The 57,671-nt window shown below is 67.1% G+C and carries 45 protein-coding genes, 1 tRNA gene and 1 pseudogene (2 of these 47 running past the window's edge); 22 read left to right on the top strand and 25 right to left on the bottom strand.

All coding sequences use genetic code 11. The features are described from left to right. On the top strand, positions 1–58 hold the end of the coding sequence (locus PV781_RS04040) for a GNAT family N-acetyltransferase (protein ID WP_274774345.1). The gene continues 449 nt to the left of window position 1, outside the view; the window shows 58 of its 507 coding nt (coding positions 450–507); its start codon lies off the left edge, out of view; the stop codon is at positions 56–58. A gap of 125 nt (positions 59–183) precedes the next feature. Next, positions 184–1,782, top strand: a complete 1,599-nt coding sequence (gene cimA / locus PV781_RS04035) for a citramalate synthase (protein WP_274774344.1) — start codon at positions 184–186, stop codon at positions 1,780–1,782. Between the two features lie 19 nt (positions 1,783–1,801). On the opposite strand, the gene PV781_RS04030 is transcribed toward cimA, so the two are convergent. From PV781_RS04030 to PV781_RS04005, 6 genes are all read right to left on the bottom strand, one after another. Further along, the gene (locus PV781_RS04030; RefSeq protein ID WP_274774343.1) at positions 1,802–2,707 is read right to left on the bottom strand and encodes an MBL fold metallo-hydrolase; all 906 of its coding nucleotides are present in this window, start codon (positions 2,705–2,707) and stop codon (positions 1,802–1,804) included. Positions 2,708–2,714: 7 nt separating this feature from the next. After that, on the bottom strand, positions 2,715–4,871 hold the full coding sequence (scpA, locus tag PV781_RS04025; RefSeq protein ID WP_274774342.1) for a methylmalonyl-CoA mutase: 2,157 nt from the start codon (positions 4,869–4,871) through the stop codon (positions 2,715–2,717). Positions 4,872–5,086: 215 nt separating this feature from the next. Then, positions 5,087–6,910: a methylmalonyl-CoA mutase subunit beta gene (locus PV781_RS04020; RefSeq protein ID WP_274774341.1), complete on the bottom strand. Its 1,824-nt coding sequence runs from the start codon at positions 6,908–6,910 to the stop codon at positions 5,087–5,089. Further along, a complete protein-coding gene (locus PV781_RS04015) occupies positions 6,907–8,151 on the bottom strand; it encodes an SAM-dependent methyltransferase (RefSeq protein WP_274774340.1) in 1,245 nt (414 codons plus the stop codon). The genes PV781_RS04020 and PV781_RS04015 overlap by 4 nt, the downstream gene beginning before the upstream one ends. Positions 8,152–8,278: 127 nt before the next feature. After that, positions 8,279–10,306 carry an acetyl-CoA carboxylase biotin carboxylase subunit gene (locus PV781_RS04010; RefSeq protein WP_274774339.1) on the bottom strand — a complete coding sequence of 676 codons (2,028 nt, stop codon included), beginning with the start codon at positions 10,304–10,306 and terminating at the stop codon, positions 8,279–8,281. Positions 10,307–10,450: 144 nt separating this feature from the next. After that, positions 10,451–11,983 carry an acyl-CoA carboxylase subunit beta gene (locus tag PV781_RS04005; RefSeq protein ID WP_274774338.1) on the bottom strand — a complete coding sequence of 511 codons (1,533 nt, stop codon included), beginning with the start codon at positions 11,981–11,983 and terminating at the stop codon, positions 10,451–10,453. 233 nt (positions 11,984–12,216) lie between these two features. On the opposite strand from PV781_RS04005, the gene PV781_RS04000 reads away from it, so the two are divergent. The 10 genes from PV781_RS04000 (at position 12,217) to PV781_RS03955 (ending at position 25,722) form a co-directional block, all read left to right on the top strand. Continuing rightward, on the top strand, positions 12,217–13,650 hold the full coding sequence (locus PV781_RS04000) for a helix-turn-helix domain-containing protein (RefSeq protein ID WP_274774337.1): 1,434 nt from the start codon (positions 12,217–12,219) through the stop codon (positions 13,648–13,650). 108 nt (positions 13,651–13,758) lie between these two features. Continuing rightward, positions 13,759–14,922 carry an SH3 domain-containing protein gene (locus PV781_RS03995; protein WP_274774336.1) on the top strand — a complete coding sequence of 388 codons (1,164 nt, stop codon included), beginning with the start codon at positions 13,759–13,761 and terminating at the stop codon, positions 14,920–14,922. Between the two features lie 182 nt (positions 14,923–15,104). Further along, the gene (locus PV781_RS03990) at positions 15,105–16,487 is read left to right on the top strand and encodes a glutamate--tRNA ligase (protein WP_274774335.1); all 1,383 of its coding nucleotides are present in this window, start codon (positions 15,105–15,107) and stop codon (positions 16,485–16,487) included. A 511-nt stretch (positions 16,488–16,998) separates the two neighbouring features. After that, positions 16,999–18,999, top strand: coding sequence for a hypothetical protein (locus tag PV781_RS03985; RefSeq protein WP_274774334.1), 2,001 nt, complete (start codon positions 16,999–17,001; stop codon positions 18,997–18,999). 100 nt (positions 19,000–19,099) lie between these two features. Continuing rightward, positions 19,100–21,745 (top strand): excinuclease ABC subunit UvrB, encoded by a 2,646-nt coding sequence (gene uvrB, locus PV781_RS03980; protein WP_274774333.1) that lies wholly within the window; start codon positions 19,100–19,102, stop codon positions 21,743–21,745. Positions 21,746–22,083: 338 nt separating this feature from the next. Continuing rightward, positions 22,084–22,956 carry a DUF3313 domain-containing protein gene (locus tag PV781_RS03975; protein WP_274774332.1) on the top strand — a complete coding sequence of 291 codons (873 nt, stop codon included), beginning with the start codon at positions 22,084–22,086 and terminating at the stop codon, positions 22,954–22,956. A gap of 127 nt (positions 22,957–23,083) precedes the next feature. Then, complete coding sequence (locus PV781_RS03970) at positions 23,084–23,602, top strand: DUF2478 domain-containing protein (RefSeq protein WP_274774331.1); 519 nt, start codon at positions 23,084–23,086, stop codon at positions 23,600–23,602. 209 nt (positions 23,603–23,811) lie between these two features. Further along, positions 23,812–24,414, top strand: coding sequence for a hypothetical protein (locus PV781_RS03965; RefSeq protein WP_274774330.1), 603 nt, complete (start codon positions 23,812–23,814; stop codon positions 24,412–24,414). A 90-nt stretch (positions 24,415–24,504) separates the two neighbouring features. Beyond that, positions 24,505–24,762, top strand: a complete 258-nt coding sequence (locus PV781_RS03960) for a hypothetical protein (protein ID WP_274774329.1) — start codon at positions 24,505–24,507, stop codon at positions 24,760–24,762. Between the two features lie 267 nt (positions 24,763–25,029). Further along, the gene (locus PV781_RS03955) at positions 25,030–25,722 is read left to right on the top strand and encodes a class I SAM-dependent methyltransferase (RefSeq protein WP_274774328.1); all 693 of its coding nucleotides are present in this window, start codon (positions 25,030–25,032) and stop codon (positions 25,720–25,722) included. 12 nt (positions 25,723–25,734) lie between these two features. Here the strand turns inward: PV781_RS03955 and PV781_RS03950 are convergent, their stop codons facing one another. Continuing rightward, entirely contained in the window at positions 25,735–26,163 is a 429-nt protein-coding gene (locus PV781_RS03950) for a GtrA family protein (protein ID WP_274774327.1), read from the bottom strand. A gap of 196 nt (positions 26,164–26,359) precedes the next feature. On the opposite strand from PV781_RS03950, the gene carB reads away from it, so the two are divergent. Together carB and greA are read left to right on the top strand one after the other, a co-directional pair. Further along, entirely contained in the window at positions 26,360–29,716 is a 3,357-nt protein-coding gene (gene carB / locus PV781_RS03945) for a carbamoyl-phosphate synthase large subunit (protein ID WP_274774326.1), read from the top strand. 411 nt (positions 29,717–30,127) lie between these two features. After that, positions 30,128–30,601: a transcription elongation factor GreA gene (gene greA / locus PV781_RS03940; protein WP_274774325.1), complete on the top strand. Its 474-nt coding sequence runs from the start codon at positions 30,128–30,130 to the stop codon at positions 30,599–30,601. Positions 30,602–30,703: 102 nt separating this feature from the next. Here greA and PV781_RS03935 read toward each other — a convergent pair whose 3' ends face one another. Beyond that, the gene (locus PV781_RS03935) at positions 30,704–31,198 is read right to left on the bottom strand and encodes an Lrp/AsnC family transcriptional regulator (protein WP_274774324.1); all 495 of its coding nucleotides are present in this window, start codon (positions 31,196–31,198) and stop codon (positions 30,704–30,706) included. A 228-nt stretch (positions 31,199–31,426) separates the two neighbouring features. Between PV781_RS03935 and trxB the strand changes: the two genes are divergently transcribed. The 4 genes from trxB to PV781_RS03915 all read left to right on the top strand — a co-directional run bounded on the left by trxB (position 31,427) and on the right by PV781_RS03915 (position 34,846). Next, positions 31,427–32,386, top strand: coding sequence for a thioredoxin-disulfide reductase (gene trxB, locus PV781_RS03930; RefSeq protein WP_274774323.1), 960 nt, complete (start codon positions 31,427–31,429; stop codon positions 32,384–32,386). Between the two features lie 112 nt (positions 32,387–32,498). Next, on the top strand, positions 32,499–33,389 hold the full coding sequence (locus PV781_RS03925) for a LysR family transcriptional regulator (RefSeq protein ID WP_209104617.1): 891 nt from the start codon (positions 32,499–32,501) through the stop codon (positions 33,387–33,389). A 422-nt stretch (positions 33,390–33,811) separates the two neighbouring features. Further along, entirely contained in the window at positions 33,812–34,105 is a 294-nt protein-coding gene (locus PV781_RS03920) for a hypothetical protein (protein WP_274774322.1), read from the top strand. 69 nt (positions 34,106–34,174) lie between these two features. Continuing rightward, complete coding sequence (locus tag PV781_RS03915) at positions 34,175–34,846, top strand: M15 family metallopeptidase (protein ID WP_274774321.1); 672 nt, start codon at positions 34,175–34,177, stop codon at positions 34,844–34,846. 39 nt (positions 34,847–34,885) lie between these two features. Here the strand turns inward: PV781_RS03915 and PV781_RS03910 are convergent, their stop codons facing one another. The 10 genes and pseudogenes from PV781_RS03910 to fdnG all read right to left on the bottom strand — a co-directional run bounded on the left by PV781_RS03910 (position 34,886) and on the right by fdnG (position 45,980). Continuing rightward, entirely contained in the window at positions 34,886–35,290 is a 405-nt protein-coding gene (locus PV781_RS03910; protein WP_274774320.1) for a hypothetical protein, read from the bottom strand. After that, positions 35,277–35,741: a hypothetical protein gene (locus PV781_RS03905; RefSeq protein WP_274774319.1), complete on the bottom strand. Its 465-nt coding sequence runs from the start codon at positions 35,739–35,741 to the stop codon at positions 35,277–35,279. The genes PV781_RS03910 and PV781_RS03905 overlap by 14 nt, the downstream gene beginning before the upstream one ends. A gap of 59 nt (positions 35,742–35,800) precedes the next feature. Further along, positions 35,801–35,896, bottom strand: a tRNA-Sec gene (locus tag PV781_RS03900). Between the two features lie 183 nt (positions 35,897–36,079). After that, positions 36,080–37,897: pseudogene (gene selB / locus PV781_RS03895) on the bottom strand (selenocysteine-specific translation elongation factor); the annotation flags it as partial. Further along, positions 37,894–38,730 (bottom strand): tetratricopeptide repeat protein, encoded by an 837-nt coding sequence (locus PV781_RS03890; protein WP_274774318.1) that lies wholly within the window; start codon positions 38,728–38,730, stop codon positions 37,894–37,896. The pseudogene selB and the gene PV781_RS03890, both read right to left, overlap by 4 nt. After that, positions 38,717–40,144: an L-seryl-tRNA(Sec) selenium transferase gene (gene selA / locus PV781_RS03885; RefSeq protein ID WP_274774317.1), complete on the bottom strand. Its 1,428-nt coding sequence runs from the start codon at positions 40,142–40,144 to the stop codon at positions 38,717–38,719. Before selA ends, PV781_RS03890 begins: the two co-directional genes overlap by 14 nt. A gap of 8 nt (positions 40,145–40,152) precedes the next feature. Continuing rightward, positions 40,153–41,085, bottom strand: a complete 933-nt coding sequence (fdhE, locus tag PV781_RS03880; protein WP_274774316.1) for a formate dehydrogenase accessory protein FdhE — start codon at positions 41,083–41,085, stop codon at positions 40,153–40,155. A gap of 160 nt (positions 41,086–41,245) precedes the next feature. Then, on the bottom strand, positions 41,246–41,941 hold the full coding sequence (locus PV781_RS03875) for a formate dehydrogenase subunit gamma (RefSeq protein WP_274774315.1): 696 nt from the start codon (positions 41,939–41,941) through the stop codon (positions 41,246–41,248). Further along, the gene (fdxH, locus tag PV781_RS03870) at positions 41,938–42,879 is read right to left on the bottom strand and encodes a formate dehydrogenase subunit beta (protein ID WP_274774314.1); all 942 of its coding nucleotides are present in this window, start codon (positions 42,877–42,879) and stop codon (positions 41,938–41,940) included. The genes PV781_RS03875 and fdxH overlap by 4 nt, the downstream gene beginning before the upstream one ends. A gap of 14 nt (positions 42,880–42,893) precedes the next feature. Next, positions 42,894–45,980 (bottom strand): formate dehydrogenase-N subunit alpha, encoded by a 3,087-nt coding sequence (gene fdnG / locus PV781_RS03865; RefSeq protein WP_274774313.1) that lies wholly within the window; start codon positions 45,978–45,980, stop codon positions 42,894–42,896. Positions 45,981–46,434: 454 nt separating this feature from the next. Here fdnG and PV781_RS03860 point away from each other — a divergent pair, with 454 nt between their 5' ends. The 4 genes from PV781_RS03860 to PV781_RS03845 all read left to right on the top strand — a co-directional run bounded on the left by PV781_RS03860 (position 46,435) and on the right by PV781_RS03845 (position 49,804). Further along, positions 46,435–46,980, top strand: coding sequence for a TlpA family protein disulfide reductase (locus tag PV781_RS03860; protein ID WP_274774312.1), 546 nt, complete (start codon positions 46,435–46,437; stop codon positions 46,978–46,980). A gap of 42 nt (positions 46,981–47,022) precedes the next feature. Then, positions 47,023–48,168 carry a transglutaminase domain-containing protein gene (locus PV781_RS03855; protein WP_274774311.1) on the top strand — a complete coding sequence of 382 codons (1,146 nt, stop codon included), beginning with the start codon at positions 47,023–47,025 and terminating at the stop codon, positions 48,166–48,168. Positions 48,169–48,233: 65 nt separating this feature from the next. Next, positions 48,234–49,304: a selenide, water dikinase SelD gene (gene selD / locus PV781_RS03850; RefSeq protein ID WP_274774310.1), complete on the top strand. Its 1,071-nt coding sequence runs from the start codon at positions 48,234–48,236 to the stop codon at positions 49,302–49,304. 119 nt (positions 49,305–49,423) lie between these two features. Beyond that, positions 49,424–49,804: a hypothetical protein gene (locus PV781_RS03845; RefSeq protein ID WP_274774309.1), complete on the top strand. Its 381-nt coding sequence runs from the start codon at positions 49,424–49,426 to the stop codon at positions 49,802–49,804. On the opposite strand, the gene PV781_RS03840 is transcribed toward PV781_RS03845, so the two are convergent. From PV781_RS03840 to PV781_RS03810, 7 genes are all read right to left on the bottom strand, one after another. Further along, positions 49,789–51,345 carry a bifunctional aminoglycoside phosphotransferase/ATP-binding protein gene (locus PV781_RS03840; protein WP_274774308.1) on the bottom strand — a complete coding sequence of 519 codons (1,557 nt, stop codon included), beginning with the start codon at positions 51,343–51,345 and terminating at the stop codon, positions 49,789–49,791. The two genes, PV781_RS03845 and PV781_RS03840, sit on opposite strands and share 16 nt — an antisense overlap. A 281-nt stretch (positions 51,346–51,626) precedes the next feature. Next, positions 51,627–53,762, bottom strand: coding sequence for an ATP-binding protein (locus tag PV781_RS03835; protein ID WP_274774307.1), 2,136 nt, complete (start codon positions 53,760–53,762; stop codon positions 51,627–51,629). Then, positions 53,759–54,130: a response regulator gene (locus PV781_RS03830; RefSeq protein ID WP_274774306.1), complete on the bottom strand. Its 372-nt coding sequence runs from the start codon at positions 54,128–54,130 to the stop codon at positions 53,759–53,761. The genes PV781_RS03835 and PV781_RS03830 overlap by 4 nt, the downstream gene beginning before the upstream one ends. A 165-nt stretch (positions 54,131–54,295) precedes the next feature. Further along, the gene (locus tag PV781_RS03825; protein ID WP_274774305.1) at positions 54,296–55,069 is read right to left on the bottom strand and encodes an aspartate/glutamate racemase family protein; all 774 of its coding nucleotides are present in this window, start codon (positions 55,067–55,069) and stop codon (positions 54,296–54,298) included. After that, positions 55,066–56,001, bottom strand: a complete 936-nt coding sequence (locus PV781_RS03820; protein WP_274774304.1) for a polysaccharide deacetylase family protein — start codon at positions 55,999–56,001, stop codon at positions 55,066–55,068. The genes PV781_RS03825 and PV781_RS03820 overlap by 4 nt, the downstream gene beginning before the upstream one ends. Next, positions 55,998–56,813, bottom strand: a complete 816-nt coding sequence (locus tag PV781_RS03815; RefSeq protein ID WP_274774303.1) for an ABC transporter permease — start codon at positions 56,811–56,813, stop codon at positions 55,998–56,000. The genes PV781_RS03820 and PV781_RS03815 overlap by 4 nt, the downstream gene beginning before the upstream one ends. After that, a protein-coding gene (locus PV781_RS03810) for an ABC transporter permease (protein ID WP_274774302.1) crosses the window boundary here: on the bottom strand, positions 56,810–57,671 show its 3' portion. 17 nt of this gene lie beyond the right edge of the window; 862 of the gene's 879 nt are visible here — the last part of the coding sequence; its start codon lies beyond the right edge, outside the window; its stop codon occupies positions 56,810–56,812. Before PV781_RS03810 ends, PV781_RS03815 begins: the two co-directional genes overlap by 4 nt.

The raw sequence follows: 57,671 nt of genomic DNA, 5'->3' as shown, positions 1-57,671 counted from the left end.
TGTGTGGCTGGCCAACACGACGCTTTCCAAGGACTTGCCGCCCGCGAGGACGCAGTGAGCGCGCCGCTCGTCCTGGCGGATGCGGCGCTCGCCCTGAAAACGGGTGGTCTCGCAGCGCCAGCGGACGGAAACAGGACGGGCGCCCGCCCCGATGCAATGGGCGATGAGCACAAGAGACAAGAAATGCCCACCAAGGAACGCCTTTATCTGTTCGACACCACGCTGCGGGACGGCGCGCAGACCAACGGGGTCGACTTCACGCTCGCCGACAAGCTCAAGGTCATGAGCCTGTTGGACCGGCTGGGCGTCGACTATGTGGAGGCGGGCTATCCCGGCGCCAACCCGCTCGACACCAGCCTGTTTTCGGAAAGGCGGGCGGCACGGGCGAAGGTCACCGCCTTCGGCATGACCAAGCGGGCGGGGCGCTCGGCCGCCAATGATCCGGGCGTGGCCGCGCTCCTGGCCGCTGAGGCCGATGCCATCTGCTTCGTCGCCAAGGCCTCCGCCTACCAGGTGCGGGTGGCGCTGGAGACGAGCGAAGAGGAAAATCTCATCTCCATCCGCGAGAGCGTCGCCGCCGCCCGCGCCGCCGGCCGCGAGGTTCTGGTGGATTGCGAGCATTTCTTCGATGGCTTCAAGGAAAAGCGCGACTTTGCCCTGGCCTGCGCCCGCACCGCCTATGAGGCCGGGGCGCGCTGGGTGGTGTTGTGCGACACCAATGGCGGCACCTTGCCCCATGAAGTGGACGCCATCGTCCGCGCGGTGATTGAGGTGGTGCCCGGCGATCATGTGGGCATCCACGCCCATAACGACACCGAGCAGGCGGTGGCCAACTCGCTGGCGGCCGTGCGCGCGGGCGCCCGCCAGATCCAGGGCACGCTGAACGGGCTTGGGGAGCGCTGCGGCAATGCCAATCTGTGCTCCCTCATCCCCACCTTGATGCTGAAGGGCGATTTCGCTGATCGTTTCGAGATCGGCGTGACGCAGGAGGGCCTGCACGACCTGTCCAGCGTCTCCCATGTGCTGGACGAGATGCTGAACCGGGCGCCCAACCGCCACGCGCCCTATGTGGGCGACAGCGCCTTTGCCACCAAGGCCGGCATCCACGCCTCCGCCATCCTGAAGGACCCCGCCACCTATGAGCATGTGGCGCCAGATCTCGTGGGCAATCGCCGCAAGGTCCTGGTCTCCGACCAGGCCGGCAAGTCCAACGTGGTGTCCGAGCTGGAGCGGCTCGGCGTGGACGTGGACAAGGCCGACCCGCGCCTCGGGCGGCTGCTCGACGAGGTGAAGCAGCGCGAGGCGCTGGGCTATGCCTATGAGGCGGCGGATGCCTCTTTCGCGCTGCTCGCCCGGCGCATGCTGGGCACGGTGCCGGACTTCTTCACGGTTGAGCGCTTCAGCGTGAATGTGGAGCGCCGCTACAATGCGCGCGGCGAGATGCTCACCGTGGCCGAGGCCATCGTGAAGGTGGAGGTGGATGGCGACGTCTTCATCTCCGCCGCCGAGGGCAACGGCCCCGTCAACGCGCTGGACGTGGCGCTGCGCAAGGATCTGGGCAAGTACCAGCCCTTCATCGCCGGCCTGCGCCTGACCGACTATCGCGTCCGCATCCTCAATGGCGGTACGGAGGCCATCACCCGCGTGCTGATCGAGAGCACTGACGAGACCGGCGACCGCTGGACCACGGTGGGCGTCTCCCCCAACATCATCGACGCCTCCTTCGAAGCGCTGATCGATTCCATCACCTGGAAGCTGCTGAAGGAAGGCGCGCCGGGCTGAGGGGGAACGGGTAGGGGCCTCAACCCTCCGCCCGCACCCGCTCCACATTCCGCCGGTGCACCGCCTCATAGGGTGCGAAGGGATCGATGGCGCCAGTGGCGAAGGCTTCAGCCGCAAAATCCTCAAGCGGCAAGGCGGCGCGGGCCGCCTTCTGGGTCTCTGTGCCCGGCGCGCCGGGCGCGAGGGCGGCGAGAGCCTCCACATAGAGGCGGGTGGCCGCGATCAGCTCCGGCGGATAGCCGCCGGCCGCGATGCGCGCGAGTGAGCCGTGATTGGGCAGGATGCGGCGGATGCCGAGGCCGGCGAGGCGCTCCAACTCACGAAGATGGGGGGCGAGGCGGTCCGGTTCGTCCACATAGGTGATGGGGTCTTCCAGCGTGTCGCCGGCCAGCAGCACCCCGTTGGGCAGCAAGGCCACCGTTCCGTCCCGGCTGTGAATGTCGAAGGCCATGAGCCGCACCGGCACTGCGCCCACCGTCAGGTCCAGCGTCCCATCGAACAGGGTGGTGGGATGAACCAGGGGGCGGATGGGCGGATCGGCCGTCTCCATGGCCCCCTGATGGGCCTTCAGCAAGGCGGCGGTGTCGGCATTCGCGATGATCTCGCAATCGGCGAAAACGGCGTTCCCCGCCACATGGTCGTCATGCCAATGGCTCAGCACCACGCGGATGTGGCGCACGCCCCGCCGCTCCAGCTCGTCCCGGACGAGGCGGGCATGGGTCAGAGAGACGTGGGTGTCGTAGACGAGGGCCTCTGCGCCCTCCACCACCGCATAGGAGGCGATGCCCAGCGCATAGGCGCCATCGTCCAGCCAGTTCTCCGTCTCGGCATGAAGCCGCGCCCCCGGCACGCGCCCGTCATAGAAGGCGAGCACGTTCGGAGCGGCCTCGACCACCCGCAGGGTCGAGCCGAGGGGCCGCAGCATGGCCGACCTATTCGGCCGCCTCGCGAGAATGGCCGAGCCGCTGGGAGAGGGTGACCAGCAGGTCGCGCGCGGCGTCGGCGATCACGGTGCCGGGCGGGAAGATGGCCTCGGCGCCGGCGGCCTTGAGGGCGTCATAGTCCTGCGGCGGCACCACGCCGCCCACCACCACCATGATGTCGCCGCGCCCTTCCGCCTCCAGCGCCTGCTTCAGCGCCGGCACGAGGGTGAGGTGGCCGGCGGCGAGCGAGGAGATGCCCACCACGTGCACGTCATTTTCCACCGCCTGGCGGGCGGCTTCCTCGGGGGTGGCAAAGAGCGGGCCGATATCCACGTCGAAGCCCAGATCCGCGAAGGCGGAGGCGATGACCTTCTGGCCCCGGTCATGGCCGTCCTGGCCCACTTTGGCCACGAGAATGCGCGGCCGGCGGCCTTCCGCATGCTCGAAGGCTTCCACCTGCGCCTGCACCTTGGCCACCTTGTCGGTCATGGCGCCCGCCTCCCGCTTATAGACGCCGGAAATGGCGCGGATCTCGGCCCGATGGCGGCCGAACACCTTTTCCAGCGCATCGGAAATCTCGCCCACCGTCGCCTTCACCCGGGCGGCGTTCACGGCCAGTTCCAGGAGGTTCGCGCCCTGGCTCGCGCCATTGGTCAGCGCCGTGAGGGCGGCCTCCACCTCGACGGGATTGCGCTCGGCGCGCAGGCGGTTGAGCTTCTCGATCTGGGCGGCGCGGACGGCGGAATTGTCCACCTTCAGCACGTCGATGGGCTTCTCGCTGTCGGGCTTGTACTTGTTGACGCCCACCACGGTCTGGGCGCCGCCATCGATGCGGGCCTGGGTGGTGGCGGCGGCTTCCTCGATGCGCAGCTTCGGGATGCCCGCCTCGATGGCCTTGGCCATGCCGCCCAGCGCTTCCACCTCCTGGATGTGCGCCCAGGCCTTGGCGGCAAGGTCCGCCGTGAGGCGCTCGATGAAGAAGGAGCCGCCCCAAGGGTCGATCTGGCGGGTGGTGCCGCTCTCCTGCTGGAGCAGGATCTGGGTGTTGCGGGCAATGCGGGCGGAAAAGTCCGTGGGCAGGGCCAGCGCCTCGTCCAGCGCATTGGTGTGCAGCGACTGGGTGTGGCCTTGGGTCGCCGCCATGGCCTCGATGGCGGTGCGCATGACGTTGTTGAACACGTCCTGCGCAGTGAGGCTCCAGCCGGAGGTCTGCGAATGGGTGCGCAGGGGCAGGGACTTCGGGCTCTTGGCGCCGAGGTCGCTCATGAGCTTGGTCCACAGGAGGCGGGCGGCGCGCAGCTTCGCCACCTCCATGTAGAAGTTCATGCCGATGGCCCAGAAGAAGGACAGGCGCGGCGCGAACACGTCGATGTCGAGCCCGGCCTTCGCGCCGGCGCGCACATATTCGACGCCGTCCGCCAGCGTATAGGCCAGCTCCAGATCCTGCGTCGCCCCGGCTTCCTGCATGTGGTAGCCGGAAATGGAAATGGAATTGAAGCGCGGCATTTCTTTCGACGTATAGCCGAAGATGTCGGAAATGATGCGCATGCTCGGTGCGGGCGGATAGATATAAGTGTTCCGCACCATGAATTCTTTGAGAATGTCGTTCTGGATCGTGCCCGAGAGCTTGGCGTGGGGCACGCCCTGCTCCTCGCCCGCCACGATGAACAAGGCCAGGATCGGCAGCACCGCGCCATTCATGGTCATGGACACGCTCATCTGGTCCAGCGGGATGCCGGAGAAGAGGGTGCGCATGTCATAGATGGAATCGATGGCGACGCCCGCCATGCCCACGTCACCGGCGACACGGGGGTGATCGGAATCATAGCCGCGATGGGTGGCCAGATCGAAGGCCACCGACAGGCCCTTCTGGCCGGCGGCGAGGTTGCGCCGGTAGAAGGCGTTGGAATCCTCCGCCGTGGAGAAGCCGGCATACTGCCGGATGGTCCAGGGCTGATTCACGTACATGGTTGGGTAGGGGCCACGCAGGAAAGGCGCGGCGCCGGGATAGGTGTCGATGAAGGAGAGCCCCTCCACATCGGCGGGGCCGTGCAGGGCGTTCACCGCGATGCCTTCCGGGGTGGCCCAGGGCGCGGTGGTGTCCGACGGCGTCGCAAGGTCCGGTGCGCGCCAGTCGATCTCGGCGAATGCGGGCAAGCGGCTCATGGCTGACATCCTACCTCAAATTGCGCGGCGCGGCGCCTGTTTTCCCGATCGTTCCCTTTGAACCGCCCCGCGTGGCGCGGCGGCTCTCAATCCTGGGCCTTCCCCCTTCCAACCCTCCCCCGCAGGCGGGAGAGGGCTTTTCCCTCTGGCGGACCCGGCTCCCTCTCCCGCTTGCGGGGGAGAGCCGGGGAGGGGGAATGTGCAGGCCCTAACCCTCAGATCCCGATCGCCTTGTGGGCGCGGGTGAGCGTCTCCAGCACGTCGCCACCGGCGAAGATGAAGCCCTCGACGCCCGCTGCCTTCAGCGGCTCTTCCAGATCGCCCGGACGGCCGGCCAGCCACACGGTCGCACCGGCGGCCTTCAGCGCGGCGGCGGCGGTGGCGGCGTCGGAGGCATAGAGTTCATCCGAGGAGGCGAGGCAGGCGAGCTTGGCGCCCGAAGCCGTGAAGGCCGCGAGCAGCGCGTCGAGGTCCCCATAACCGTCCGGCACGGCGGCAGGCAGGCCGCCGGCCTCGAAGAAATTCTTGGCGTAGGTGGCCCGCGCCGTGAAGGCCGCGATGGGGCCAAGCGTCGCCAGGAACACCTTGGGGCTGCCGGCCGCCTCGGCGGCATCGCGCAGAAGCTCGAACGGCTCGGCGAGGCGATGGGGCACGAGCGCGGCGTCGGAGGCGGCCGCCACCACCAGCGGGGCGGCTTCCAGCACCTCCGGCACGGCCTGGATGAGAATGGGATATTCCGAGGTGCCGGTCACCGGCTCCTTGCGGGTCGCCACATCCTTGGCGCGCTTGGCGGCAACGCTTGCCACTTCCCCTTGCCACCAGCCCAGCGTGAGCGCCTCGGCCATGCCGCCCTTGCGCTCGATGGCGCGGAAAATGTCCCAGGCGGCCGCTGCGAGCCCATCGGTCTGCGTCTCCACCGCGCCGGAGCCGGCGCCGGGATCGCTGACCTTGTGCAGGTTGGATTCTTCCAACAGCACCAGTTGCGTGTTGCGGGCGAGCCGGCGGGCGAACGGATCGGGCAGGCCCAGCGCCTGGGTGAAGGGCAATACGGTGATGCTGTCCGCCCCGCCGACGCCCGCCGCAAACGCCGCGATGGTGGTGCGCAGCAGGTTCACATAAGGGTCGCGCCGGGTGAGCGAGCGCCAGGCGGTGGTGGCATGCACCTTGGCAGGTCCCGCCGCGATGCCCGCCTCCCGCAGCACCGCGCCCCAGAGCAGGCGCACGGCGCGGAACTTGGCGATGGTGGCGAACTGGTTCACGTCGGCGGTCAGCGCCAGCTCGATGCCGGCCGCGGCGGTGGCAAGGTCCACGCCCGCCGCCTCCAGCGCCCGCAGATAGGCAACGCCGGTGGCGATGACGGCGGCCAGTTCCTGCGCATCGGAGGCCCCCGCCGCATGGTGCACGGCGCCGTCCGCCCGCGCGATGGGGGAGGTGAAGCCGCGTCCGGACAGGATCTGGAAGGTCTCGGCGAAGCGATGGGAGAGGTTCGCCCAGGGCATGGGCGCGGAACCGGCCGCCGCCATGTCGGCGAGGGGATCAAGGCCGAAGGAGATGGCAAGGCCCGCCGGGCTCTGGCCGAGATCTTCCACGAGCTTGGCCACAGCCAGCGCATCCTCGCGGCCCTGGAAGCGGCCGCTCTCCACCCGCGTCTCGATCAGGTCGAGCATCACGGAATCCAGCACGCGCGTCAGCACCTCGCCATCCGGCAGGCCGAAGCCGTGGGCGTGGGGCGAGGAGGCGAAGACCAGCGTCAGCCCGGAGGCGCCGCCGTTGAGGTCATCCAGCGCCTGGGTGTTGGCGGCCACCGGGTCGGCCTGGTCCACCCGCGCGCTGATGGTCCAGGGCGCCCCGGGCGTCCGCCCGAACACCGGCGCGGCGTCCTCCTTGCGGGGCGGGAGCGGATCCAGCACCAGCCCGTCAGCGGTGCGCGACACCAGCTTCTTGTCATAGGGCGCACCCTTCAGCACGCCATCGACGAGCTTCAGCCAGTCCTCGCGGGTCACGGGCTTGAGCGTCGTGAGGAAGGGCAGGTCGGTCATGCCGGTTCATCCTTGAGGCTGTCGCGCGCAAGCAGGGCCTGCTCGTTCGTGAACATGAAGTCCCGCCGCACTGGCACGTCGTCGCGCCGTTCGCTTAGCAGGAGCTGGAACACCATGTTGGAGCCGTGCAGAAAGCCCAGCTCCACTGCGGAAAGGTAGAAGTCCCACATGCGGGTGAAGCGGGCGCCCATCATGGCCTCCACTTCGCTCCGGCGCGCCTCGAATCTGCGGCGCCAGGCGCGGATGGTCCAGTAGTAATGGAGCCGCAGCACCTCCATGTCCGCCACCCACAGATGGGTCCGCTCGGTGGAGGCGAAGACTTCCGACAAGGCCGGCACATAGCCGCCGGGGAAGATGTATTTGCGGATGAAGGGGGCGGTGGTGCCGGGGGGCGACATGCGGCCGATGGCATGCACCAGCGCAAAGCCGCCGGGGGCGAGAAGCTCGCGGATGCGGGTGAAATAGGCGTCGAAATGAGCAACGCCCACATGCTCCATCATGCCGATGGAGACCACCCGGTCATAAGTGCCGGTGAGGTCGCGATAATCCACTTCGCGGAAGTCGATCTGCCCGGCCACGCCCGCGATTTCGGCGAGCCGCCGGGATTCAGCCAGTTGCTCCGGCGAGACATTGATGGCGGTGACATGCACGCCGCAGTGCTTGGCTAGATAGATGGACAGTCCGCCCCAGCCCGAGCCGATCTCCGCCACGCGCATGCCTGGAGAGAGGCCGAGCTTGGCGGCCACATGGCGGAACTTGTTGCGCTGGGCCTCCGCCAGAGGCTGGTCGGGCTCGTCGAAATAGGCGCAGCTATAGGCCATGGTCTCGTCGAGCCACAGCCGGTAGAATTCGGCCGGATGGTCGTAATGGCTCGCCGCATTGGTCTTGGCGCGGGCCACCGGATTGGCCTGGTGGAAGCGCCGCAGCGCCCGCCAACCCTTGCGCAGCGCCTGCTGCACCGGATGACTGCCGAGCCCGCTGCGATTGACCGAAAACAGGAGCAGCAGGTCGAAGACGGTGCCCCCGTCCTCGAAGGTGAGGCGCCCGTCCATATAGGCTTCCGCCGCCGCCAGTTCCGGGTTCAGGAACAGGTCCCGCTCCAGCTTCTGGTCGTGGAGGCGCGCGGTCACGCGCGGCCCGTTCTCGCCGGAGCCGAAGACAAACCGCTGGCCCGCCGCGTTCACCACCGTGAGCTGTCCGTTGCGGACGAACCGCTTCAGGAGATGAGAGAGGAGCCGCATGCTCAAGCCGCCTTCTTCAGGTCATCGCGGCCGGGGGTGTTCCGGCCATGATGGGGAGAGGGGGGCATGTTGACGCGAATTGTCAACGCGGGCCGACCGGGGCCTTGATCTGCCGGCCCGCGTGCCATCACGCGAATTCCAGGATCACCGCGTCCACCGCCAGGCTGTCGCCGGGCTTGGCGTGGATGGCCTTGATGACGCCGTCGCGCTCGGCGCGCAGCACGTTTTCCATCTTCATGGCCTCGACCACCGCAAGGGCCTCTCCGGCCTTCACGTCCTGGCCGGGCTGCACGGCGATGGAGACCACGAGCCCCGGCATGGGGCAGAGGAGTTCCTTGCCGCCGCCGGCGGTGGTCTTTTCCGGCATGAGGGCGGCAAGCTGTGCCTCCCGCTCCGTATAGACCCGCGCCTGCACCGCCACGCCCTTATGGGCGAGGGCGACGCCATTGAGGATGGGGCGCACCTGCACGGCCACCTTATCGTCACCGATGGTACCGGCCCACACCACATCGCCCGGCTTCCATGCGGAGGACAGGTGAAGCGTTGCGGTGGTGGCGTTGTGCCAGTCCTTCAGATGGACCAGGAAGCCCGTGTCCTCGGTCTCGATCTCGCAAGGAATGAGCTGCGTGCCGCCCTCGCCATCGAGCCGCACCACGCGGCGGGTCTCGAAGGTGACGGGCTTGCCCATCATCTGGCCGGAGATGTGGCGCTTGCGGGCATTCTGCACATGGTCGATCACGGCGGCCACCGCCGCCATCACCTGCGCCGTCTCGCCTTCCGCCGCACGGGCATGGAAGCCCTCGGGATATTCCTCGGCGATGAAGCCGGTGGAGAGCTTGCCCGACTTCCAGCGCGGATGGGCCATCAGCGCCGAGAGGAAGGGAATGTTGTGGCCGATGCCGTCGATGGCGAAGGCGTCGAGCGCGTCCGCCTGGGCCTCGATGGCCTCGGCGCGGGTGGGCGCGTGGGTGACCAGCTTGGCGATCATGGGATCGTAGAAGAGCGAAATCTCGCCGCCTTCATAGACGCCCGTGTCGTTGCGCACGGTGATGTCGCCGGTCTTGCCTTCCGCCGGCGGCCGGTAGCGCACCAGTCGGCCCGTGGAAGGCAGGAAGGAGCGGTAGGGGTCTTCCGCATAGACGCGGCTTTCCACCGCCCAGCCGTTCAGCTTCACGTCGCCCTGAGAGAAGGTGAGCGGCTCGCCGGCGGCGACGCGGATCATCTGCTCCACAAGGTCGATGCCGGTGATGAGCTCGGTGACCGGATGCTCCACCTGGAGGCGGGTGTTCATCTCCAGGAAGTAGAAGCTCTTGTCCTGGCCGGCCACGAATTCCACGGTGCCGGCGCTGTCATAGCCAACCGCCTTGGCCAGCGCCACGGCCTGCTCGCCCATCTTGCGGCGGGTCTCTTCGTCCAGAAGCGGGGAGGGGGCTTCTTCCACCACCTTCTGGTTGCGGCGCTGGATGGAGCATTCGCGCTCGCCCAGATAGACCACGTTGCCGTGCTTGTCGCCCAGCACCTGGATCTCGATGTGGCGGGGGTCGACGATGAACTTCTCGACGAACACCCGGTCATCGCCGAAGGAGGATTTGGCCTCGGACTTGGCGCGGTCGAAGCCGTCCTGCACCTCGGCGCGGGAATAGGCGATGCGCATGCCCTTTCCGCCGCCGCCGGCCGAGGCCTTGATCATGACGGGGTAGCCGATCTCGTCGGCGATCTCGGCGGCCTTGGTGCCATCCTCGATCACGCCGAGATAGCCGGGGACGGTGGAGACCTTGGCCGCCGCCGCCGCCTTCTTGGATTCGATCTTGTCGCCCATGGCGTCGATGGCATGGGGATTGGGGCCGATGAAGACGATGCCCGCCTCGGCGAGCGCGCGCGGGAAGGCGGCACGCTCGGACAGGAAGCCGTAGCCCGGATGCACCGCCTCGGCGCCCGTTTGCTTACAGGCATCGATGATCTTGTCGATGATCAGATAGGACTGGGCGGCCTGGGGCGGGCCGATATGCACGGCTTCGTCCGCCATCTCCACATGGAGCGCGTCCTTGTCGGCGTCCGAATAGACGGCCACCGTCTTGATGCCCATCTTGCGCGCGGTCTTGATGACGCGGCAGGCGATCTCGCCCCGGTTTGCGATCAGGATTTTCGAGAACATCTTCGTCCGTCCCCTCGGCGCGTGGCGCCCATTGTCCTTTGCCACCGTCATGGCCGGGCTCGTCCCGGCCATCCACGGCCATCCCCAGGCGTCGCCGATCCGGCGCCGCGTGGAAGCCCGGGGCACGCCCGGGCGGCAGCCCTGCTAGAGCGGCAGGTTGTCGTGCTTCTTCTGCGGCAGCTCCTGCTTCTTGGAGCGCAGCATGGCGAGGGCGCGGGCGAGCCGGCGCCGGGTGGAATGGGGCATGATGACTTCGTCGATATAGCCCCGCTCCGCCGCCACGAAGGGCGAGAGGAAGCGCTGTTCGTAATTCTTGGTCTGGGCGGCGATCTTGTCGGGATCGCCCATGTCGGCCCTGAAGATGATCTCCACCGCGCCCTTGGCGCCCATCACCGCGATCTGGGCGGTGGGCCAGGCATAGTTGATGTCGCCGCCCACATGCTTGGACGCCATCACGTCATAGGCGCCGCCGAAGGCCTTGCGGGTAATGACGGTGACCAGAGGCACGGTCGCCTGGGAATAGGCGAACAGCAGCTTGGCGCCGTGCTTGATGAGGCCGCCATATTCCTGTGCGGTGCCGGGCAGGAAGCCGGGCACGTCCACGAAGGTGACGATCGGGATCTCGAAGGCATCGCAGAAGCGCACGAACCTTGCGGCTTTTCTCGACGCATCCGCGTCGAGGACGCCAGCGAGCACCATGGGCTGGTTGGCGACGAAGCCCACCGTGCGCCCCTCGATGCGACCAAAGCCCGTGACGATGTTCTTGGCGAAGGCGGCCTGGATCTCGAAGAAGTCGCCCTCGTCGACCACCTTCAGGATCAGCTCCTTGATGTCATAGGGCTTGTTGGGATTGTCGGGGATCAGCGTATCGAGGCTCTCGTCCACCTTCGCGGGATCGTCGAAGGAGGGCCATTCGGGCACGCCGGCCTGGTTGTTGAGCGGCAGGAAGTCGATGAGGCGACGGGTCTGGAGCAGCATCTCCACGTCGTTCTCATAGGCGCCATCCGCCACCGAGGACTTGGTGGTGTGCACCTTGGCGCCGCCCAGCTCTTCCGAGGTGACGGTCTCGTTGGTGACGGTCTTCACCACGTCCGGGCCGGTCACGAACATGTAGGACGTGTCGCGGACCATGAAGATGAAGTCGGTCATGGCCGGCGAATAGACGTCGCCGCCCGCGCACGGGCCCATGATGAGCGAGATTTGCGGGATGACGCCCGAGGCGATGACGTTGCGCTTGAACACCTCGCCATAGCCGCCGAGCGCCGCGACACCTTCCTGGATGCGGGCGCCGCCGGCATCGAAGAGGCCGATAATGGGCGCGCGGGTCTTCAGGGCCATGTCCTGGATCTTGGTGATCTTGCGGGCATGCTCTTCGGAGAGCGAGCCGCCGAACACCGTGAAATCCTTGGCGAAGACGAAGACCTGGCGGCCATTGACCGTGCCCCAGCCGGTGACGACGCCATCGCCCGGGATCTTCTGCTTTTCCATGCCGAAATCGATGCAGCGATGCTGCACGAAGGTGTCGAACTCCTCGAAGGAGCCCTTGTCCAGGAGCAGCTCGATGCGCTCGCGGGCGGTGAGCTTGCCGCGCGCATGCTGGGCCTCGATGCGCTTCTCGCCACCACCCAGGCGGGCAACGCCACGCCGGTTCTCGAGCTCTTCCAGGATTTCTTTCATTCCGTCCCCCGGGCGTCCCGCGCTGCACCAATTGTGAAATCAGTCTAACGGTGCCGAACGCCGAAGGAAAAGGCCCGGCTTGGGCTTTCACGGACGAAAAGCGGCACTGGAGGCGTGCGCTAGCAAAAGCCAGGTGACAATTGAATATGTAAAAAGTTAAACGTGTAACTTGTAAAAAATTCGCATTTGCGCAGCCGCATGGGTTGTGCCGGCCGGACGGGGAGGAGTGGACCATGCGGCAGAAGGTTTTCGCCGGCCACGCGCTGCGCCGCCTGCGGGAAAAACTGGGGCTTAAGCAGGGGGAGCTGGCCCATCGGCTCGGGGTCTCGCCGTCCTATGTCAATCAGATGGAAAGCAACCAGAGGCCGCTCACCGCCTCTGTTCTCATCGCCATCAGCCGCACCTTCGGGGTCGACATCACCTCTTTCGGAGCGGAGGACCTCGACCGACTGGTGGCAGACCTGCGGGAGGCGACCGCAGATCCCCTGTTCCGCGACCTGGAGCTGAGTCTCCAGGATCTCAAGGCCGTCACCAACCTCTCCCCAGCCTTCGCCCATGCCTTCCTGCGTATGCATGTGGCGCTGGGCCGCACCGCCGAGTGGCGGGCGTCCCTCGACGACATGCTCACCTCCGGCCTCGGTACGGCCGATGCCAAGCTTGTGCCCTATGAAGAGGTGCGGGACTATTTCCATTATATCGACAATTACGTGGACCCCCTCGACCGGGCGGCGGAGGCCTGCGCGGAAGCGTTGGGCATCCTCTCCGGCGCCGATCCCCGCGCGGCCCTGACGGCCTATCTGCGTGACCGCCTGCGGGTGGAAGTGGAGCCCCTCCCTCTGGGGCGCAGCGCCAGCGGCGGGGACGAGGCCCTCTCCCAGTTCGATCCGCGCGCACGCCGCCTGCGCCTGTCGCCGCTCCTGTCGCCGGCTGCCGCGGCGTTCCAGCTGGGCACCACCATCGCCCGCCTGGAGCACAAGGCCATGGTGGACGGCCTCGTGGCCAATGGCGGGTTCCGCAGCGCCACGGCCGGCGAGATCTGCCGGCTGGCCTTGCACAATTACTTCGCCGGCGCGCTGGTGCTGCCCTATGGCCGATTCCTGCGCCTTGCCCGGGAGCGGCGGCATGACCTCGACCGCCTCTCCCATGAGACCGGCGCCAGCCTGGAACAGGTGTGCCACCGCCTGTCCACCCTTCAGCGGGCGGGGCTCAAGGGCGTGCCCTTCTATTTCGCCAAGGTGGATCGTGCCGGCAACATCACCAAGCGACACAGCGCGACGCGCTTCCAGTTCGCCCGCCTGGGCGGCGCCTGCGCCGTGTGGAACGTCCACCAGGCCTTCGAGAATCCCGGGCGGACGCTGGTGCAGGTGGGGGAGATGCCGGACGGGGTGCGCTATTTGTGCCTCGCCCGAACCGTCAGCGCGCCCGTGACGCGCCACGATGCCCCTCAGCGCGTCTATGCGCTTGGGCTGGGGTGCGAGGTCTCCTATGGCGACGACATGGTCTATGCGGACGGCCTCGACCTGAAGGCGGCGCCCGTCGCCCGCCTTGGCGTCTCCTGCCGAATCTGTCCTCGGCCGGATTGCGACCTGCGCGCCTTTCCGCCGCTGGATCGGGAAATCCGCACCGATCCGGACAACCGGGCTGTGGTTCCATTCACATTTACATAATGAAACCGGCACCTTGACGTAATCCCGCCACGCCATGGATCAGCAAATGCCATGGAAACAATCAAGAAATGAGTCTATCGGCGGGGACAGCCGAACGGCGAGGATGAAATGACCAAGTCGGTGTGGGTGGTGGGACTTGTGGCCGGAGTAATGGGCCTGGCGTCCGCTGCGGAAGCGGCGCCCGGCTTCACCACCGGCAATGTGAACATGCGGGCCGGGCCCGATACCGTCTATCCGAAGGTCACCGTGCTGCCCCGGGGCGTGCCGGTGGAAATCTTCGGCTGCCTGTCGAACCAGTCCTGGTGCGACGTGGGATATGGGCGCTATCGCGGCTGGGTCTATGGCGAATATCTCGGCTTCTCCTATCAGGGGCAGACCGTGCTGGTGCCGGAATATGCGCCCGTGATCGGCCTGCCGGTCGTGACCTTCAATTTCGGCAATTACTGGGGCAGCTACTATCGCGGCTCGCCGTGGTGGAACCAGTATAACCGTTGGCAATACTACAATCCTCGGCCGCGTCCGGGCTGGGGCCCGCCGCCTCCGGGGCCGGGGCCGCGTCCGCCCGGCTGGTGGAATGGCCCGCGCCCCTATCCGCCCGGCGCCCCAGGCCGTCCGCCTGGCTATCCCGGTTATCCCGGGCATCCTGGTGGTCCCGGTGGCCCCGGCGGCCCCGGTGGGCCAGGCTGGCCCGGTCACCCCGGCAACCCGCCGCCGCCAAATGCCGGTGGTCCCGGCAGGCCGGGTGGACCCGGAGGTCCGGGCGGACCTGTTTATCCCGGACGGCCCGGCAATCCGGGCAATCCGGGCAATCCAGGTAATCCGGGCAATCCAGGTGGGCCTGGTGGTCCGGGCTATCCCGGCGGTCCAGGCCACCCGGGCGGTCCAGGCCATCCGGGCGGTCCTGGTGGCCCCGGTGGTCCTTCCACCATGCCGGTCGCCCCGGGCCAGCCGCCCCAGCAGTCTCGACCCCAGCGCCCGCCGCCTGCCGGATGGCAGCAGCAGCAGGGTCAGCCGGGTGCGCCCGGCCAACCGCCGCAGCAGGCGCGGCCTCAGCGCCCGCCGCCCGCCGGCTGGCAAGGCCAGCCTCCTGGCCAGCGCCCGCCGCAAGGGCAGCCCCCGCAGGGCCAGCCGCAGCAGGCGCGTCCTCAGGGTGGCCCTCCGCCGCAGGGAGGACAGCCCCAGGGCGGCCGGCCCCAGGGCGGACCGCAGCGTCCCGCGCCCGGAAGTCCGCCGCAGCAGGGCCAGCCCGGCGCGCCGCCCCCGCCCCAATGAGGGGCGTCTGACATGCCAAGGCCGCCGGCTTTCGAGCCGGCGGCTTTTTCCAGCAGGTCGCCGCGCCTTCCCGGCCCCTTGCACGACATCAGCGCGGAGCGCTGCGGCCCCTTTCGCGGATGGACCGACTGGCATGCCGCCATCGGCACGAATGCGGCTTCCCTCGCGCTGCGGTGCGGTTTATGCCGTGGTCCATGTCCAAGCTCGCCTCCAAGCTCGTTCTGCGCTTCGCTCCTTCGCCCACGGGCCTGCTTCATGTGGGCAACATGCGCACCGCCCTCCTCAATGCGCTGCTCGCGCGGCGCGCGGGCGGCACGTTCCTGTTGCGGTATGATGACACCGACGTCGCCCGCTCCACGCCTGAATTTGCCCAGGCCATCGCCCGTGATCTGGCGTGGTTCGGAATCGTCCCGGATCGGGTAGAGTACCAGTCGGCGCGCCTGGATCGTTATGAGGCGGCCGTGGCCGCCCTGAGGGCGGCGGGCCGGCTCTACCCGGCCTATGAAAGTGAAGAGGAACTGACCCTCCGCCGCGGCCTTCAGCGCTCCCGTGGACTGCCGCCGGTCTATGACCGTGCCGCGCTCAAGCTCACGGACGCGGATCGCGCCCGCCTGGAGGCGGAAGGGCGCAAGCCCTATTGGCGGTTCAAGCTCGATGCCGCGCCGGCCGTCTGGACCGACGGCGTGCGCGGACCGCAGCATGTGGACATGACCAGCCTGTCCGATCCCGTGCTCGTGCGCGCCGACGGCACCTTTCTCTATACGCTCACCTCGGTGGTGGATGACCTTGAGTTCGGCGTGACCGACATCATCCGGGGCGAGGATCACGTCACCAATACGGGCGTGCAGATCCAGCTCTTCGAGGCCCTCGGCGGAACGGCGCCGCGCTTTGCCCATCACAACCTGCTGACCTTGCCCTCAGGCGAGGGATTGTCCAAGCGGCTCGGCCATCTCTCCATCCAGTCCCTGCGGGAGGAGGGGTACGAGGCCCTGGCCGTGGCGGCGATCGCTGTGCTGGTGGGCACGTCCGAGGCCGTGGTGCCGGTGGATAGCCTGGACGCCCTGGCGGCCAAGGTGGATCTGGCGCACATCTCCCGGGCCCCCGCGCGCTTTGATCCCGCCGAACTGGCGGCCTTGTCGGCGCGCACCTTGCACCAGATGCCCTATGAAGCCGTCGCCCGGCGGCTCGCCGACCTCGGCGTCGATGGCGGGGCCGCGTTCTGGCTGGCGGTGCGGGGCAATGTCGCCCGCCTTGCCGAGGCGCTGGACTGGTGGCGCGTGGTGTCGGTTCCGGCCTCATGGGCACGGGACCCGCAGTGGGACCCGCAGGATGCGGCCTTCCTTGAGACCGCCGCCGCGCTTCTGCCAGAGGAACCGTGGGATGCCGGCACCTATCGCGCCTGGGTTGGGGCGTTGAAGACGGCATCCGGCCGCGCCGGACAGGCTCTCTTCGCCCCCCTGCGCATGGCACTGACGGGCCAGGCGAAAGGGCCGGAACTGGCTGCCCTGCTGCCCTTGATGGGACGCGATCGCGCCATCGCGCGCCTGCGGGGCACGGACGGCTAAGCCGTCCCTTTTTCGGCGCGCTTTGCGGGCGGGCCTCTCGCGGTCCATATGTCGTGTCCCGCGACGCCCATCCCTTCTCGCCCCGCATGCCGCGGGCGGGCTTGGCCTTTCCGGGTCGAGCGCGGCGGGGCGTGTCCGAGGCCCTGCCGGATCTCAGCTGACTTGCAGCACTGTGCGCTCCCCTTCGCGACGCGCGCACATGAACGCCGTCCCATGTCGCACGGCCGTCAATTTAGCGATCTATATTCAGTTATGCAGTGAGGTGAAATGAGTATTTATTGTATTAATGAAGATTAGATTCGAGGTGATCTGTTTAAAAAATTTAATAAGAGCGAGTATGTTACTTCTGCCTTGCGTCTCGATCTGGGCCGGTCCGCCAAAGTGACGTGAGCGTCGCTGCGCTGCCAATCAGGATCTCCCTGATGCGTAGAGAGTAGCGATCCGTCTCGCCCAAGGCCGTCACGCCTTTTTCCCAGTATCGGCTGGTCTCTGCGATCCTGAAGGTGGTCTCATGGCGAACGTCAACGAACTGATCGGGAAACTCCTCGGCAAGACCGACATCGACAAGCTTTTCGGCCGGGGAGTGCCGCTCGATCCGGTCGCCGAATTGCAGAACACCTATGGTGCGTTCAGCTCGAAGATCTCGACCGAGGCGGTTGCCGAGCGGGCGGTGGCGCTGCTTGCGTTTGCTCGCGATTCGGCCAACGCCCAGACACCCTTCGCCATGCACTTCTCAAGCTGTGTCTCGGCGGTAGCCACCGAATTGTCCCAGAGTGCACTGAGCGTGGCGCCCTCGAGCGTTCTTGCGGCGTTCGACAGCTTGAAGTTTTCAAGCGCGGTCACCGGCGCCTCTGACAGCATGAAGGCGCGGCTCACGACGGCCTATACCGCGGAGGCCGGGCCGGTGATCGAGCTCCTGGACGTGGGCTTGGCCATCAGCGCGTCGCAGGTGCCTCTGGTCGGCCCCATCGCCGCCGGATACGTCATGGGCGGGGTGGGTGGCGCGGTCGCCATGGGCTCGTCCGCGGCAATCGTCTACATGACCAGCACCGGTACTCTTGCGAACACGTTCGGCGTGCCGGCTCAGCAACTGACGAACATCATTGGCACCGACCCGGCCCATGCGGGCATCAATCCGGACGCCCAGACCAAGGCCCTGCAAGGTGTCGCAAAGGACGTCACCAAGGACATGATGAAGGCCAACACGGCCGTCCAGGCTCAGGACAAAAAGCGCGAGAAGGAGCGCGCTGCCGCGCAAAAGAAGGCCAAGGTCCTCATCGCCCAGCCCAAGACCCACGGCATCGGGCTGGCCTGGTATCTGATCATGCGCACCAAGCTGCGCTGGACCAATGAGCGCATTGCGGATGCTGCAGCGGGCAATACTGAGGCGCTTCTGTCCAAGAAGGGCGTCGAAAATGTGATGACTTTCGCGAACGCGGCATCCATCAACCCGCAGACGCGCAACCAGCTTTGCATCTCCACGACCGACAAGTTCATTGATTCCAGCAAGTTCGCGGACAAGGGCGAGGCGCTGAAATCCCACATCCAGACCAATTACGATACGCTGGAAGGCTTCGCCAGCAAGATGGTCGAGGTGCAAAAGTCGTTGCGCGCTCTCCTGGAAGACATCCTCAAGGTCAATATCGTCAGGTCGTTCAAGGCAGACCTGAAGGCCTACCATTATGCGTCAAGGGCAACGCCCAGGTTTGCGACAGACCATCCGGACTTCTACGTTGCGCCGAACGATGAGCCTTCCGCACGGAGCAACCACACCCGTGCCGTCGCCGTTCTGATCGTGGCCTATTTCGTGGAGCGGAACTGGAAGAACAGCCAAGCCTACCAGCCCCGGGAAAAAGATACGAGCGCACTGAAGGATCTGGAGCGCAAGGGCAACGAAAACGCCATTGCTTTCAAAAACTTGCAGCGCGGTGCCAACCAGGTGAACATGGGCGGGCCCATAACGCAGTGGAAGACCATCGAGGACAATTCCAAGGCCTATGTGCGCATACTGAAGAGCGCCATCGTCGATGATCTCACCGCACCTTTCCGGAATGGCGCTTCCACGCCGAAGGACCTGAGCAAGGCGGTGCAACTCTTCATGGTGTGTGCCATCATCGTGAATGACAACGTATCGCGGAAGGCTGCGGGCAAGGAAAAGGGCCTCAAGGCGTCCACGGTCAACACGGCGACCAACATCCCAATCGACGTCATCCGAGTCCTTGAGGAATTGGGATATCTAAGCGTCTACAGTACATTGACCGGGTTCGTAACAGATAGCGACAAGAACAAGCACACTGCCGGTGGCAAGAAGCTGCGCTGGTTCCACAGTCGCATCGGAGGGGGTGCGAGCGCCTCCGAAAAGATGATGGTCTATGTCTTCTCCTGCGTCGTCTTGTCTGTGGTTGACGTGACAAAGATCGCCTGCGGCTTCCAGAACTGGGCGGAGACGGAAAAACTGCTGATCCGCGTCATCCAGGAAATCAACCGGGCTGAGATGGTCATGGATAAATAGGGGCCTCACGCAGACCCCGGGAGGCGCAAGGCCGTGTCGTGAGGGGACTCCTCTCCACCGGCCCCTTCCATCGTTCCCGTTTCGCCCCCATATTGGCGCCATGGCCAAAGCATCCCGTCCCGGCAAGCTCGGCGAGCGTTCACAACGCCATTTCGAGCCCGCGCCCGTCCAGACCCTCGATCCCGCGCTTGCCGCCTCACTGGGGCTGGCGCCCGGCGACCTCTCAGGCGACTTCGAGTCGGCGGGGGCCTCCGCCACTGTCGCGGCGCTGAGCCAGCTCATCGAGAAGGGCCGGCCGGAAGTGAACGGCCAGACCTGGGTGCCCCACCGCCCGCCGCGACCGGAAAAGAGCGAGGGCGGCGTCCGCTTCGTCATGAAGTCGGATTTCACCCCCTCCGGCGACCAGCCTCACGCCATCGCCGAGCTTTCGGAGGGCGTGCGGAACGGGGATCGCGACCAGGTGCTCCTGGGTGTCACCGGCTCGGGCAAGACTTTCACCATGGCCAAGGTGATCGAGACCTTGCAGCGGCCTGCCATCGTGCTTGCGCCCAACAAAACGCTGGCGGCGCAGCTCTATGGCGAGTTCAAGAGCTTCTTTCCCGACAATGCCGTGGAGTATTTCGTTTCCTATTACGACTACTACCAGCCGGAAGCCTACGTCCCCCGAACCGATACCTATATCGAGAAGGAATCCTCCATTAACGAGCAGATCGACCGCATGCGCCATGCGGCGACTCGCGCCTTGCTGGAGCGCGACGATGTCATCATCGTCGCCTCGGTCTCCTGCATCTATGGTATCGGCTCGGTGGAGACCTACTCCTCCATGACCTTCAAGCTGGAGGTGGGGGAGCGCATCGACCAGCGCCAGCTGATCGCCGACCTGGTCGCCCTGCAATACAAGCGCATCCAGTCCGATTTCGCGCGCGGCACCTTCCGGGTGCGAGGCGACAATATCGAGATTTTCCCCGCCCACTATGAGGACCGCGCTTGGCGCGTCTCGCTGTTCGGCGACGAGGTGGAGAGCATCGCTGAGTTCGACCCGCTCACCGGCCATAAGAGCGGAGACATGAAGTCCATCAAGGTCTACGCCTCGTCCCACTATGTGACGCCGCGTCCGACCTTGATCCAGGCCATTTCCGGCATCAAGAACGAGTTGCGGATGCGGCTCGACGAGCTCAATCGCATGGGCCGCCTGCTGGAGGCCCAGCGCCTGGAGCAGCGCACCCGCTACGACCTGGAGATGATGGAGGCCACCGGCGCCTGCGCGGGCATCGAGAATTATTCGCGCTGGCTCACCGGTCGCAAGCCGGGCGAGCCGCCGCCCACCTTGTTCGAATATGTGCCCGACAATGCCCTTGTCTTCATCGACGAGAGCCATGTGACCGTGCCGCAGATCGGCGCCATGTATCGCGGCGACTTTCGCCGCAAGGCGACGCTGGCCGAATATGGCTTCCGCCTGCCTTCGTGCATGGACAACCGGCCGCTGCGGTTCGAGGAATGGGAAGCCATGCGGCCCCAGACCGTCCATGTGTCCGCGACCCCCGGTGGCTGGGAGATGGACCAGACCGGCGGCGTGTTTGTGGAACAGGTGATCCGGCCCACTGGCCTCATCGATCCGCCCGTGGATATACGCCCCGCCCGCACCCAGGTGGACGACCTCCTGGGCGAGGTGCGCGCGGTGGCGGCGAAGGGCTATCGCACCCTCGTCACCGTGCTTACCAAGCGCATGGCCGAGGACCTGACCGAATATCTCCACGAGAACGGCATCCGCGTGCGCTACATGCATTCGGACATCGACACCATCGAGCGCATCGAGATCATCCGCGACCTCAGGCTCGGGGCCTTCGACGTGCTGATCGGCATCAACCTGCTGCGCGAGGGCCTCGATATTCCCGAATGCGGGCTGGTTGCGATCCTCGATGCGGACAAGGAAGGCTTCCTGCGCTCGGAGACCTCCCTCATCCAGACTATCGGCCGCGCGGCGCGCAATGTGGATGGCCGGGTCATCCTCTATGCCGACCACGAGACCGGCTCCATGCAGCGCGCGATGGCCGAGACCCAGCGCCGTCGCGAGAAGCAGGTCGCCTATAATGAGGAGCATGGCATCACGCCCGAGAGCGTGAAGAAGGCCATCGGCGACATCCTCAACTCGGTCTATGAGCGCGATCACGTCCAGGTGGATGCGGGCTTTGCCGAGGAAGGCGCCGCCTTCGGCCACAACCTCAAGGCGGTGATGGCGGACCTGGAAAAGCGCATGCGGGCGGCGGCGGCCGATCTCGATTTCGAGCAGGCGGCGCGCCTGCGCGACGAGATCAAGCGCCTCCAGGCCACCGAGCTTGCGGTGGCCGACGATCCCATGGCCCGCCAGGAGGCGGTGGACGACCGCACCGGCGGCTATCGCGGCGCCCGCAAATATGGCAACGCCGCCAATGAGCCGCCCAAGGCGTCCGGCAGGGCGGCGGGCAAGGGCCGCGGCAAGGCCGGCGCATCCGCCAACCCTGGTGCGGAGGATGGCCAAGCCCGTTACACGCCCGCTGGCGGGCCGCGCGAGATGGGCGAGATGCCGCTTTACGCCCCCAAGCCTTCCGCCCCCAAGCCTTCTTCCCGGGTGGCCAAGCCTTCCCTGGACGATATGGGTCCTGGCACTGACCGGGCCGAGCCCCTTTCCGCCTTGGACTTCCGGCCCGGCCCGCGGCCGGATCCCGGAACGAAGGGCTACCGCAAGGGTGGCCGGCGGAAAAACTGACGGCCGCCTGCTGGCGGTCAGTGAGCGCGGCTGCGCCCGAACGGGATGGGGGTGTTCCTCCGGCCGGCTGGCGGGAGGGGCGCCTGCGGGCTGGATAGCCTCCGAATCCTTGGGACAGGCCGCTCCTCCTCTTCCCAGCCCGGACCGCGTCGCGCGGGATTGGCGCGCGCGAAGGGATCTGGGGATGGCCAAAAGCGCATCGCGGCAGCCTTCTCCTACCTCCGACGCGTGCGAGATTGGGCCGTACTTCCGCCGCAATCCTTGACAGCTATGGCATTGCTCGCGCTTGGGGTCGGCTTGCGCGCGTTCTGGCTGATTTTCACGCATAGGACGGTTTCATGCCGGCGCCCCTGACGTTTCGCGGAGCCCTGCGCTTCGCGCTTGCCCCTTTGTTTCTCGCAGGATGTGCCACGGCGCCATTGGATGAGGCCGGGACGCTCTCCTCTTATTCCGGTCTGGCCCAGGCCGATGGACTCCTCGCCAAGTCCAAGCTGCGCGTGGACAAGGAAGGCGTCCTTGCGGCCAAGACCGTCCGCCTCGTGCCGACCGCCTTCTCGCCGGCGGTAAAGTCCGAAGGCATCTCGACCGAACAGCGCAAGCTCGTGGCCAATGCGGTGGATCGCTCGCTTTGCGCCGGCCTGAGCGAGCGCCTGAAGGTGGTGTCGGGCTCCGAGCCGGCGGACCTCACGGTTCATGCGGTCATCACAAACATGGCTGCGACCGACCCCACCGCCGTGGCTGCGACCAAGGCGGCTTCGGTGGCCAAGTCGGTGCTGCTGCCGGGCGTAACGGTCCCGACGCCCCGCTTGCCGATCGGGCTCGGCAGCCTCTCCATCGAGGCGGAGGCGCTGACATCCCGCGGAACTCAGGAGGCCGCGATGGTGTGGGGCCAGGGCGCCAATGCCCTGTCCGGCTCGGCACGCATCTCCCAGGTGGGCGACGCATACGAGCTCGCCGCAACCTTCGGAAATGATTTCAGCCAACTGGTGGTGACAGGCGAGAGCCCGTTCCAGAAACTGTCGGGCCCCCCCTCCGCGGAGCGCGTTCAGGCCTGGGCGGGTGGCACCCCGAAATATGCAGCCTGCGAGGCGTTCGGACGCGAACAGGGCGTTGGGGGGCTGTTCAGCAGTGCCGTGGGCTTGCCTCCCGAGTGGACCGACAAGGGGACTGGCGCGGCAACGGCCGAGGCGCAGCAGCCTGCGGGGCAATAGAGGCTCGGGCGGGCTCCCAGGCGCCCTGCATCCATGCCTCGCCCTTGTGCCGATGTCAGGCTCAGCCATCGCTGGTATAGATGTGACGGCGGAACACCTCGGCGACGGGGTGATGGAGGGGCCGGCCATGACAAGCCAAGCGCGGATTCTTGCCCTTCAGGGAGCGGACCGCGTGGGCGTGCGCCAAACCCTGGACGACGCGGCGCAGCGTTTTCGCGCCCGCGGGCTTCTTGTGCTGGGGGCTGTGGAGACCCTGCCGAACCCCATTGATCCAGACGATGTGCATCTCTTGGATCTGGCGAGCAATGCCCGCTACCCGCTGAACCAGAAGCTCGGACCGGGTGCAGCCGGATGCAGCCTTGATCCCCAGGGCCTCGCCGGGGCATGCGCTGCCGTGCAAGCCTCCATCGCTGCCCTTGATGGGAGCGAGGGGAGGACGTTGGTCATCCTCAGCAAATTCGGGCGGCAGGAGGCCGAGGGGCGCGGCCTGACGGACGCCTTTCATGCGGCGGTTCTGGCGGACCTGCCCATCCTTACCTCTGTTTCCCCGGCCGTTGCCGCGGCCTGGGCGCAATTTGCCGGTCCGCTCGCCCGATTTGCCGGAATGAGCCCCGATGAGATCGACGCGTGGTTTGATGAGATCTGAACCGCACTTCATCGGTACATGAGGTCAAGTGTCTGGCTCGCCTTGTTCTCTTCGGCTAAGACTCGTGCGGAGCCGGAGGGAGATAAGGCATGTCCATTCACGCTTGGCAGGTTGGCAGGGCAGGGAAGCACTCGGCTTTGGCGGCGTGCCTCGCCGGGCTACTGGCAGGTTGCACGTCCACGCCGGGTCCAAATTGGGGCACGGCAACCGTGACGGAGACCGACCCCTGGGGCGCCTACGAGGCCGTGGTGAGCGTTCCCGCTCCCACCGCGGGGCCCCGGGTCTTTCAATGCTCCGGCCCCTGGTCGCCCATGACCACGGAAGTCAATCTCATTGCCGATTTCGGCGCCCAGGCGATGAGCCGCGCCGACGTCCAGCAGCCGGGCGGCGGCATGGGCCCGGGATCGGTTCTGCTGGCGGGCGATCCCAAGCTGCGCGTCGACATCGCCTGGGCGGACGCCATCGGCTACACGACGCCCACCCGCCTCGCCTTCACGGATGAGACCGCCTGGAGCGTTGCGGGCGTCAGCATCGGCACCTCGATTGCGGATGTGCAGAAGGCCAATGGCCGCCCGTTCCGCCTGGTTGGCTTCGGCGGCGACAATGGGGGCGTGGTCACCGATTGGCAGGGCGGGCGTCTTGCCAGCATTCCCGGTCCGTGCCGCGTGGGCATCCAGTTCGCGATTCCGGCAACGGCTTCGGACTCCGCACAGGCAAAGGCGTCCGGTCCCAGGGTCTTTTCATCGACGGATCCTGCCATTCGAGCCTTGAACCCCACTGTTGGCCAGTTCTGGATCAATTACAAATGGTGATTGTGGCGGGTTAAATTCCTGTAAGGTCCAAATTCGCCGCGAAGTCGCCACAATTGAACCCGTGAAGTGCGCCCTCTTTGGAGGAAAGACATGGCACAGTTTCTTTCGCGTGGCGCAGTACTTGGTTTCGCTCTCGGCCTTGGTGTCGCTCTCGCCGGCGGCGCGGTGGTCACTTCTGCGGTCGCCTATCAGGGCGACATGGAAGCAGCCCTCGAGCAGCTCCGTGGCGCCCGGGCCAGCCTGGAGCGGGCGACCCCCAACAAGGGTGGCCATCGCGAGGCCGCCATCGGCCTCATTGACCAGGCCATCGTGCAGGTGAAGGAAGGCATCGCCTTCGCGGCGCGCTGAAGCTTGGCCGCGCACACTTCGGGCGCGGGGGACAAGCGATCGGAAGAGCCGGAGGGAAAAACCCATCCGGCTCTTTTCTTTGGTCCACCTTGCCGCGCGGCGCGGCGGCCCTCTCCAGCGGGCGTGGTCAAGGGCGGCCCCGACCGCCGTCAGACTGCCAATCCCAGAGCGCGAGACGAGTCCTTCGCCCTCCGTGCTGGACAGGCCGTTCCATTCCGTCGCATCACAGCGCAAGGAACCGGGCGCGGGGGCCGGACGAGGAGCGCAATGGACTGGATCTCTTTCTGGGACGGCAGCCACGCCATCTATACGAGCGAGCGGCACAAGCAGGTGCATTATGCCCGCATCGCCGCCGACATTGCCCGCTTCGTTCCAAGCCCGACCGCACGCGTCCTCGATTATGGCTGTGGCGAAGCGCTAGGGGCGGCTGAGCTGGCGCAGGCCTGTGGCAGTCTCACCTTAAGCGATGCCGCGCCAGGTGTGCGCCAGGGCTTGAAGGCCCGGTTTGCCCAGAGCGCACGCATCCAGATCATGTCACCGGAGGAGGTCGCCGCCTTGCCCGATGGCAGCTTCGACCTCATCGTGGCCAATTCCCTGCTGCAATACCTGTCGCCGGAGGTCCGCGACGGCCTGCTGGCCACATGGCGCCGCCTGTTGTCCAAGGACGGCACCTTGCTGATTGCCGATGTCATTCCGCCCCATGTGAGCGCCGTGCGCGATGCGCTGGCTTTGCTGCGCTTCGGCGCGGCGGAAGGGTTTCTCGGCTCGGCGATGCTCGGCCTCGTGCGCACCGTTTTCTCGCCCTATCGCAAGCTGCGCGCCGATCTCGGCCTGTCCCAATATGGCGAGGCGCAGATGCTGGACATCCTGGCCAAGGCCGGCTTTGCCGCGCGGCGGGTGCGGCCGAATGTGGGGCACAATCAGGAGCGCATGGCCTTCACCGCCACCCGCGCAGCGTGAAGGCGCAAAGCGCTAGGTTCCGCGCGCGCTCTTGTCGGCGAAGGCCCACAGCCGGTACCCGGAGAAGGTCCAGCACAGGACAAGGCCGCTCGTGAGCCCTTGGGCCAGCAGATAGAAGATGCCGAGCCGATGGGTGAAGAGATCCATCAGCACGCCGTTCAGCACAAAGGCGACTCCGGCCACCGCGAAATAGCGGGGCAGGGCGCCCGCATGGGAGCGGCTCGACTGGAAGGTGAAGGTGCTGTTCAGCGTGTAGGTGACGAGGGTTCCCACCACGAATCCCACCATGGACGCGGCCACCGGACCCAGTATCTCCCACTCCACCAGGCCCCCCAGCACCAAAAAATGGGCCACGAAGGCGGTGGCGCCCACGGCCACGAAGATGGCGAACTGGGTGATGAGGTGGCGGTTCTCCGAAAGGAGGCGCTTCAACAGGGACATGAGGCCGGAGGCTCCGCACAACGGGACCGATGGTCTTCCGTCGCGTTGAATTATGGTCTAAGGAAGCCAGATAGCGCGCCGGGCGAAGAGAATTCAACGCCGCGACGCCACCTCTACCGTCGAACGACGGAAAATCAATCCACAGGGGCGCGTGACCCGCGGCCCTTTTTTTGCGCCCGTCGAGCGCCAGCGAGACATGCCGAAACGCACTGACCTCGAAACCATCCTCATCATCGGCGCCGGCCCCATCGTGATCGGGCAGGCCTGTGAGTTCGATTATTCCGGAACCCAGGCGTGCAAGGCGCTGAAGGAGGAGGGTTACCGGGTGGTCCTGGTGAACTCGAATCCGGCCACCATCATGACCGATCCGGACATGGCGGATGCGACCTATATCGAGCCCATCACCTCCGAGATCGTCGCCAAGATCATCGAGAAGGAGCGGGGCGACCGCTCCAAGGGCTTTGCCCTTCTGCCGACCATGGGCGGCCAGACGGCGCTGAACTGCGCCCTGTCGCTCAAGAAGGACGGTGTGCTCGATCGCTTCGACGTGGAAATGATCGGCGCCACCGCCGAGGCCATCGACAAGGCCGAGGATCGCGAGCTGTTCCGCGAGGCCATGACCAAGATCGGCCTCCTGACGCCAAAGTCCCGCCAGATCAAGAACCTCGCCCAGGCGCTGGAAGCGCTCGACGAGGTTGGCTTGCCGGCCATCATCCGCCCCTCCTTCACCATGGGCGGCACGGGCGGCGGCATTGCCTACAACAAGGCCGAGTTCATCGAGATCGTGGAGCGGGGCATCGATGCCTCCCCCACCAACGAGGTCCTGATCGAGGAGAGTGTCCTCGGCTGGAAGGAGTATGAGATGGAGGTGGTCCGCGACAAGGCGGACAACTGCATCATCATCTGCTCCATCGAGAATCTCGATCCGATGGGCGTTCATACCGGCGATTCGATCACGGTCGCTCCGGCGCTGACGCTCACCGACAAGGAATACCAGATCATGCGCGACGCATCGCTTGCGGTGCTGCGCGAGATCGGCGTGGAGACCGGCGGCTCCAACGTGCAGTTCGCGATCAACCCCGAGGACGGGCGGATGATCGTGATCGAGATGAATCCGCGCGTGTCGCGGTCCTCGGCGCTTGCCTCCAAGGCGACGGGCTTCCCCATCGCCAAGGTCGCCGCGCGCCTCGCCGTTGGCTATACGCTGGACGAGATCGAGAACGACATCACCGGTGGCGCGACCCCGGCCTCGTTCGAGCCGACCATCGACTATGTGGTCACCAAGATCCCGCGATTCGCCTTCGAGAAGTTCCCGGGCGCCGAGCCGACCCTGACCACGTCCATGAAGTCCGTGGGCGAGGCCATGGCCATCGGCCGCACCTTCCAGGAAAGCCTCCAGAAGGCGCTGCGTTCGCTGGAGACTGGCCTCACCGGCCTCGACGAAATCGAGATCGGTGGCCTCGGCGCCGGCGACGACAAGAACGCCATCCGCGCCGCGCTCGGCACGCCGACGCCGGACCGCCTGCTCTATGTGGCGCAGGCCATGCGCCACGGCATGAGCGACGAGCAGATCCACGCGGCCTGCAAGATCGATCCCTGGTTCCTGGCCCAGATCCGCGGCATCGTGGATGCCGAGGACAAGGTCCGCAAGTTCGGCCTGCCCAAGACGGCCGGCCTGCTGCGCGGCCTGAAGAGCCAGGGCTTCTCGGATGCCCGTCTCGCCTCGCTCGCCGGGATCACCCAGGCCGAAGTGCGGGCCCATCGCCACGCGCTGAACGTGCGCCCGGTCTATAAGCGTATCGACACCTGCGCGGCCGAGTTCGCCTCTCCGACCGCCTATATGTACTCCACCTACGAGGCGCCCTTCGGTGGTGCGATGGCGGACGAATCCCAGCCGTCCAACGCCAAGAAGGTGGTGATCCTGGGTGGCGGGCCGAACCGGATCGGCCAGGGCATCGAGTTCGACTATTGCTGCTGCCATGCGGCCTTCGCCCTCAAGGATGCGGGCTACGAGGCCATCATGGTCAACTGCAACCCGGAGACGGTCTCCACCGACTATGACACGTCGGATCGGCTTTATTTCGAGCCGCTGACCGCCGAGGACGTGCTGGAGCTGATCGACCGCGAACGCACGGCCGGCACGCTGCATGGCGTCATCGTGCAGTTCGGCGGCCAGACGCCGCTGAAGCTGGCGCGCGCCCTTGAGGCGGCCAACGTCCCGATCCTCGGGACCTCGCCGGACGCCATCGACCTCGCCGAGGACCGCGACCGCTTCAAGACGCTCCTGGAGGAGCTGAAGCTGCGCCAGCCGGCCAACGGCATCGCCTATTCGGTGCAGCAGGCGCGCGATGCCTCTGCCGCGCTCGGCTTCCCGCTGGTGGTGCGTCCGTCCTATGTGCTGGGCGGCCGGGCCATGCAGATTCTGCGCGAGGAGCACCAGCTCGGCGACTATCTCATGGACACCCTGCCGGGCCTCGTCCCCCACGAGATCCGCGCGCGGTTCCCCAACGACAAGACCGGCCAGATCGACGCGGTGCTGGGTGAAAACCCGCTCCTGTTCGACCGCTATCTGTCGGACGCCATTGAGGTGGATGTGGACGCCCTGTGCGACGGCACGGACGTCTTCATCGCCGGCATCATGGAGCATATCGAGGAGGCGGGCATCCATTCGGGCGACAGCGCCTGCTCGCTGCCCCCGCACTCGCTCTCCCGCGACACCATCGACCGCCTGGGCGAGGAAACCCGCGCGCTGGCGCTGGCGCTCGGCGTGGTCGGCCTCATGAACGTGCAGTACGCGCTGAAGGACGACGAGATCTACGTGCTCGAAGTCAATCCGCGGGCCTCGCGCACCGTTCCCTTCGTCGCCAAGGTGATCGGCACGCCCATCGCCAAGATCGCGGCCCGTGTCATGGCCGGCGAGCCGCTGTCCGCCTTCAATCTGGAGCGCGCCAGCGTCAGCCATATCGCGGTGAAGGAAGCGGTGTTCCCCTTTGCCCGCTTCCCGGGCGTGGACACCGTGCTCGGCCCGGAGATGCGCTCCACCGGCGAAGTGATGGGTCTCGACACCGATTATGGCGTTGCCTTCGCCAAGAGCCAGCTGGGCGGCGGGACCAAGGTGCCCAAGTCCGGCACCGTGTTCGTCTCCGTGAAGGAGAGCGACAAGGCGCGCATCCTGCCCTCGATCCGCGTCTTGATCGAGCTCGGCTTCAAGGTGATCGCCACCTCCGGCACCCAGCGTTTCCTGGCCGAGAACGGCATCGAGGCCGGCAAGATCAACAAGGTGCTTGAAGGCCGGCCGCATATCGTCGACGCCATCAAGAATGGCGACGTGCAATTGGTGTTCAACACCACGGAGGGGGCGCAGGCCTTGTCCGACAGCCGCTCCCTCCGGCGCGCGGCCCTCTTGCACAAAGTGCCGTATTACACCACGCTGTCAGGTGCCATCGCGGCGACGCAGGGCATCAAGGCCTATGTGGGCGGCGACCTGAAGGTCCGCGCTCTGCAGAGCTATTTCGATGGCACCCAGGCGCCGGGCGTAAGCCGGGCGGGCTGATATCAGGGTCCGGGCGCGGGAACATGCGCCCCCACACCGGAGTTCGAACCGCTCAGATCGGCAAAATCTGAGCGGCGAGGGCTCCGGTCTGTCATGTCTTTATGAAGGTTGCCGGCTACATGTGGGAGGACAGTGTCTTCCCTTTGTCGGCCGGCGCGGTTGGGCTGCGGCACGCAGCTGTTGGCATGGGACGATCCAGCGGTGTCGTGCCGCCCGCCCAGCGTCGCCCTCACAGGCTTGCCCGGCTCTGCCGGGGCTTGCATCCGAGGCGGCGAGAATGGCGGGAGGTGCGGGGCCGCTTTGTCCCGTTTGAAATGTCGGTTGGCGATGATGGCTCGGTGAGCCCGCGCCACCACCATTCAACGCCGCCCCGCGCGGGGCGGCGGTGCGAGGAGGTCTCGAGCAGGACCCATGGAGAAGATTCCCATGACGGGGGACGGCTACGTCGCCCTGGAAAACGAATTGCGGCATCGCCAGCAGGTGGAGCGTCCGCGCATCATCAACGCCATCTCCGAGGCGCGGGCGCACGGCGACCTGTCCGAGAATGCGGAATACCATGCGGCGAAGGAGCAGCAATCCCTGAACGAGGGCCGCATCGCCGAGCTGGAGGACAAGCTTTCCCGCGCCGAGGTCATCGACGTCAGCAAGCTCTCCGGAGACACGGTGAAGTTCGGCGCCACCGTGACACTGGTGGATGAGGACACCGAGGAAGAGAAGGTCTGGCAGATCGTCGGCGACAGCGAAGCCGATGCAAAGGCCGGGCGGATCTCCATTTCCTCTCCGGTGGCCCGCGCGCTCATCGGCAAGAGCAAGGGCGCCAGCGTTGAGGTGGTGACTCCCAAGGGTCCACGGTCGTTCGAGATCGTCTCGGTCCGCTGGGCCTGACCTGATCCCGTGTTCAGCCGCCGGCGGGGCAGCCCGCCGGCCGGCTCGATCGTCAGCTTTCCCCATATGGGGGGCCGCCTTTCCCCGCGCGGGCGCCGTCTCTCAGCGCGCGGGGGCCGCCTTGGCCGTTTCGGGCACCAAGGGGACGATGGGCGCATTCTTCGTCTGCCCGAGGGATAGCGCGGTCTTTACGTTGCGGACGTTCGGTGCGGCTGTGATTTCCAGCACGAAATTCTGGAAGGTGCGCAGGTCGGGTGCCACGCACAGCATCAGGAAATCCACGTCTCCCGACAGCATCCAGGCGCCGCGAACCAGCGGCCAGCTGTCGATGCGGGCCCGAAACGCCGTCAGATCCGCTTCCGCCTGGCTGATGAGATGGACCATGGCGAAGGACATGAGGTCATAGCCGAGGCGCTTTTCATCCAGCAGCGCCCGATACCCCTGGATGATGCCGTCCTCTTCCAAAGCCCGCACCCGTCGCAGGCAAGGTGGCGCCGAGATGCCCACCCGCCGCGACAGCTCCACATTCGTCATCCGGCCGTCCAGCTGGAGCTCGGACAGGATCTTCCAGTCCACGGCATCGAGATGAATGGTCAAGGTGGTCCTCCCGCGGAAAGCGTCGGCACCTTAGTGCAGGGTTGCGGCAGTGCAACGAAATAATATTTCGTGATCGCCCATCCGCCCTTGCGTGAACCTCTCGCCTTGTGATGGTGCGTATCAGTCCCTACATTGATGCATGGCTCGCAGCCGGCCAGGCGCGGTGGCGTCGGACATTCCGACGCACGGGTTTCGCCCCGGCGCGATGCTTGTCGTTTCGAGGTTTTCATGCCTGCCCAACATGTAAAGGTCGTCATCATCGGCTCGGGACCGGCCGGCTATACGGCTGCCATCTATGCGGCGCGAGCGATGCTTCAGCCGGTGCTGATCGAGGGCATACAGCCCGGCGGCCAGCTCACCATCACGACGGATGTGGAAAACTATCCCGGTTTCGCGGATGTGATCCAGGGGCCCTGGCTCATGGATCAGATGCGCGCCCAGGCCGAGCATGTGGGCACCCGCATTGTCTCCGATCATGTGAATGGCCTGGACCTGACCCAGCGTCCCTTCCGCCTGACCACCGATTCCGGACAGGTCTATGTGGCCGAGACGGTCATCCTGTGCACGGGCGCCCAAGCCCGCTGGCTGGGCCTGCCCTCCGAGGACAAGCTGCGCGGCGGCGGCGTTTCCGCCTGCGCCACCTGCGATGGTTTCTTCTACCGCGGCAAGCAGGTGGTGGTGGTGGGCGGCGGCAATACCGCCGTCGAGGAAGCGCTGTTCCTCACCAATTTCGCCGCTCGCGTGACCCTGGTGCACCGGCGCGACAAGTTGCGGTCGGAACGGATCCTGCAGGATCGGCTGTTCGCCCATCCCAAGGTCCAGGTGATCTGGAACGCCGAGGTGGACGAGATCCTCGGCGAGGACGAGCCGCCGCGTGTCACCGGCGTGCGGCTGCGCGACGTGCGCACGGGAGCGCTCAGCGAGATGGCGACGGACGGGGTGTTCGTGGCCATTGGCCATGCGCCGGCGACCGCTCTTGTGGAAGGTCAGGTTCAGCTCAAGCCCAACGGCTATGTCTGGACCGCGCCCGATTCCACGGCGACCTCCGTGCCCGGCCTGTTCGCGGCCGGCGACGTGGCGGACGACGTGTTCCGCCAGGCGGTGACGGCGGCAGGGCGCGGCTGCATGGCGGCGCTTGAGGCCGAGCGTTTCCTGGCCGCCCACGAGGTGCAGACCGCCGCCGAATAAGGTTTCGCCGCGCCGTGGCTCAGCTGCGGCGCGGAAATGATCACAGCTTCTGAAAAGACAGATCCGGGCGCCGCAAGATGGCGTGATGTCCCGGGCCAGGGGGCACGCCAGGATGGATTGGGACAAGCTTAAGGTTTTCCATGTCGCGGCCGAGGCGGGCTCCTTCACACATGCGGGTGAGACGCTGGGGCTTTCCCAATCGGCGGTCAGCCGGCAGGTGTCGGCTCTGGAGCAGGAACTGAAGGTTCCCTTGTTCCATCGCCACGCCCGGGGCCTGATCCTGACCGAGCAGGGCGAGCTCCTCTACCGCACGGCGCATGAAGTCTTCCTCAAGCTCGAATCGGCGCGGGCCCAGCTCACCGACAGCCGGGAAAAGCCCAATGGCGAGCTGCGGGTCACCACGACGGTGGGCCTTGGCACGCATTGGCTGACGGCCCGGGTGGGCGAGTTCGTGGAACTTTATCCGGACATCCGCATCCAGCTCATCCTCACCGACGAGGAGCTGGATCTGGCCATGCGTGAGGCGGACGTGGCCATCCGCATGCGCCAGCCGGTGCAGCCTGACCTGGTGCAGCGCAAGCTCTTCACCGTGCATTTCCATGCCTATGCCTCGGCCGATTATATCAAGCGCCATGGTCATCCGCGGGGCGTGGACGAGTTGGACAAGCATCGCATCCTGCTCCTGGGCGGGCCGATCCCGAGCTATTTCCAGGGCCTGAACTGGCTGGAGCATGCCGGGCGCGACGGTGGGGCGCCCCGTGTGCCCGCCTTTGAGGTGAATTCGGTGTTGGGCCTGCGCCGGGCGGTGGAGCGCGGTGTGGGTATCGGTACGCTGCCGGATTACCTCACGGACGATGCCTCATCGCTGGTCCAGCTGTTCACGGACCGCGAGACGCCTAAATTGGAGGCATATTTCACCTATGCGCAGGAAATGCGCTCGGTAGCGCGCATTCAGGTCTTCCGAGACTTTCTGATTTCGAAGGCGCAGCGCTGGAATTACTGAATTGTGTCAGCTTGGCCGTGCCGGCGCCTTTTGCACCGCACAGAGCTAAGCGTCGGGCTCATGCCTGACATGCGGTCATTTCGCATTGCATTATGCCTAAGGTGAGGGCATTGTGTTGATGCGCTGCTTGCACCTTGTGCGGTGCAGCAGCTGTTCCCCTCTGGAAGGTTCGCCGCTCTGCGGCGATACTTGCCGGGCCTCGCAAGAGGTCCGGCACTTTTCTTTTTGGCGCCAGGCGCGCCGCAGCGATTCTCCTGCAAATGGGAAAGTGTTTTCGGCGCTGGTATGGGCGGTCCGCAAGAAGAGGGCGGCCCCAAAACTTGCGTGCGGGAACCCATGGCGTGCCCCTGCGTTGGTGGAGACCGGGATCCTTGAGGGCGCCGCGTGCCCTGGGAACCCGCCAATAAACTGGAGGGACCGCCATGATCCCCGTCGCCCATCTCCGCTCCTTCGCATCCTCGCCGGGCACCGATCCGATCCGGCCGCCCGAAGTGCCAATCCCGCCGCCCGCACCCTTGGAAGACCCGCCTCTGCCGCCGGAGCCCAATACGCCCGGTATCCCGCCGCTTCCCGAAGGCGATCCCTCCCACGAGCCGCGGCGCGAGCCGTTTCCCAATCCCCATCCGCTGCGGGACCCGCAGCCGCGGCCTGATGATCCCCTGCGCGGGGTCCATCTGCGCGCTTTCCAGTCGGACCTTTGGATCGGCTGGGGCTGATTGCGCGCGGCTGCCTTCGTGCCCTAGGCTCGCCAGATCCCGGCGAGGACCGGGGGCAGGAGGCTCGGCATGCGTGGCGGTAGCGAACGGACGGCGGAGAGCCAACCCCTTGCACCGGCACTCGTTTTGGATGCACCGCCGGCTGATTTCCTGGATGTGGGGGAGGTTCTCTCCAAGGCCCGATTCGACGTGCGCTACCATGGCAGCGACAATTTCGTCGGGACGCGGGTGGATGGCTACGAGGCGCCGCGCTGCTTCCTCACCCGCCCCGCCTGCGAGGCGCTGGGGGATGTGGCACGGGCAGTGGAGCGCGAGGGGCTCTCCCTGTTGATCTATGATTGCTACCGGCCCGCACGCGCGGTGGCCCATTTTGCCCGCTGGGCGGCCGATGCCGCAGACCTCAAGACGCGTGCGGAATATTATCCAGAGCTTGAAAAGACTCAGCTTTTCTCGCTGGGCTACATTGCCGCCCGCTCCGGGCACTCGCGGGGATCCACTCTCGATCTCACGCTCGCGGACCGCAACGGCGTGCCGCTGGACATGGGAACGCCCTTCGACCTGTTCAGCACCAGATCATGGCCGGGATCACCCGATGTCACCGCTGAACAGAGGGCGAATCGCGATTTCCTCGCTGACATCATGGGGCGGCACGGGTTCGATCCCTTCCATATGGAATGGTGGCACTTCACCTTGCGCGGCGAGCCGTTTCCGGACACCTATTTCGATTTTCCCATCCGCTGACTTTTTCTCTAAAAATCCTTTTGGATCAGCGCCTTAAGCTCAATGGAGCGGCGCTTCCTCCACCTTCAGCCGCCGGCCCCACAGGTCGAACAGCTGCCCCTCATTCAGCACCAGCCGGTCCTCCCGCACCCGTGCCTCCAGGGCCCGCAACTGGCTGCGGGCGTCTGGGTTGGGCAGGGGGCCGTCGACCGGCACGAAGGCGGCGCCGTCCCAGGGATGGCCGGAGCCGGCCAGCAGGCCGGCCATCTGGGGCCAGGTGACGTCGTCGCCGAGCACGTTCAGGAAGGTCGAGGCGAGCGGAGTGATGTCCGGCTCCGATATTTTCACCAGCAAAATCAGAGCGGTAAAGGATCCCTTCGCGGCGAAGGTGTCCTGTAGCCAGTCCTCGAAGTCGCTTGCGTTCGCCCGCTTGCCCCGGCCGGTGCGGCCCTTAGAAGTCGACACGGGGAGTCTCCGGCATATAGTGCTCGAACAGGTCCCAGAAGCTGCTCTCGCGGGTCTCGGCGTACCAATTCTCGAAGGCAGCCAATGCCTTGGCTGGATCGATCTCCTCCTCCTCCCGGCGCTCCTCCTCCGGTCGGGCGGCCGCGTACAGGGCCCGCGCGAGAGGGGCGAAATGGGCGAGGACCTCGGCGCGGGCGGGTGTCTCCTCATCCCAGCCGAAGCGGCTGCGGATAAGTGAAAACGCAGCGATTTCAGCGGTTTGCGGGCTCTCCGCAGAGATGGCCGAGGTGGCCACAAGGCGCAGGAAATTGGCGCGGCGATGGGCCTCGGCGCGGGCGTGGGCGAGGGCGGCGGCCCGGGCTTCCGCTTCCTTTCGGAAGGCGGTTTCGGCGGCGCCGGCCTCTTCGGCGCGGGCGGCAAGCTCGGCCAGGAAATCTGTGGCGCGGGTCATTTCGGCCTTTCCGATCAAGGACTTGTCGGGGGTCAGCGGGTCTTGGCTGGGGCAGGGGATGGCGGAAGAGAGTGGGAGTCGAACCCACCAAGGACCGGCTCGCGGCCCCTCCCGGATTTGAAGTCCGGACGCCCCACCAGGGACGCTTCTCTTCCATCGGCACGGGCCGAAACCTGTTCTGTCGCAAGAGCTTGCGGCGCGGTATCGGACACCCCGTCCATATCCTTCGCCGGCCCATCATCCACCGATGCGCGGAAGAGGTCCAGCCGGTGGCGGTTGATTCGGCGCAGATCTCCACGGCGCAAGGTGACCCCGTGGCGGTCGAAGAATTCCAGGATCTGGATCGCCACCTTGCGGCCGTTTTCCACCTGGTCGCGAAACTGGGCGGCGCTGAACTCGGTGTGATCTCGGCTTAGGCGCGCCAGAATATTGACCATCTCCGCCGTTGTTCCGCGGAGGAAGAAATGGTCGTGCGCGATCTCGTCCACGCGGCCCATCCGGCCGAGCAAACGCAGCATCCGGCGCATCTCCGGCTCGGTTTCTTCCAGCATGTTGGCAAGGTCGCGCACCCGGGGCGGGCGGAAGCGCTCGGTGCCGCCGATGAGGGGAGCGACCGTAGCCCACAGGGCTTCGTCCTTGGGGGTGAGGCGCACCTCGAAGCCGGCGCGGCGCACCCAGGCGCCGTCGAGGCTGACCAGATGCTCGGCCATCAGCCGGCGCAGCACAGCGCCGAAGGCGGGGGCGGGCAGGCGGGGTTCGATCTGGAGGCGCAGCTTCTCCTGGCCGAGGCCTGGCAGGTCGGGGTGAGCCAGATGGAAGGCGTCGAGGGTGGCCAGCGTCGCCGCGCGCAGGGCGGTCCAGGCGGCGGGGGCGACCACCAGGCCGTCTGCCGTCAGGGGGATAAGACCGAGGCCGGCGATCAGGGCGTCGGCGGCCCCGGCGCTGAGTGCGCGGTCGCGCGTGAAGGCCGCAAGGTCCAGGAGATAAGGCGGGGCGGCGAGGAGGGCGGCCACCGCCTCGGCGGGGTCGGTGAGGGCGTGGGCGGCCAATTGGGCGAGGCGCTCGGGCGTGCGGCGCTTGCGGGCGGGGCCGCGCAGGTCCAGGAAGCGCCCTCCGCCCACGGTGCGCTGGGCGGAGGTGTCGCGAATCACGAAGCGGTCGCCGGCGGCGGCCGCGATAGGGCGCTCGGTGACCAATTGCACGAGGCCACCTTGCCCGGGGGCAATGGGATCGCCCAGCAGCACCACGCGGGCGGCCACATCCACGGAGGCGGTATGGAGGCGCACGGGGAACCATTGGCCCACGGGCTTCAGTTCGCCCGGCAGCACCTTCAAGGTCGCGTCCAGATGGTCGGCCGGGGCGTGGAGGGTGGCATCAACAATCACGTCGCCCCGCGCGATCGCCTCCTTGGCGATGGCTTCGCCGGCAAGGTTCAGGCCGCAACGGTCGCCCGCGCGGCCCTGCTCGGCGGGGGTGTCCTGGGCGCGGATGGAGCGCACGCGGGCTTCAAGGCCGGTGGGGCTCACCACCACGCGGTCGCCCACCTTCACCGTCCCGGAAAGGACCGTGCCGGTGACCACGGTGCCGGCGCCGGCCAAGGTGAAGGAGCGGTCCACGGCCAGGCGGAACCGCCCGTCGGCGGCACGGTCCGGCGCGTGCCGGGCGGCTGCCACCAGATGGGCGCGCACCTCTTCCACCCCCGCGCCGGTGAGGGCGGAGACAGGCAGGACGGGTGCGCCTTGAAGGCTGGTTCCGGACAGCGCGCCTTCGATCTCGGCGGTGACAGCGCTGAGCCGCTCATCGTCCACGAGGTCGGACTTGGTGAGGGCGACAAGGCCCCGGTCGAGGCCGAGCAGGTCCAGGATGGCCAGATGCTCGCGGGTCTGCGGCATCAGGCCGTCATCGGCCGCCACCACCAGCAGCACGAAATCGATGCCGGTGGCCCCCGCCAGCATGGTGTGGACGAAGCGCTCATGGCCGGGCACGTCGATGAAGCCGAGCGTGCTCCCGCCCTCCACGGGCAGATAGGCAAAGCCCAGGTCGATGGAGATGCCGCGGGCCTTCTCCTCTTTCAGGCGGTCGGTCTCGACGCCGGTGAGCGCGCGCACCAGCGCGCTTTTGCCGTGGTCGATATGGCCGGCCGTCCCGATGATCATGCGCCGGCGGTCTCCGTCTGCGGGGCGGGCAAAGGCTGCTTGGCGCGGCGCACCGCCTCGGCGGCGCCCTCGGCGGTCAGCGCGCCGCGCACCGGCTCCAGGAAGGGGGCGGCCAGGCCGCTGCCGGCGGCTTCCGCGCGCAAGAGCCATTCATAGGCGGCCACCGGATCGCGCGGAACGCCGGCGCCCAGATGATAGGCGGCGCCCAGCATGGCCTGCCCGTCCGCATCGCCCCGCTCGGCGCCCATGCGCCACCAGCGGGCGGCCTCCGTCGGGTCGCGGGTGGTGGCAAGCGCATTGTGGGCCATCATGCCCAATCGCGTCATGGCGGTGGCGATGCCCTGCTCGGCGGCGGCCAGCGCCCAGCGCCGCGCCTCGCGGGGATCGGCGGGCATCACCTCACCTTCCAGCAGCATCCAGCTGAGCATATCCTGCGCCGGCCCGTCGCCCTGCACCGCCGAGGCGCGATAAAGCTCGGCGGCATGGGCATAGTCCTGCGGCACGCCTTCGCCCTTGAAATAGAGGGTGGCGAGATTGCGCTGGCCCACGGGGTCACCCGCCTGGGCGGAGGCAGCCAGCCACTGGCGGGCCAGCTCCATGTCCTTCTCGATGCCATAGCCTTCCGAGAAGCAGGCGCCGATATTGTTGGCGGCACGGGCATTGCCCATGCGGGCGAGCTTCTCCCACAGGTCGAGGGCGGTGTCATAGTCGCCGGTGCGCGCGGCATCCAATGCGCGGGCCATGGCCGCGTCCTGGTCGTTGAGGTCCACCGGCGCGGCGTCCGGCTTGGTCTCGGCGGATTTGCGCCCGAGAAGGCGATCAAGCCAGCTCATGGCGATCCTCCCATGCGGCGAAGGTGGCAAGGAAACCGGCCTCGTCCTCCAGGCACCGCAAATCGAGGAGGAGCGCGCCGTCCTCCATGCGGCCGATGACGGGCACCGGCAAAGCGCGCAGGCGGGTGGCGAGGGCGTCCAGCTTCCGGCCGGAGCCATCCGCCGGGGCGAGCGCAAGCGCGAGGCTGTCGAGGGTTTCCAGCGGCAGCGCCCCGGAGCCGATCTGGCTGCGGCAGGGCCGGGTGGTCACGGTGAAGCCCGGCCCCAGCCGCTCGCCGAGGGCGGGCACGAGGCGCGCGGCCAGTGGCGCCATTTCGGCGGGGGTGCGGGCCAGAAGGCGGAGCGTCGGCAGGCGGGCGGCCAGCCGGTCGGGGTCCTGATAGAGTTTCAGCGTTGCCTCCAGGGCGGCGAGGCGAATTTTGTCCACCCGCAGCGCCCGTTTCATGGGATTCTTGTTGATGCGCGCGATGAGATCGCGCCGGCCGACAATGAAGCCGGTCTGCGGCCCGCCCAGGAGCTTGTCGCCGGAGAAGGTGACGATATCAGCGCCCTCCGCCACGCATTCGCGCACGGTGGGTTCGTGCAGCAGGCCATGGTCGGCCAGATCAATGAGCGTGCCCGAGCCCAGGTCATTGAAAAGCGGCACTCCGGCCCCGTGAGCAATAGCGGCCAATTCGCGGGCGGGGACTTCCTTGGTGAAGCCCTGGATGCGGTAGTTGGAGGTGTGCACCTTCACCACCAGACCGGTCTCGGCGCCGAGCGCGCCCTCATAGTCGCGGGCATGGGTGCGGTTGGTGGTGCCCACTTCCACAAGGCGCGTGCCGGCGCGCGCCATGATGTCCGGCATGCGGAAGGCGCCGCCAATCTCGATCAGCTCGCCGCGCGAGACGATGCTGTCCTTGCCGTGCGCGAGGGTGTTCAGCACCAGCAGCACTGCGGCGGCATTGTTGTTGACGACGGTGGCGTCCTCGGCGCCCGTCAGCGCGCACAAAAGGCCGCGCACATGGTCGTCCCGCTCGCCGCGCTTGCCGCCGTCGAGGGCGAATTCCAGCGTCACCGCCTGCCGCATGGCGCGGGTTGCGGCCTCCACCGCCTCCTCCGCCAGCAAGGCACGGCCGAGATTGGTGTGCAGCACCGTGCCGGTGAGGTTGAAGACAGGCCGCAGGCTCGGCTGGGCCTGCGCGGCAAGCTGCGCCTCAACGGCCTTGGTGAGGGCGCCGAGCGCCTCGCCTTCGGAGAAGGGGAGCGTGCCGGCGCGCAGGGCCGCGCGGGCGGCGTCCAGGGCGTTGCGTGCGGCCGCCACCACCGGCGCGCGGCCATGGCGGACCACGGCCTCGGGGGCGGCGGAGAGCAACTGGTCCACGGAGGGCAAGGCGCGCAAGGCGCCCGCGAGAGCGGGTTTCTGCTCGGTCATGGCCGCCCTCAATAGCCGAGCAGGAAGGGATTGAAAGCGCCGCGCCGATAGGGCCCGTTCTTCATCAACAAATCGAGGGCAAGGCTCGCCACGTCGTCCGCCAGCGGCTCCACCAGCGGGTCCTTGGACTGGTACATGACCTTCACATAGCCGTGGCAGCTATCGCAGGTCTCCGCCTTCACGGCGCCGGAGCCGCCCTCCACCTCCTGGAGGCCGATCCCCTTGGTGGAGCCGCACAGCACGCAGCGCACGCGCACATGGTTCCACCAGGTGCCGCAGAGCGAACAGGCGCAATAGCGGGCGCCGGCAATCTGCGGCCAGTCCACCACCACGCTGGCGGCGGGCGGGCCGCCGCAGGTGGGACACACCCCCTGGCCGACTTCCACGAGGCCGGCCTCGTCGAGCCGTGCGGCGAGCCGGGCGAAATGCACCTGGAGGGCGGCGGCCACATAGACATGCTCGGCCAGCGCCTCCATGGGGATGGAATCGGCCAGCACGTTGCGCACCAAAGCGTCGCGGCCAGCGGGATCGGCCGCCTGCACGCGGGCGAGGGCGGCGGCGGCGGGAGCGGGCTTGTCGAGGCCCTCCAGCTTGGCGAGCAGGCGGTCCAGGGTCGCCTCGAAGGCGGGATCCTGGGTGAAGCGGGTGCGGTCGAGCGGCGGCATGCCATAGGCCCGCGCGCGCTCCAGGGTCTCCGCGTCCGGCCCTTCGGGGGTGGGGAGGGGGGCGGCCTCGTCGTGCTGGATGGCGTGCTGGGCGCTGGCGATGCCGGCCAGGAAGTTCAGATAGGCCGCCAGCATGCTGTCTTCGGTCAAGGCGGCGAGGCGGCGGGCGCGGATCTCGAACAGAGACAGGGGCGCGGGGAGCCGCGCGAAGGGTGGTTGCGGCACGCCGCCGATGACGCTCGGATCAGGCAGGACGGCGCTCGGAAAATCGGACATGGGGACCTCACGAACCTCACGGGTCACGTGGTTGAAAACGGGACGCGCGCCGGAGGCGAATGCGCGATGCGCCACACTCGACGCCGGGGCCGGCAATTTCATGACGCTTGGTCAAGGCGGGGACGCGAGGCGGCACAAGGCCGCCTCGCAGGGAGATGACCTATTCCGCCGGCGAAGGCGGCTTGCCGGCGCGGCGGGTGGAGACCAGTTCGCGCAGCCATTTGCGGTGATGGCGCCACGCCCAGCCGCCAGTGACCTGTCCCTTGGTCATTGCGGAGATGGTGCCGCGCACCCAGATGGCCGCATAGACGTGCACGATCCACACGCAGATGATGGCCACCGCCGCCAGCGCATGGACGAGGATGGCGATGCGCTTCTGCTCGATGGTGGTGAAGGCGTAGAAATACTGGTCCCACACCACGAAGCCGCTGGTGATGAGCACGATGATGAGGAAGGACATGCCCCAGAAGACGCCCTTCTGGCCGGCATTGTACTTGCCGACTTCCGGCAGGCGCTCCTCATGGCCGGCGATCACGTCGCGGATGCGCGCGAGCCAAGTGCCGTCCTCCCGCTTCCACAGGTTCGCCTTCCAGAAGCGCAGGAAGAGACCGGCGAAGGAGAAGAACAGCACCACGCCGATCCAGGGATGGATGGCGCGGGTCCACTGACCGCCCCCAAAGAGGGCGGTCAGGAAATAGAGCTTGGGCGTGAACAGGGCCATGCCGGACAAGGCCAGCAGGATCAGGCTGATGGCTGTCACCCAATGGTTGATCCGGGCGCCCAGCGTATAGCGGTCCACCGTCACCGGATGGCCCTTATGGACGCTGTCGCCCTTTTCCAGGTCATAGGCGCTCATGAGCGGTCACTCCCCGTGAGCTTTTCGGCATTCTCCTCGTCCTCGGCGGTCACCTTGTTGGGACCAGCGACCACGTGGTGAACGAAGCCCACCGCCGCGGCGAGGCCGATGGCGGCGAGGCCCACATATTTGGTGACACCCTTCCAGGCTTCCACCAGCGGGCTGATATGCGGGTCCTTGGGCAGGTTCGCATAGATTTGCGGCTGGTCGGCATGCTGGAGCACATACATGACGTGGGTGCCGCCCACGCCCGGGGGATCATAAAGGCCCGCATTGGCATAGCCGCGGGACTTCAAATCCTTGATGCGACCGTCCGCCCACGTCTTCATCTCGTCCTTGGTGCCGAACGCGATGGCCTGGGTGGGGCAGGCCTTGGCGCAGGCCGGCCACTGTCCCACCGCCACGCGGTCGGAGCACAAGGTGCATTTGTAGGCCTTGTTATCGACCTGCGAAATGCGCGGGATGTTGAACGGGCACCCCTTCACGCAATAGCCGCAGCCGATGCAGTTCTCGTGGACGAAATCCACGATGCCGTTGGAATATTGCACGATGGCGCCGGGCGCCGGGCACGCCTTCAGGCAGCCCGGATCCTCGCAATGCATGCAGCCGTCCTTGCGGATCAGCCATTCCAGATTATCGGTCTGCGGGTTCACCCATTCGGTGAAGCGCATGAGCGTGAAGGTGTTGGGGGTCAGGTCCGGCGGGTTGGTGTAGCTGCCGTTGAATGTCCCGATCTCCTCATGGAGATCGTTCCATTCCAGGCAGGCCGCCTGGCAGGCCTTGCAGCCGATGCACTTCGACACGTCGATGAGCTTGGCCACTTCGGTCTGTCGCGGGGAGGCCGGCGTGATGGTGGACGCCGACTTCCGGATCAGGTCCTTGTCCCCGAACTTGGCCGGGGTCGCGGTGATCGGGGGATTTGGGGCTGGGGGAAACATGGTTCAGTCCTCCCTCATGCCACCGGCCCGGGCGAGGGCTCGATATTGACGCAGAACGCCTTGAACTCCGGCGTCTCGATGTTCGCATCGCCCACGAAGGGCGTGAGCACGTTAGCGGGGAAGCCTTTCTTGGCCGCGCCCACGAACCCCCAATGGATGGGGATGCCCACGATGTGCACCGTCTTGCCGTCCACGGTGAGCGGACGGATGCGCTTGGTCACATAGGCCTTGGCGAAGACCGAGCCCCGCTTCGACCACACGCGCACCCAGGCGGCATTGGCGATGCCCTTCTCCTTCGCCAGCTCCTCCGAGATCTCCACGAAGAATTCCGGCTGCAGGACCGAGTTCACATGGTTGTTCTTGGTCCAGTAGTGGAAGTGCTCCGTGAGGCGGTAGGAGGTCGCCGCATAGGGGAACTCCTTGGACGCCACGTCGGCGAACTGGGCGAAGTCGTCCTTGAACACGCGGGCCACCGGATTGCCCCGGACCTTGGGGGCGATGACGTTGGCCACCGGGCTCTCGAACGGCTCGTAATGCACCGGGAACGGACCGTCCCGCATCATGCCCCGGGCAAACAGGCGGGAGACGCCTTCCGGGTTCATGATGAAGGGACCCACATCCTGCGGCTTGGCGGTGGGGGCGATGTCCGGCACATCGTATCCGGTCCATTTCGCCCCGTCCCACCACAGCAGCTTGCGGGTGTCGTCCCACGGCTTGCCGTTGATGTCGGCGGAGGCGCGGTTGTAGATGATGCGCCGGTTGGCGGGCCAGGCGAACGACCATTTCAGATAGGCGCCGGTATTGTCGGGATCGGAATTGTCCCGCCGGGCCATCATGTTGCCCGCCTCCGTGAAGCAGCCGGAATAGATCCAGCAGCCGCAGGCGGTGGAGCCGTCGTCGCGCAGCACGCCAAAGCCGGGCAGTTGCTTGCCCTTCTCCAGGATCTTCTTGGTGGGGTCGTTCGGATCCATCACGTCCGCGACCACATAGCCGTTCATTTCCTTGGCGAGCTCCTCGGGAGTGGGCTCGTTCGGGTCCTTGTAGGGCCAGTGGAGGTTGACGATGGGATCGGGGAAGGCCCCGCCTTCCTTCTTGTACAATTCCTTCACGCGCAGATGGATCTGCGCCATGATCCAGGCGTCGTGCTTGGCCTCGCCCGGAGGCGTGCCGCCCGCCCAGTGCCATTGCAGCCAGCGGCCGGAATTCACCAGCGCGCCCTCATCCTCCGCAAAGCAGGTGGTGGGGAGCTGGATCACTTCGGTCTGGATCTTGGCCGGGTCCGCGGGATTGTAGACGCCGTGGTTCTCCCAGAACCGTGCCGTCTCCGTCTCCAGCGGATCCATCACCACCAGCAGCTTCAGCTTGGAGAGCGCGGAAGCCAGCTTCGCCTTGTTGGGGAACGCCTGCAGGGGATTGAAGCCCTGGCAGAAATAGGCGTTCATCTTGCCGTGGTCCATCAGCTCGAAGGCGCGCAGGACGTCATAGGCCGGCACGTCGAGCTTCGGCAGGTAGTCGTAGGCGAAGTTGTTTTCCGGCGTTGCCGCCGCACCCCACATGGCCTTCTGGAAACTGACGAAGAACTTCTTGTAGTTCTGCCAGTAGCTCATCTGGTTCGGCTGCAACGGCTTGAAGCCGCGCGTCGACATGTAGGTGGCGAAGTCGGCTTCCTTCTCCGTCGGCAAGGTCAGATAGCCGGGGATCAGGTTGGACATGAGCCCGAGGTCGGTCAGCCCCTGGATGTTGGAGTGACCACGCAGCGCATTCATGCCGCCGCCGCGCACGCCGATATTGCCCAGGATGAGCTGGAGCATGGCCATGCAGCGGATGTTCTGCGACCCCTTGGAATGCTGGGTCCAGCCGAGCGCGTACATGGAGGTCATCGTCTTGGTGGGCGATGACGTCTCGGCGATCATCTCGCACACCTTCAGGAACTTGTCCTTGGGCGTGCCGGTGATGCGCGAGACCATGTCCGGCGTGTAGATGGACACATGCTGCTTCAGGAGATTCCAGACGCAGCGGGGATCCTGCAGGGTCGGGTCGGTGAGGGCATAGCCATCCGGTCCCATCTGGTAGTCCCAGGTGGAGCGGTTGTAGTCCCTCTTCTGCTCGTCATAGCCGGTGAACAGGCCGTCCTGGTAGGTAAAGCCGTCCTTCACCAGATAGGCGGCGTTGGTGAACGCCTTCACATATTCCCACTGCACCTTGTTGTTCTGGATGCAGTAATTCATCACGCCCAGCAGGAACGCGATGTCGGAACCTTGACGGATGGGCGCGTAATAGTCCGCCACCGCCGCGGACCGCGTGAAGCGCGGATCGACGACGACGAGCTTGGCGCCACGGGTGGCTTTCGCCTCCGTCACCCATTTAAATCCGCACGGATGCGCTTCGGCGGCATTGCCGCCCATGATGACCACAAGATCCGTGTTCTTGATGTCAGTCCACGAATTGGTCATCGCGCCACGGCCAAAAGTTGGGCCCAAACTGGACACCGTGGGGCCGTGTCAAACGCGCGCTTGGTTGTCGAATGCCAGAAGTCCGAGGCTGCGCACCACCTTGTAGGTGGCAAACGCGGTCTCATTGGTGGTGGCCGAGGCGGCGAGGAAACCGGTGGTCACCCAGCGGTTCACGGTCACGCCGTCATTGTTCTTGGCGATGAAATTCTTGTCGCGGTCGTCCTTGAGGACCCGCGCGATCCGATCCAGCGCCACGTCCCAGCTCACGCGCTCGAACTTGTCCGAGCCCGCCTTGCGGATCATCGGATATTGGAGGCGCGTCTTGGAATGGACGATGTCAAGCAGGGCCGCGCCCTTCGGGCACAAGGTGCCGCGATTGGTCGGGTGGTCGACGTCACCCTCGATATGGGTGATTTCGGCCTTCTCGCCCTTCTTCAGGTCGCCCTTGGAAAAGATGAGGATGCCGCACGCCACCGAGCAATAGGTGCAGGTGTTGCGCACCTCGGTGGTGTTGACGAGTTTGAACGGCCGGATCGCTTCCGCCAGCGCTTCTTCGACGCCGCCGAAGCCGAAGGCTCCAAGCGTCGTCCCCGCGATCCCCGCACCCGCCGTTCGTAAGAACTGGCGCCGCGAGAGCTCCATATTCATCGAAGGTGATCTCCGATAAGCGCCCCCGACGGGGGACATGGCCAGGGCGACGAGCGCGCCCTGCGTCGGGATTCCGACAGAAAACAAGGCTATTTTGGAATTGGTATCATGTCAAACGGAAGCGGGGCCGCGCGATCCCGGTTTTTCTTTCATTTTGCTTGCAAATTCCTGTGAAGAAAGAAATCGCACCCGCTTCCTCTGCGGCATCGTGCCTTTTGAAAAGGTCCCTTTTGCATGTGCGAACGTTTTCGGGTTCGGTTTGTCCTGGTATTTATTGCAGTGCGGTAGGAAGTGGCCTCGTGTTGACTGCCCGGGGGTTGAGGTTCACAGTCCAGGTGTGGACTTTCTGGTCGCTCCCGCGGGTCGGGGCAGACGCGCATCGCAGCCCTTTTCCCTGTCCTCCCGGCCCTTGGGCGGGAAGGGCGATTGGCCTCTGCGCCCTGCCGGACGTCTCGTGCTGCCCCGTCTTAAGGGCGTTCTGCTCGCCAGCCTGATTGTGATCCTATCCGGGCTGAATGGCCCCGCCCGTGCCGGGCCGGTGGATCTCGTCCCCTATGCGGGGCCGCCCCTGTCCGCCCTTTTCCTGCCGCTGCTCCCCCTGGTCGGCCCGGCCGCCGGGGCGAGGCGCGCCGTTCCCGATGCGGGGCCGGGCGTGCTCGTGGTGCATTTCTTCGCCACCTGGTGCGAGCCCTGCCGGGCCGAGCTGCCGGCCCTGTCGCGGCTCGCCGCCCGGCGCGCGGGGCTGCGCGTGGTGCTGATCGATGTCGCCGAGCCCGAGGCGCGGGTGCGCCGCTTATTTGCGGAGCTGGTTCCGCCCGGCCCCATCCTCATGGACCCCGACCGTGCCGCCGCCCGCGCCTTCGGTGTGGACATGCTGCCGACTACCCTGGTCTTCGCCGCCGGCCTGCCGCGCTTTCAGGCCGTGGGCGAGGTGGACTGGGACGATCCGAAAGTGGAAGCGCTCCTTGCCGCCCTCATGCCCGGCGCAAAGGGGTCCTGAAGCACCAGCCATCAATTCACGACCAGACGGGAGGGACAGGCGATGACCACCAGACGCGACATTCTCAAAGCCGGCCTTGCCATGGGCGCCGCCACCGCCCTGCCGGGCGTCGCCTTCGCCCAATCGGGCGCCCAATCCGGCGCTCCGGCGGCGGGCGCCACTGCGCCGATGCTGTTTGCGCCGAAAGTCGGCCGCTGGCGGAGCTACCAGATCGTCACCACGGTGGAGATCCTGAAACCCGAGGGCCAGGTCCAGGCCTGGCTTCCGGTGGCCTCCTTCACCAATCCCGACTGGTTCAAGCCGGGTGAGAACAGCTGGACCACCAATGCCGCCTCCGCCAAGCTGGTGCGCGATCCCGCCTCCGGCGCCGACATGTTGCACCTGGTCTTTGCCGAGGGCGAGAAGGCGCCGAAGGTAGAGCTGACCTCCAAGGCCACCACCCGCGACTGGACGGTGGACCTCACCCAGCCCGGCACGCCCTCGCCGCTCACCACCGCCGAACGCCAGCTCAACACCGCCGCGACCGACCTCATCCCCACCGGCGGCATCGTCAAGGAGACCTCGGACAAGATCGTCGGCACACGCAGCGGCGACCTGGAAAAGGTCAGCGCTATCTTCGAGTGGATCGTGGAAAACACCTATCGCAACGCCGCCACCCGCGGCTGCGGCATCGGTGACATCGCGGCCATGCTGAAAAGCGGCGATCTCGGCGGCAAGTGCGCGGACCTGAACGCGCTGTTCGTGGGCCTCGTGCGGGCACAGGGCATTCCGGCGCGCGATGTCTATGGCCTGCGCGTGGTGCCCTCGCAATTCGGCTATAAGAGCCTGGGCGCCAATTCCGACATCGTCACCAAGGCCCAGCATTGTCGGGCCGAGGTCTATCTCTCGCAATTCGGCTGGGTGCCCATGGACCCGGCGGATGTGCGCAAGGTGGTGCTGGAGGAGCCCCCGGGCAAGCTGACCCTCGACGATCCCAAGGTGGTGGCCGCCCGCAAGGCGCTGTTCGGCGGCTGGGAAGGCAATTGGTTCGCCTACAACACCGCCCATGACGTGGCGCTGCCGGGCCACGCGGGCGCGCGCCTGCCCTTCCTCATGTATCCGCAGGCGGTCACCGCCATGGGCATGCTGGACTGCCTCGACCCCGACAGTTTCCGCTATTCCATCCGCTCGGCCGAGATCACGGCCTGATGCCTCGCGGGTGGGTCGCCAGCGGCCCGCCCGCTCCCTTCCGTCCAAAGCGAGACCCCTTGCCGATGACCCCGTCCGTCCCGCCTGTCGCCGAGCCCGCCGCCCGCCTCACCTCGCTCGCCCATGGCGGCGGCTGCGGCTGCAAGCTCGCCCCGAACGTGCTCCAGGAACTGCTCGCCGGCGCGCCGATGGCCGGCCCCTTCGAGCGCCTCTTGGTGGGCACGGAGACGGGGGACGATGCCGCCGTCTGGCAATTGGAGGGGGACACCTGCGTGGTGGCGACCACCGACTTCTTCATGCCCATGGTGGATGACCCCGACCATTTCGGCCGCATCGCCGCCACCAATGCCATCTCCGATGTCTATGCCATGGGCGGCACGCCCTTGATGGCGCTGGCGATCCTGGGCATGCCGCTGGGCAAGATCGACACGGCGACCGTGCGCGCCATCCTCCAGGGGGGCGCCGCCAAATGCGCCGAGGCGGGCATTCCGGTGGCCGGCGGCCATTCCATCGACAGCCCCGAGCCCATCTATGGCCTCGCCGTCATCGGCACGGTGAAGCGGGCGGACATCCGCCGCAATGCGGACGCCAAGCCGGGCGATGCGCTCATCCTCACCAAGGGCATCGGGGTGGGCGTCTATTCCGCCGCCTTCAAGAAGGATGCGCTCTCCTCCGACGCCTATGACGAGTTCATCGCCTCCACCACCCTTCTCAACAAAGTGGGTGCGGACCTCGCCAAGGACCCGGCCGTCCATGCGGTCACCGACGTGACCGGCTTCGGCATTGCCGGCCATGCGCTGGAAGTGGCGCGGGGCTCCAAGGTCGCCATCCGGCTGGACTGGTCGTCGGTGCCGCTGCTCTCCCATGCGGAGGCGCTGGTGCGCCAGGGCTTCGTGACCGGCGCCTCGGGGCGCAATTGGACGAGCTATGGGGCCGAGGTGCACCTGCCGGCGGGCTTCGATGACTGGCGGCGCAACCTCCTGACCGACCCGCAGACCTCCGGCGGCCTGCTCGTCTCCTGCGCGCCGGAAGAGGCGGACCGCCTCCTCGCCGAAATCACCGCCGCCGGCTATCCGCTGGCCCGCCGCATCGGCACGGTCGAGGCGGGGGCGCCGGGGCTGACTGTGGCGGCTTGAGGCAGAGGGCAAGCGCGGGCGAGCGGCGGGACGGACGGAGCGGAGGGACGTAGCGGAGGGGCGTAGGGGAACTTGGCGGTAGGTGCCCGCGTTGAGGGCGAAACCAGAGGGAGACCTCCATGCCCACGCCACACCTCTCCACGCCAAACACGTCCGCCCGCGTCGCGTCCGCCGCCACCCGCCGTCTGGCCCTCGGTGCTGCCGCGCTGCTCCTGTGCGCCAGCGGGGCCTTCGCCCAGGCGGGCGGCCCGACGCCAGGGCCCGCTTCGGGCCGCTCCGATTGCAGCATGCCGCCCCATTCGTCCGCCACGCCCCCCGACCAGGGGCCGGGCTCGGGCACCGCCCCAGGCAGTTCCGGCTCCACAGCCTGGACCGGCGGCACGGGTGGGTCCCATACCGGCACGACGCCCCACGCGCCGACCCCCGCCTCGCCCACCGCCCAGCCCGAAGTGGTGCAAGGCGTGGACCCCAAGGCCGCTCCCGCTCAGGGCAATTGCTGATCGCCTGACACCCGCCGCAGGGCGCATTCAAGGAGCGCCCCCCGGTCGCCGCTGCTGTCGAGCCGGTGCCAGTCCATCGGGCCGGTCTCATAGCCGGCCTGGGTTCGGACAATTGCAGCGGTGGCATCGCTCGCATCGTTGCGCCGCGCGTCCACCCGCTCCACCAGATCCGCCAGGGGCGCCTCCAGGCAGAGGCCGGTAAAGGCAGCGCCCGCCTTTTCCGCCACGTCCCGCGCGGCTTCCCGCTCGGGGGCGCGGGCATGCACCGCGTCGAGGATCGCGCATTGGCCCGCCGCAAGGGCAAGGCCCGCGCGCCGGCGAATGACCGCATAGACCGCCTCCGACGACCCCGGCTGATAGGCGTCCGCCGGCAGGCGTTCCGTCTCGGCCACCCCTGCCAGTGCCTTGCGGGTGATGTCGGAGCGCAGCACCACCGCCCCCGGCGCCCGCCCCAGGTGCTGGGCGAGGGCGGCCGATAAGGTGCTCTTGCCGGTGCCGGACAGGCCCCCCACGGCCACCAGCCGCACAGGGCTTGGCGCAAGGAAATCCTGTGCCGCCTGGAACTGGCGCTGGATGCGCGCCCGGGCCGCGGCCTGTTCGTCCGCCCGCAGATGGCCAAGCCCGGCCGCCTCCACCTTGGCCCGGATCGCGGCCCGCAGGCTCAGGAATAGCGGCAGGAGGGAGAGGCCCTCATAATGAGCGTCCTCATCCAGCGTCCACAGATAGCGGTTCAGAACGATGTTCGCCGGCCGGTGGAGCCCGCGCTCCCACAGGTCCATGAGGAGGAAGGCGAAGTCGTAGAGCAGGTCGCAGGTGGCGAGGTCGTCATTGAACTCGATGGCGTCGAACAAAGTGGGTTCGCCCTCCAGCAGCACGATGTTGCGCAGATGGAGGTCGCCATGGCAGCGGCGCACATAGCCGGCGCGCGCCCGCGCCGACAGGAGGTCCGCGCCCCGCTGAAGAGCCTCCTGCGTCGCCGCGTCCAGGGCGGCCGCCTCAGCCGGGGGGAAGAGGGCCGGGTCGGCGCGAAAATCATCCGCATTCTGCTGTGCGATGCGGGCCAGATGGGTGGCGGAGGGAAAGTCGGCGCGCACCGGCGCCCGTGCATGGGCCTCGGCCACGGTGGTGGCGAGGCGGGCGCACAGGGCGTCGGGCAGGCCGCCCTGCGCCACCTTGTCGAGCGTCGCGTCTTCGTCGAAGCGGCGCATGCGCACCGCATAGTCCACCGGCTCCCCCCGCCCGCCGAGCGCAAGGCCGTCGGGGCCACGCGTGATGGCCACCACGTCCAGATAAAGGCCGGGCGCATGGGCGCCGTTGAGGGTGACTTCCCTTTCGCACGCCGCCTTGCGCCGCGCAGGCGTGGAGAAATCCATGAAGGGGAAGGCCACCGCCCGCTTCACCTTGTAGGCATAGGGCCCGGCCAGGAACACCGCCGCGCCGTGGGTATCGATGCGCCGCACCGGCTCGCAAAGGCCATGGGTCGCCGGATCCGCCAGGAGAGCGAAGATGGCGGCCTGATCTTCCACCACGTGATCGTCCATCGGGCTTCTCCGGGTGGTTGGACCTGTGCGAGGGGCGTGGGCGGACGGGTGCCGCACCATGGCGGAGCGGGATGCGCGCGCCCTTGACCGGGGTCAAGGGGCCGCTTTGAACGTCAACTTGCCACCGCCCGGCCGGTTTCAGAAGCGGCGGGAGATGCGCGCGCCGGATGGAGAGGCGGGACGGGACGCGGGCGTGGCTGAACGCCCGGTCCGTCCCAGATGGGGCCCGTGCTTCGTGCAGGTCGGAAGAGCCGCAGGTCCATCGCTGGCGGGCGGGTCCGTCAGGACGACGCCCGCTCGCGCGCCTCATCGCTTGATGGCGCCGGCGCCGTTTGGTCCTGGCGCACCTTCAGGCCCGGCAGGCGCAAGGTGAAGATGGCGCCCTCCTTGCCATTGGCCAGCGAGAGCGTGCCGCCATGGTCGCGGACAATGCCGAAGCTCACGGAGAGGCCGAGGCCCGTGCCCTTGCCCGGCGGCTTGGTGGTGAAGAAGGGCTGGAACACCTTGTCCATGATCGCCTCCGGCACCCCGCCGGCATTGTCGGTCACATCGATGCGCACGGTGGGCGGCAGCAGGGTGGCGGTGTCCTCCAGCCTTTGGGTGACCTCGATGCGGCCGTGGAAGTCCTCGCCCGCCGTCTTGCGCCGCTCGTGGATGGCGTCGCGGGCGTTCTGGAGCAGGTTGATGAGCACCTGTTCCAGCTGGTCCTGCCGGCACAGCACCTGAGCCAGACCCGGGGTGGCGGTGATGATGACGGCGATATTGTCGAGCCGCAGCTGAGCGCCCACCACCTGGAGCGCGCCGTCAATGGCGTCCACCGGGTCGGACGGCTCGAAGCTCTCCGAACTCTTGCGGCCGAAGATGCGCATGTGGTCGATGATCCGGCTCATGCGCACCGTCTGCTGGATGATGCGGTGGAGCTTGGATTCCATGTGCGTGGGCGGCATGCCGCGCGTGAGCCCGTTCAGCGCATTGGTGGCCGCGAGGCGGATGACGCCCAGCGGCTGGTTGATCTCGTGCGCCAGGCCGGTGGCCACCTCGCCGAGGGAGGCCAGCTTCGACATCTGGTAGAGCTTGTCTTCCTCCATGCGCTTGGAGGTCTGGTCGACGGCGAAGACCACCAGGTCCTTGCCGCCGGTCTTGCTGTTCGCCACGGCGTCGGGCAGCGCTGCCAGCGGTGCGGCGACAAGTTGCACCTCACGCCGGATCTCTCCGTCCGGCAGGTAGACCGTGCGCACCTGCGGCGCCTTGAGGCCCTTCACGCCCGCCTGGAAGGTCTCGCTTTGCACATAGGTGCCCACCAGGTCGGCGAGGCCGTCGGCCGTCTCGCCGCCGATGCGCGCGGCACGCGAGCCCGCCACATGTAGCACGCTGATGCCGGGCACGCGGCTGATGGCCTCCAGCATATGGGCTTCCCATTCCCGTGCCAGGGTCTCCACCTCTTGGGCGCGCAGGCGCTGGGTGAGGGTGAGGTAGCGCCCCGCCAGCAGCCCCAGCAGGAGCAGGCAGATGCTGAGCCCCACGGCGGTCCCCCACACCGCGTTGCGGAAGTCGCGGGTCTGGGCCTCCACATAGCTTTCGTCGAACGCCACCTCCACCATGACCGGATAGCGCTCGGAGCGGACCACGTAGCCGATGCGCCGGATGCCATCCACGAGGCTGAATTCGTCATAACGGGCGCCGGTCCGGCTGCCGAGGGCGGCCTTGAAGGCAGGGCTGGCGGAAATGTCGTCGCCGAAGGAGGTGAGCGCGGCGGTGCGCGCCCGCACCACGCCGTCAAAGCCCACCAGGGCGATGAGCATGTTGTCCTCAAGGCGCAGGCGCTTATAGAAATCGATGAAGTCGCCGATATTGTAGGAGGCGACGATCACCCCCGCAAAGGCGCCCTTGGCATCGGTGAGCGGCCGGGTGAGCTGGATGGTCCATTGCTTTGAGACGCGGCCCAGCACCGGCTTCGAGATGAACAGATGCCCGCCCGCCGAGCCGTTCATCTGCACCCGGATGTGCTCGCGGTCGGACAGGTCGATGCGCTCCGGCGAGGGGGCGGCCAGATTGCTGGCGATGAACAGACCGTTCTTGTCCACCACGCTCACCTGGACGATGGACTTGGGCACGGTGAAGGACCGGATGGCCTCATAGGTCTGGGTCGGCGTCCAGTCCGGGTCGAAATTGGTGGCGAAGTTCTGGAGCAGGGCGTCCACCGGCTCCACCGCCTGCTCGAAGCTGCGCACCAGCAGGATCGCGGTCTTGCGGGCGATCTCCTCGGTGTCGCGGATCTGCGATTCCTTGTCGAGGCCGTAGAGCACGGCCGCCGCGGTAAAGGGCAGGCAGACGGCAAACACCAGCAGCACGGCGGAGAGCACGCCATTCTTCATGATGAAGGCGCACAGGCGGCTGCAGGGACGGAAAGCGGTCATGAGTCCGCCAGCGCCTCCTGGATTGCGCCCTGGAGGTCCTCGAAGCTCAGGGGCTTGGGGAAGCAGTGACGCACCCCCGCCGCCCGGGCGCGGTCGAGGTCGGCGGTGGCGGCATGCCCGGTCATCACGACGAAAGTCAGGTCGCGCCCCGGATAGCGCGTCTTGGCCGTTTCGATCATCACCAGCCCGTCCATGTCGGGCATGCGGATGTCGCTGATCACCACGCGGATGTCGCGGTCCGAATCGAGCAGCGCGAGCGCCGCCGTGGCGCTGCCAGCGGCGCGCGCGACGACGCCGTTGAAGGCGAACGCCTCCATCAGCTCGTCGAGAAATTCCGGCTCGTCATCGACGATCAGAAGCTCACTCATGGCCCACCGCATCGGCCCCCGCCGGTTCCTCCGCCTAGGGAGGATTTGGGCGGCCCTCCCGTCAAGGCCAAATGTCTCCATTTTGGAGCAATGCCGCAGCGGATGGCGGGACAGGGCGATCGCGAAGACCCGGAGAGCCTCCATGCGCCGATCTGGCGCAGCCGCTCAGGCGGGGCGGGCGAGGCGGCGGCGGATCAGGTCCGCGAGCGCGGGGGCAACGCCCGGCATGGGCTTTGCGGGCAGGGCGGGCGCTTGAGGCTCCCAAGGCGCAGCCCTGGGAGCCTCAAGCGCCGCCTTCAGGGCGCAGGTCAGGCCGTCCAGCACCGGCACGGGGAGGTGGGGGGCAAGCGGCTCGGCAAGGCCCGAAAAGGGCGCGCCGGCCAGCAGGACCGCCTGCGCGCCCGTTTGCGCCACGATGGCGGCCGCACTCTGCGCCATGCGGGGCAGTGCGAGGGTGGGATCGGCGGCGATCTCCAGGACGGAAAAGGGCAGAAAGCTGATGCCGGCGCACGCCTCGCCCACCCCCGCCTCGCCCGTCGCGCGCTCCAGGCTCGTGCGCAGATGGGCGCCGACCGTCACGATCACAAATCGCCCGTGCCGTGCTGCGGCCTGGAGGCCGGAGCGGCCAAGGCCGATCACGGGGGGCGCGAACAGGTCCTGCGCCGCATCCAGGCCCGGATCGCCGAAGGCGCCGATGATGGCGGCGTCGAAATGCTCCGCATCCGCCAAGGCGGTGAGCACCGCATAAGCGGCGATGGCGGCCTCCGCCGGGCTCTCCAGTGACGCCGCGCCGAAGGGGGCGGTGAGGGCGGCGATCTCCACCCCCGCCGGAACCATGGGCTGCGCCGCCGCCAACAGGAGATCGGTGACCACCTGCGACGTGTTGGGATTGACGATGAGGAGGCGCCGGGGCGCCCCGCCCGTCACGGCGTCGGTCACGGGTTCGTCTCGGGGAAGGTGGCGATGAAGTGCCGGGCGATGGCGGCGCGCGGCGCCACAAAGGCCAGCCCCGAGCCCGTCACATGGGCCAGGATCTTCTCCAGCGCGCCCATGCGGCCCGGGCGGCCGATCATGCGCAGGTGCAGGCCCACCGACATCATCTTGGGCGCGTGTTCGCCTTCCCTGGCCAGCCAGTCGAAGGCGTCGATGACATAATCGGCGAAGTCGGCGCCGCGGAAGCGCTGGGTGTGCTGGAAATGCATGTCGTTGGTGTCGAAGGCATAGGGCATCACCAGATGCCGCCGCCCGGACACCGGCACGAAATAGGGCAGGTCGTCATTATAGGCGTCGCTGTCATAGAGAAAGCCGCCGTCCTCCACCAAGAGGCGCCGGGTATTGGGCGAGGTGGCCGAGCGGGTGTGCCAGCCCACCGGGCGGATGCCGGTGGCCCGGGTGATGGCCTCCACCGTGCGAGCGATGCGGACGCGCTCGGTGGCCTCGTCCATGCCCGCATGGCTTTCCCACCGCCAGCCATGGGCGGAAACCTCATGGCCTCTTTTGACCGCGTCGCGGGCCAGTTCCGGCGTGCGCTCCACCGCCCGGCCGCAGGCGCTCACCGTCACCTTGGCCCCGAAGCGGTCGAACAGGTCCATGATGCGCCACCAGCCGGCGCGGGTGCCGTACTCGAAATGGCTCTCGATGCAGGGATCGGGGGTATCAATGGGGTGGTCCACCTCATAGATCCCCTCATTGCGCGGATCGCCCTCCGAGAGGGTGAATTCGGCGCCTTCCTCGAAATTCAGGACGAACGACACCGCCACCTTCGCCCCATCGGGCCATCTGGGGTTCGGCGGGGTGCCGGCATAGCCGATGAGGTCGCGGGCGGGCGCGGGCTGAAGGGCCGGCGCGGGGGGTACGATGGCGGGCTTCATTGGCCGGTCCCCGCCATGCGGTGCAGGCCGACCAGGCGGTCGGAGGCAATCAGCAGGATCACGGTGGCGATGAGGATCAGGGTGGACAGCGCCGCCAGCGTCGGGTCGGGCGCTTCCTCGATATATTGCAGCATCTTGATGGGCAGGGTCTTGGTCCGCACGTCGGTGAGGAAGATGGAGACGGGGTAGTTGTCGAAGGAGGCGAGGAAGGAGAACAGGCCGGCGGTGAGGAAGGCCGGGGCCAGCGCCGGCACCATCACCTTCACAACCGCGCCGGGAAAGGTGCAGCCCAGCGTGCGCGCCGCCTCGATCAGGGTGAAGTCGAAGCGCGAGAGGCCCGCAATCATGGTCCGCGCCACATAGGGCAAGGTGATGATGAGATGGGCCAAAAGCAGCGCCACCAGCGGCAAGGTAAGGCCGATGGCGCGGAAATATTGCAGCAGCGCGATGCCCAGCACGAGGCCGGGCATCATGAGCGGCGAGACCAGCACCGTCCCCAGGGCGCCCGAGAAGGGCAGGCGCCCCCGGGCGATGGCGATGGCGGCGAGCGTGCCCAGCACCAGAGCGATGGCGGTGGAGAAAGCCGCCACCTGGAGCGACAGGGAGAGCGCCGGCCAGAAGCCGTCGAGCCGCCCGATGCGGGCATACCAGCGCAGCGAGGCACCATCCCACGGCAGGTCGAAGACCGGGGTGGGCGAGAAGGAGGCGGCGGCGATCACCACCAGAGGCGCCAGGAGGAAGGCGGCGGCACCGAGCGCCGCACTCCAGGCGAGGAGGATGCCGAGGCGGGCCGTGAGGGCGGAGGAGGTCATGCCTTGCCTCCCGTGCGCCCGAGCCGGGTGCTGAGCGCCACCACCGCAATGGCGATGGCGAGCAGAACCACGCCGGCCGCCGCGCCGAATTCCGGTTGGCGGGCCAGGAGATAGGCCTTGGCGATGGTGGTGGACAAAGTGGGGTAGCGCTCCCCGATCAAGAGGGTTGGCACCACATAGGCCGAGACCGAGAGCGAGAAGACGAGGGCACCCCCCGCGATCACGCCCGGCAAGGTGAGCGGCACCACCACCTTCACGAAGGCTTCCAGCGGCCCGGCGCCCAAGGTGGCGGCGGCCTCCGTGAGGCGGCCGTCAAACTGCGCCACCACGGTATAGATGGGCAGGATCATGAAGGGCAGGAAGATGTTCACCGAGCCCACGAAGAGCGCAGTCTCGGTGAAGATCATGCGCACGGGCTCGTCCAGGATGCCGATGCCCACCAGCACCGTGTTCACCAGCCCGTCGCTGCGCAACAGAATGGTCCAGGCGAAGGCCTTGACGATCACCGAGGCGGCGAGCGGCAGGAACAAGGTGGCGAGCAGAACGGAGCGCACCCATCCCCGCGCACGGGCAATGGCGAAGGCGGCGGGATAGCCGATGGCGAGCGCGATAAGGGTCGTCACCAGGGCAAGGCGCAGGGAATTCCAGATGACGCCGAGATAATAGGAGGTGCCCAGCAGCTTGGCGTAATGGGCAAAGGTCAGTCCCGCCGCGTCGGTGAGGCTGGCCGCCAGCAGCTTGACCAGCGGCAAGGCGAACAGTCCCACGAGCACCAGCACCGCGGGGGCGGCGATGAGCAGAGCGAGGCGCCGTTCCCGGTCCGGGGCGGGCTTCATCATCGGGGTGGCGGGGGCGGGG

This window comes from Aquabacter sediminis, assembly GCF_028863665.1.
GTDB lineage: Bacteria > Pseudomonadota > Alphaproteobacteria > Rhizobiales > Xanthobacteraceae > L1I39.
Note: the sequence above shows the minus strand (reverse complement) of the source record. Positions and strands in the feature narration are given on the sequence as shown.

Coding starts and splice junctions, on each gene's coding strand:
- cimA (WP_274774344.1), top strand. CDS start 184: ATGCCCACCAAGGAACGCCTTTATCTGTTCGACACCACGCTGCGGGAC.
- PV781_RS04030 (WP_274774343.1), bottom strand. CDS start 2,707: ATGCTGCGGCCCCTCGGCTCGACCCTGCGGGTGGTCGAGGCCGCTCCG.
- scpA (WP_274774342.1), bottom strand. CDS start 4,871: ATGAGCCGCTTGCCCGCATTCGCCGAGATCGACTGGCGCGCACCGGAC.
- PV781_RS04020 (WP_274774341.1), bottom strand. CDS start 6,910: ATGACCGACCTGCCCTTCCTCACGACGCTCAAGCCCGTGACCCGCGAG.
- PV781_RS04015 (WP_274774340.1), bottom strand. CDS start 8,151: ATGCGGCTCCTCTCTCATCTCCTGAAGCGGTTCGTCCGCAACGGACAG.
- PV781_RS04010 (WP_274774339.1), bottom strand. CDS start 10,306: ATGTTCTCGAAAATCCTGATCGCAAACCGGGGCGAGATCGCCTGCCGC.
- PV781_RS04005 (WP_274774338.1), bottom strand. CDS start 11,983: ATGAAAGAAATCCTGGAAGAGCTCGAGAACCGGCGTGGCGTTGCCCGC.
- PV781_RS04000 (WP_274774337.1), top strand. CDS start 12,217: ATGCGGCAGAAGGTTTTCGCCGGCCACGCGCTGCGCCGCCTGCGGGAA.
- PV781_RS03995 (WP_274774336.1), top strand. CDS start 13,759: ATGACCAAGTCGGTGTGGGTGGTGGGACTTGTGGCCGGAGTAATGGGC.
- PV781_RS03990 (WP_274774335.1), top strand. CDS start 15,105: ATGCCGTGGTCCATGTCCAAGCTCGCCTCCAAGCTCGTTCTGCGCTTC.
- PV781_RS03985 (WP_274774334.1), top strand. CDS start 16,999: ATGGCGAACGTCAACGAACTGATCGGGAAACTCCTCGGCAAGACCGAC.
- uvrB (WP_274774333.1), top strand. CDS start 19,100: ATGGCCAAAGCATCCCGTCCCGGCAAGCTCGGCGAGCGTTCACAACGC.
- PV781_RS03975 (WP_274774332.1), top strand. CDS start 22,084: ATGCCGGCGCCCCTGACGTTTCGCGGAGCCCTGCGCTTCGCGCTTGCC.
- PV781_RS03970 (WP_274774331.1), top strand. CDS start 23,084: ATGACAAGCCAAGCGCGGATTCTTGCCCTTCAGGGAGCGGACCGCGTG.
- PV781_RS03960 (WP_274774329.1), top strand. CDS start 24,505: ATGGCACAGTTTCTTTCGCGTGGCGCAGTACTTGGTTTCGCTCTCGGC.
- PV781_RS03955 (WP_274774328.1), top strand. CDS start 25,030: ATGGACTGGATCTCTTTCTGGGACGGCAGCCACGCCATCTATACGAGC.
- PV781_RS03950 (WP_274774327.1), bottom strand. CDS start 26,163: ATGTCCCTGTTGAAGCGCCTCCTTTCGGAGAACCGCCACCTCATCACC.
- carB (WP_274774326.1), top strand. CDS start 26,360: ATGCCGAAACGCACTGACCTCGAAACCATCCTCATCATCGGCGCCGGC.
- greA (WP_274774325.1), top strand. CDS start 30,128: ATGGAGAAGATTCCCATGACGGGGGACGGCTACGTCGCCCTGGAAAAC.
- trxB (WP_274774323.1), top strand. CDS start 31,427: ATGCCTGCCCAACATGTAAAGGTCGTCATCATCGGCTCGGGACCGGCC.
- PV781_RS03925 (WP_209104617.1), top strand. CDS start 32,499: ATGGATTGGGACAAGCTTAAGGTTTTCCATGTCGCGGCCGAGGCGGGC.
- PV781_RS03920 (WP_274774322.1), top strand. CDS start 33,812: ATGATCCCCGTCGCCCATCTCCGCTCCTTCGCATCCTCGCCGGGCACC.
- PV781_RS03915 (WP_274774321.1), top strand. CDS start 34,175: ATGCGTGGCGGTAGCGAACGGACGGCGGAGAGCCAACCCCTTGCACCG.
- PV781_RS03905 (WP_274774319.1), bottom strand. CDS start 35,741: ATGACCCGCGCCACAGATTTCCTGGCCGAGCTTGCCGCCCGCGCCGAA.
- PV781_RS03890 (WP_274774318.1), bottom strand. CDS start 38,730: ATGAGCTGGCTTGATCGCCTTCTCGGGCGCAAATCCGCCGAGACCAAG.
- selA (WP_274774317.1), bottom strand. CDS start 40,144: ATGACCGAGCAGAAACCCGCTCTCGCGGGCGCCTTGCGCGCCTTGCCC.
- fdhE (WP_274774316.1), bottom strand. CDS start 41,085: ATGTCCGATTTTCCGAGCGCCGTCCTGCCTGATCCGAGCGTCATCGGC.
- PV781_RS03875 (WP_274774315.1), bottom strand. CDS start 41,941: ATGAGCGCCTATGACCTGGAAAAGGGCGACAGCGTCCATAAGGGCCAT.
- fdxH (WP_274774314.1), bottom strand. CDS start 42,879: ATGTTTCCCCCAGCCCCAAATCCCCCGATCACCGCGACCCCGGCCAAG.
- PV781_RS03855 (WP_274774311.1), top strand. CDS start 47,023: ATGACCACCAGACGCGACATTCTCAAAGCCGGCCTTGCCATGGGCGCC.
- selD (WP_274774310.1), top strand. CDS start 48,234: ATGACCCCGTCCGTCCCGCCTGTCGCCGAGCCCGCCGCCCGCCTCACC.
- PV781_RS03845 (WP_274774309.1), top strand. CDS start 49,424: ATGCCCACGCCACACCTCTCCACGCCAAACACGTCCGCCCGCGTCGCG.
- PV781_RS03840 (WP_274774308.1), bottom strand. CDS start 51,345: ATGGACGATCACGTGGTGGAAGATCAGGCCGCCATCTTCGCTCTCCTG.
- PV781_RS03835 (WP_274774307.1), bottom strand. CDS start 53,762: ATGACCGCTTTCCGTCCCTGCAGCCGCCTGTGCGCCTTCATCATGAAG.
- PV781_RS03830 (WP_274774306.1), bottom strand. CDS start 54,130: ATGAGTGAGCTTCTGATCGTCGATGACGAGCCGGAATTTCTCGACGAG.
- PV781_RS03820 (WP_274774304.1), bottom strand. CDS start 56,001: ATGAAGCCCGCCATCGTACCCCCCGCGCCGGCCCTTCAGCCCGCGCCC.
- PV781_RS03815 (WP_274774303.1), bottom strand. CDS start 56,813: ATGACCTCCTCCGCCCTCACGGCCCGCCTCGGCATCCTCCTCGCCTGG.